Genomic DNA, 41,355 nt, shown 5'->3' with positions numbered 1-41,355 from the left:
CTCTTACCATATATCTCTCACCTTATCCCATCCTTATTTGATCCTTATATCCTCTTAGAGAACCTAGTGGCTGTTGTTTTCCAGAAAAAACTCTAAAAAATCAATCAGGCAGTATTATCCTTTAGAAATATTGTGTGTTATTAATAGGTAAAAAACTAAACCTCTATTATGAGAGATATGTTATGGCAATGTGATCATTGCCATATTTATTCGTAATACAAAGAAAACTCTGTACAGCTGTAGTGTGTAAAACGACCACACAATTTAACTTAGAAGGAAATTGGAGCAGAATAAAATATTATGGTGATGGCAGAATGCCTGCAAAAAGAAAATGGCTATGTCATGTAAGAATAGAACTATTTTTTATCAGAATTTAAGAAGGAACACACTCAGATGCTGGTAGTTTTGGTACGTTTTTTCTAAAATTTTCTATTATGGCTGATCCATAAGCTCTAAGATATAAATTGAGAGAGAATATGCGACATTAAAAGTTAAGCGCGCACGAGGGAAACAACAAGGAAGCATAAGAACGCTTGTGTAAAATCGCAATCTTAGCTTATTTAATTTCTATTAGATCACTATCAAGCACTATAGGATATTCAGTCGTTTGAAAAAAGGATTTTATTTTTTCAGAGCTTGAGGAGCGAATAAATTGAGATTTCTGCATAAAGTAAACATGAAAAAATTGTGATTTATTGATAATGTCTTTTATCAGATAAGAGGATGAAAGGGATGATAAAAGGGTATTTCTTTCAATATCGTAACGTGAATCAATAAACAATAAAATGCCAACACCATTCTCACATTGATTGACTATAATGAGTTGAATATCTGTAGCCAAAAGAGTGCAACCTTGAAGATTTAAGACATTTGTAAAATCGTGTACAGAAATTGAAGTTCCCATAATATTATAAAAAGTTGGTATTCTTCCTTTCAGGTGTAAGGTATGGCCATGATAGCCACAATCGCATGATTGATCATATGCAATATGAACAACATCACCAGTGGCGTGTTCAAGGTATGGTGCGTCTTCAGGATAAAAAACAGAGACAATTAATTCATCATTTTCAGGATTTGATTTTACTTGAATGTGTCGTACAAGATGATAAACGTTACCATTAATCTCGGAACACTGGAATCCTATAGGACCAGCTTCTTGGGTGGTAAAGCTAAGAGGCTTAATATGCAATTCAGGGATTATGTCTTTTATTTTCAATACAGATTCAGGTTGAAAGGTTTCTCCAAGATAGAATAGGTTTTTTAGACATTTTAATTTTTGCTTCCAAGATACGATAATAAGTTTATCCGCAAAACTTGGCAGGCATATGATGGTATCGATAGAGAATTCTTCGATAGCTGAACTCAGAGTTTCAGGATCAACCATAGAGGCAAATGGATAATATGTTACTTTGAGAAGGCGACAAATTTCATGTGCAAATAAAAAACCACCCCACAATCCTCCAGCTGTGAGGCAATTGGCAACGGAGCTTACGGAGCAGTTTTTAAAAACAGTTTCGAGCTTCTTTGCCGCAGAGTGTGTTACAAACTCATAATTGAGCCATTTGTGGCGAAGTGTTCTAGGCACTCTTGTTGTGCCACCGGTTGCAAAAATTATATGCGACATTGAAGTTCCTTATTTTTTTTAGTTTGCATGAGGCAAAGGCAAGAGGCAAAGGCCGAGACACCAACAATCATGGCAAAAAGCAAAGCGATATGATTGTTGAAATGGCTGATGATCCATCCACTTGTCCATGAGCCTATAGCTTGGCCAATATTTGAAACAACAAGAATATAACTAAAAAGAACACTGGAAGAAACGGATGCGATTGTTTTCCCTGCTTGATAGTATATCTCTGGAATCATGACAGATTCATAGACACTGTAGGCAATTAACGCAGTCACAGCGGTAAAGACACCACCCATGAGGAAAAATGAGGAGAAACCTCCCATAAAGCAGAGCAGATAAAAAGTTGATTTATCGGAAAGGGTGAGATGTTTATTGATCACCCCCTGCCAGATACAAATGCTGATGCCAACAATTGAAAAGAAAACCCCACTATAAGGGGCCAGATTGCTGTCAAATTTACTGAGAAGCGTCGTGGTGGTGATGAAAATTCCCATGAGGAACGCACAGAGCAAAGCCGCAACCAACAAATAAGCAATAGAACGATTATGTATTATTGTTTTTAAAGAAAAAAGAAGAGTTTTTTTTGTTTTTTTATCCTTTTCAACGGATGATTTTTTATGGGGGTAGTGATAAACAATTTTGAGAGATAGAACACAAAAATACAAACCAATAAGTGCAAAAAAAGCCATGAGAAAAGCTGATGCGTTATATTTTATGGCAATCGTTGCAACAAGTGGGGCAATAACGACAGCAGCGTTTTGAAAAAACGAATAGAGGGTTAAAGCGCGCTTAAGAGCACTTCCCTTGAGATGTTCTGATAAAATTTCTCTCAAAAATGGCTTTGAAATTGCTTTCGAAAAAGCCGTTAAGGTAAAAAAGATCAACCATGCAGAAGGTTTGAGCGATAGGATAACGCACAGGAAAGCGGTACTCCTTAAAATAAAGGCGGTAGCCATTAAGAGTTTACGCGAAAATCTTTCTAATAAACCCGTTGTGGTTATCATGAGAATGCTTTCAAGGATTACCGATCCAGCGAGATAAAACGCAACATTGGCAGCAGTTATGAGAGAAGAGTTTCCAAGTAAAGGAAGTACAAAGAAAAAGGAAAATTCAGAAAGAAAAACTGCGCTATAGATAAAAAAAGTTATTTTATTTTTGCCCATGGAATTTCCATAGAAGTGTCGTTAAATGATCAAATACATTTTGTTGTATCTCTTGAGGAAGTTTTGTTAGCCTTGTTTCTGCTGTGCACATTTCTTTGAAATAGTATCCTTCTTGATTCACCAGCCAGTCCACTGCAAGAAGATTGTTTTTTGTTTTTTCGACGATGTTTTTAGAAATATCGAGCATTTCAGGATAGAATTTTTCCTTGCCATATGCGCTTATAAAAGTTTCTTCAGTAAGAATTGTATTTTTGCCCCCGCGTGCAACATCTCCAATATAACCGTCTCCTTGAGGTGTGCGGAATTTCACAAAACAGAGTTTTCCTGATATAAAGAAAAATCTTACATCCTGTGCATCCTTTACAAAAGGCATTAAAAAATATTCAGAAGAAGAAGTTGAGATCAGATTTCCTATACTCATTGCATGTTTAATCCATCTGATTTAATGACACCAAATCCCATTCCTGAGCCAACGGGTTTGAAAATAAAAGATTCATATTCTGATGAAACAAAAGATGTGATTGTAGGAACTGTTTGTTTATGATAGCCACACATCGTGAATGGAAGCACTGGAGCTCCTAGCTTACGTGCTAATGCCATTTGCGCAATCTTATCCCACTCAAGATTTTCTATGCCATAAATGCATTCGTTGAGAAGGTGTGTACCACTTATCCTAAAATAATTTCTTAATGTGAGACTGATGGCTCTTGCTTGTGGGTTTAGATCTGCTTTGGATAAAATATATGCAGAGTGATCTGGATTTAGTGGAATACCTTGATATAGAAAAATAAATTCATCTGCATGATTTGCTTTGATAAGGCAGTCTTCTAATTTTAAAAACTGGAATTTGATGCCTCTTTTATTAAACTCTTCTGTGTATTCTGAATAGGAATATTCTATATCTTGTGCGTTGGCATATTCTTCTTGCGCAACAATCCAATAAAGTTTCATCGCTAAATCCTTTTCATGACAATATTTAATGGAGAAAAAAACATTTTAATTATTTCATCGACTTTGAGAATGTATAAAGCCGCTAACGATTGATATTGGTGTTGAGTGCATTTCTTTATTATTTTAGCCATGAGCTGATTAAAACGGTCTTGTGGTTTTAGTTGCGTTTTCATGATTTAGAAGAAATCTTTTCTATGTGTTGGTTTCAAAGCCATAGGCTTTAATTGTAATATTGCGGGCGCATTTTTATAAGCTGTTATGATCTCAGTAAGTGGAGGAGAGCTCTGTCAATTCATTCATATTTGTTGCAAATGTTTCGAGATCATGTTTAGTATGTGCTGCTGATATCGCCACACGAATAATGCTTTTCTTTTTAGCCACTGTTGGATATATTGCCGCTGTAACCAAAAAACGCGCTTTCTTAAATTATATGAGGCACTTATCGCTTTGTCTTCAGCACCCATAAAGATAGATTTAATGGGACTTAACTTTTCCTGTACCTCAATGTTGGAGACTCTTTGATCAAAATAAGAGATATTTTCGTGCAGTTTACATTGAAGTTGGTTCATTTCTTGTGAAAGATGAATATCTGCAGAAGCAAGGCAAGCTGCTATTCCTGGGAGAGAAGGTGGACCACTAAAAATATAGTTAAGCGCATATTTTTTAATAAAAGATGCAGCTTCTTTGTTGCTAAATGAGGCTGAACCACCATGGGAACCAAATGCTTTTGACAAAGAAGAAATTAAAATAAGATTTTTTTTGTATTCTTCTAATAAATGCAGTGTATAACCACAGCCATTTTTTCCGATAATTGAGGTACCGTGCGCATCATCTGCGTAATAGTATCCGTTGTGCAGTTTCGCTAATTCTGTTAATTTTTTAACGTCATTTGCTCCGCCCATAGAACCGAGAGAGTCAGATACCAAAACAGGCGTTTTATTTTGTAATTTACTTTTCTGTAGGCTTTTCTCTAGTGCTGTAATATCTTTAAATGGGATTCTTATATAACTTCCAAATTGTTCAAGTATACCACGTAAAATTTGCACCGATGCATGCGTTTCTTTATCTATAATCCATACAACACCATTTGCTGTTATAGGATATCCTGGAAGTTCTCCTGGACCTAAGATGGGCATAACTGCAAGATGGGTTGCACTTACGGAATTAAATATGACAGAGTGGGAATCGAGAAAAATGGTGTTTAATTTTAATTCAAGTTCATAAAACAATATACATTTTGCACGCGTTCGTGCAGCTGCATATTGCACACCAAATCTCTCTACAGAAGATTTTACGGCATCACTTAACGCTGGATGACGTTCTAGCCCTAGATACGAACATGACATAAAATCAATATAAGTCTTTCCTGATTGAGCAACAACACTGCGCCCTGATGTTTATGCAACAGTCGTCAGGTCATGGAGACCTTGATCCCATATCCTCTCCTGATGGTTTTGACTGTTCCTCATTCTATTTGATAATCAATTGACATCCCGCATTTTTGTTTTTCCCCATTGCATCTCTTACGAAGAGAATACGCTAATCTCATCTCCATAGATTGTCAACATATGAATGAGATGAATGATTTTGTAACCTTTTAATGAAATTATATTTTTTTAGTGGAAGGTTATTCATCCTCTTGAAATAGAGAAGAAAAACGATAGAGTTCGCTAACATTTTTCAATTCTCTTTTAGCGCATGCGTTGATATTTTCCTCCATGGCGTTGTAAAAATCCCCTCTCAACAAGAGTGCGCCTTAATCTGGCAAAATCGACCGTAAAGAGGCTGCATATCTTAGAGATTTCCGTTTCGTTATAGATTTTTTCCCTTTGAAAGGCTTGGGAAATTTTTATCAGCATCTCTTCTGTTTCTAATTGGCGGTCGCTTAAATTTTCTCTTTCTCGTTCATGTTTATTTTCTAGCATTTTCCACAGTGTCTCTTCCGCTTTAAATCCGGCTGTTGTGTTTTGAATAAGACCAAGATTCAAAAGACGATTGATGGATTTGTGAATGGTTTTCGCATCACAATCGACAGTTTTTAGGATTTCAGAAAGATTTTTTGCACCAAGGATAATGGCAGCGTAAACAGTGCGCAGTGTTGGTGAGGTCATGGCAGAAATCAGTGAATTGGTCGTGTTGCGTTTGTGAAGTGTTTCTTGTCCCATGGGCAAAAGATCATTGCGAAGGGGCAGTTCATTGATCTCGATGAGTTCTGCTTGGAGCGATTGTGAGCGTACAATTTGCTCAGTAGGGGTGCGTTTGCGAATAATCCCCAGACCACTTTGGCGATATTTGTGATTTTCGGGAAGGGTTAAAGCTTCATAGGAGCCATCAAGACGGTAGAGAATTTCTTCCCACAAAGGGGTTCTGACGCGTCTCACCCGTGGAGTGCCATCGAGAGCAACGGTTGTTGTCATGGTTGGTTCATGCAAACAGAGATAACCACCAGCACTGATATGTTCCCAAAGTGTGATAACAAATCGCACATCATCTGCCGGCGTTCCAGCATCAAGCCAAGCAAAATCTATGGGTCCCCAAGATTTGAGAGTGCTTTCATCAAGAGAGAAGAAGTTCTCATTCATAAATGTTACCATGTCTTTTTCAATACGCTCGTCTTGGAGCAGTTTTTGCCATGCTTCTTCAGCGGATTGACTGTCTACTGAAAAATCATCAACGGTGATCAATCGTGGTTGATAATTCTCAAGGACCCCTGAAGGATCAAGTAAAGCTGTACGTTCTTCAAAAGTGGAGGATTCTAAAAGTTTTTTATCCCGTTGCCATGCTTGTTTTGCTTTTTGCAGTGCTTTAGCAATCAAGCATGTGCTATCGCCTGCGCCGATTTCAAGAACTGTGTGCGGTCTTGCCATTTGAATGAGCGTATAAAGAAGTTCAATACTGTTTTCTGTTCCCATACCAGGTCTTATCAGGGGCATCTTTTGATCCTTATTCTTTTACCAAGCGCAGCATTCCTGCTTTGACAAGAAAGGTTGTTGTTTGTTCTATGGGGTGTTGAAGATGCATTTCTGTTGTGGCTTTTTGCAGGAGAGGTTTGGTTTTTTCATTCAGCCGGATTGTGCGCCCGTTGAGTTGATTAATGGCAAGGGTGCCAAGAGGAGAATTGATAATACGACATGTTGGCTCTCGTAAAAGCGCTGTTGCATGATCTTTTGAAAAGGCTTGTTGATTTGTTTGAATGAGACCGTGTCGCAACAAGGATATCAAAAGATTTTCTGCGTTAAAAAGGCAACCGTTGAGTTTGATTTCTTTCAAGGATTGAACGCAACAACCTTCATGAAGCGCTGTAAAGGTTTCTACATCAAATCCACCAAAAGCTCTGCTTTTGGTGGAAACAACGGTGATAGGTTGAAGTTGGCGTTTGCCAATGAGTGCCGGTTTATTTTTTATGATTTGTACGTCCTTTGCCCATTGAATGTGTGCTAGGGGGGCTAATTTGCGTGGGTAAACGGCAAAAGAATTAATGGTTATGGGTGGTGTGGGTTTTTGTAAGGCAAGGGTGTGGATGTTTTCATTTAAGTCATGTAGCATGGTATCTGCTAATTGCCATACATAACCGCCTGTTCCATGGTAAAAATTTAAGCCTATAGGATCTTGTTGCATGATGTTATCGGTTTTTTTTGCTTTAAAATATCAAGTTTTGGCAATGGTTGTTCGTTGCTCCACACTCAAAGAGTGGTTCATAAAAGTCCTATCGGTTGCTATGGGGTTGCAGGGGAGAGAGAATAATTTGACTGGGATTTGATCGGGTGGTGATTGCCATGTCCTTTTTTAGCATGGTTTGCTTGCTGGAATAGATAGCAAAGTCTGTTAGGCATGATCACCTTCCTTTTTGTACAGAGCGATGTTTACGATAAAGCCTAAGATGCCTGTAATCATGGTGGCGATACTAATGATAAGGAGTGTGTATTGGGTATGGTGCACTTTTACAAAACCTGCACTGATAAAACCAATGCATACGGCTGTCTGTATGATAAAGATATAGGCAGGCATTTGACTGTTTCGTTGTTCTTTTGGGATGGCTTTCATCATAAAACTTGCCATCAGGGCATTTTGCACACCGTTGGCACTCCCAAGAATAAAAAATGAGAACATCATGAACCATGTGAAGTTTGTTAAAGAAAAGCAGAAAATGGCAAAGCCAATGGTTGCAGCAGCCAGTGATGCACCGGCGGCATTGCCAAAACGGTGGAAAAGGCTAGAAAAGCAGAGTGGACCAACCACAAGACCGAGACTTATCATGCTGCTGATCATGCCATAGGTTTGTGCACTGAAGGATAGCTCGGTGCGGATGCGGACAATCGACAACACATTGAGAGCAGAGGTGAGTATGATGGTAAGGGTGAGAGGGGCAAGAGCATAGACAACCTTTTTTTTACGCAAGAGCCCTGTTAAGTCTAGCCCCTTTTTGCTTTGCTGTGTTGTGCTTGTTGTTGGCACATGCATTTTTAAACTTTTAAAACAGACTATGGTGATCAAGGCTGTACAGAGAACCATGATGGATAGTACAAAGAGCCCTTTTTGTCCGTTTGATAGACCATACAACATGCCTCCTAACAGTGGTCCAGCAATATAGCCAAGATTACGAACCGTTTGGATAACGCGGTTGATGCGGTCTAGTTGCTGATCATTGTTTGCTAATTCAGGTACAGCAACAAGGATAGCAGACCAAAAGATTGAACCTGCACAACCCAGTGCAAAAGAAAGGGCAATATAGAACCAAAACTGGTTGGCAATTGCGGCTGTGGCTATGAAGAGTGCTTCAAACAATAAAACAACAGTCACTGTGTGCGCTGGCTGGAAGCGGTGCAAAAGACGCGGGGCAATGGGACCTGCACAAATTCCTCCTATAAGCCCTGCAAAAAGCAGCATGGAAATGGAGGCTGTACTTTCTGCTAAGTGTAAAGCGAAAGTGACTTGAGCTGTTTCATCGGCAAAGCTGCTCAAGCTCAAAACAAGAAAAAGTCCTATTTGGGCAAAAATTATGGATTTTTTCTTTATCACAATGCCCCCCAACATGCTAAAGCTTTTACGGTTTTTAAAATTTCCTCCTGCCCATATCTATAGGATTTATCATTTAATTTTGCTAAATCTAGTTTTTTTCCTGATGAAAGTTGGGAAAGAAAGTGCTCTAGAGGAGAGCTATATTCAAAACTGGCACAATGCCCATTGGCAGCGATGAGGAGTTCTTTTGTTTCAGTTAAGGGCACCCATTGGAGGGTTGCAGACGGGCGAAGAGAGATTTCATTTTCAATTTCAGAAATATCAATAAGGGGGCGACCGACGCATAAACGTGAACTTGTATCGTTAATTAATTGAAAAACCAGCATATGACGTTTTAAGGTACCATTTGCGATGGTAGATTTTAGTGTGGAGTGTTGAAAAGCATTATCAGGGTTTAAATTTGCTCTTCCTGATGTGCGGATATCATGTCGCGTTCGATCATCAAGATGGAGTAAATGCGTGACATAATCTCTATGGTGTTGTGCATCGTGTGCTGTTTCCCAAAAAGCGATATTGATATTTACAGCAACCTTTTCTCCCGTTTCGGCAACATGGAAAGCATCATATGGGAAGTAGGCAACACGATCTGTCAGATTTTGCAGCGCAGTTGCTGTTGGTTTATGCTCTTCATATTCAGGATATTTTAACCCTTGAAGGTCTTTTCGTGTGCTGGGCCATGCAAACATCGTTTTACCATCCTGTAGCGTAAAAGCAAAATTATGAGCATGATCCACATGGATTCCAACATGGGTAGAAGAATACCGGCCAATAAAGCAGTCAATATCTACGCGTCCACCAGGACTAAACCCTAAAGAATGTGCTAATTGATTTGCAAACTGCTTTGCTGCGTCCCACAATACAGGGGTTGCAGCATATAACCCATAATACATGATCGCCCATTCTTGTCCTTCGGCATATTAGTCAACGCGGTCAGTATATTCTTCTATAGTCCTGTCCGTATCTAAAACAAGAAAATTTGGAAGAGGATGTGGACTCCGCACCCCATTGATTATCGTTACTACTTCGGATTTAGGATTAAGAGCTAAGAGTTTATGAGGATGTAGTGCGTATTGCTTTAGAGCATCCAACACATCCCTTTCAGTGAAAGGGATGTGCGAAATTGACAATTCAGCTGCTTGCTTAGCCCAAACTTTTCGGGAAAAGCTCTCTGAAAATAATTCAAACATGCTCTTAGTAATATGCTTAATTTTTAAAGTTAGATGTATAAATAGATCTGTATCAACAATACATTATTAAACTTCTAGCGAACCATTCATATCAAGTTCATCTTGATATACTTGAACATCGCTGCGCTGAGCGTATTTAACATTCTTCACAATTGGCACAACTTCGTCAGCAGCCAACTCAATAACATCTTCTACTTTATTAAGTGAAATATTCATATATTCCTCCCCTTATAATTAGTAAAAATACGCGATAGTTTAAATAAAAAACCACCACATCCTAACATCTAGCATGGATTTATTTTTTTTTGTCAAATGCTCCTCTCCCAAGATATTAGAGTTAAAATTTTTTCCTTCGCATATCTGGTATGGTTTATCGTTTCATTTTGCTTTGTCTAGTTTTTTGTTGAAAGTGGAGAAAGGAAACTCTTTCAATAAGGGCTGTATTGAAAACGAGCATAATATCTCTTTGCGATGATAAGGTATTCTTTTGTTTTTTAGTGAGGAGCTTTATGAGAGGAGCAAGACAGTAAAGTTTCCTATAGGAGATGCAATGATATAACTATATGATAGATAAAGTGTCATCAAAAAAATGCAAAAAAAGCTGCACAGTCTGTACAGCTTTTTTTTTCGGTTTGTGTGAAAGCTAAAAGTTTTAAAGCTTGAAAATATCCTTGCGGCTTCTGTAACCATAATAACCACAAACACTGGAAATGATGGCGCCTATCAGACTGCCTAAAAAGCCCCACCATCCCATCTTGGAGGCTGTGTTCGTGACTTTTGTGGCTTTGTTTTTTGCGACTTTGATGGTATCCTCGAGATTATCAGAGAGGGTTTCAGCCCGTTCTTCCAGCGCTTTTATCGCGTTTTCAGTTTTTTCTTCTGCGCTTTGATAGAGTTGAAGGGCACGGTTGGCTGCTGTTTGTGCATCCGCACGGCTCATGCCATTGTTCGTGAGGGCTTTGATGATATCGCTTCGATCAAATTTTGTCCTGAGATCTTCTACACGATCAGAAAGGCGATCTTCTAAATCTTTTAAAGTGGAGCGGTAATGAGAAGGATCCTTTTTAAAAGCTGTGATTGCAGAACCAATATCACTGAGTGCTGCCTGATAGGATTGTTTCAAACGATCAGGATTGAGGGCAGGAATGTCGCTTTTATGGAGAAGGGTGCGCAACTCATTGCCAAGTTGGTCAAAATTGATGCTACTGTCATTGTTTTTTGTTAAAAACTTTGCAAAATCCTCACTGTTTAATTTTGTAAGTAGGGGGGAAATATTGGTTTTGAAACTGTCTATGGTCTTTTCGATCATGGAGCTGTTTTCTAGGGCAGCTTTTGCCCCTATTTTTGCTGTGCTTGAAACCACGTGGATGGCTTGGAGGGTCATCAGCAGTGTTATGAGAGCCCAAGTAAGAAAGCCATGAAGAGCGCCAGCGGTTTCAGCAAAACGCCCAGCCACCAAGCTTCCCAAAGCAAGGCTTATCAGCATAACGATAAGAGAGCCTATGCCAAAGGAGAGGAAAGAGCCTCCAAAAGGGGAGGACGAGGTAAAATCCATTTGGCTCAATCCTAATGCTCCTATTAGAAAAGAGAGGCAAATTGAGGTCGCGAGAGCTGTTACCAGCCCGGCAAAAATGGCGGACCATGAAATGGGTGTTTGAAAAAAAGGATATTCTGTCTCTAGGGATGTCTGCCCTAGAAAATTCGTATCGAAAGGTGTGTTTTCAGGAATGCGGGTTTCCATGTTTTATCTCCTTGAATATGCTGGAGATACAATGCCTTATTGCCAATTATGTTCCAAAATAGATGGATAGACGCTAAAAATGAATAGGAAAGACGCTTTAATGTTTGTTATGAGACGAAAAATGTTGAATATACAATTTTAAAGATCTAATTTATGCCTGAAGAACGGCGTGTTTCTCTCTATGGTGTATATTATCATTGCATCTTTTACGGGAGAGAATAATTTTAAGAAATTGAATGCTATCGTTTATTGGTTTCTAACCTATAAAGTGAAAGAAATATCTGTTAAGAATATTAATGTTCTTATGTGAGGAATATTTTATAAAATTGAGAGAGTTTGGTGTTAGGGCAAAAATAAATATCAATCCAGAATATTATAAGAGTTCACGGATTAAGTTAAATAAAAAAGCGTGTTGACTTTTTATTCTATAATATTTTTCACTAAATTAGATGCTAATTTTTATTATGTTTGTCTTAAGTAAAAATTTTTATGAAATAAGTACAATATATTGGTTTTGGGGTGTTTTGCAGAAGTAGCATTATACTCTATGAGCTGATAGACCAAACTTCTTTACAATAATGATTTGTGTTGATAGGCTCTTTAAGCTATTGCTCTATTTATATCATAGTGATTTGGGGGTAGAGACATCAGAAATTGTTTTTCTGCTTTGTGTTTTATCAATCGATTTTGATGGATAGTATATAGAAAGTAGGATTATTGCTGGGGTGAGAGATTGTGCTTTTGCTTATGATATTAATGAAAAAAGTAGTGAAAGATTACAGAAAAGTGTTTGTAAAGGAAAGCTTATTCAGGGGTTAAATTTTTACATCTGAATCATGTAAAATAGATTTTTATTTATTAAAAAAATAATAGAAATTTAATCTTATAAAGTAGAATAATAACACTTTTAATTATTATTATTTATATGTATAAGAAAAAATATCATTATATTCTTATTTTTAACAAAATACTCTTTAATCTCTAACTTTAAAAGTGTGATTTTATTTATGAATCGTAAATATACTTTACCATTTATTATACTTATTGTATGTTTGTCGACAGGGGGATTGATCTCTACGGATATTTTTTTACCAGCGCTGGGAGATATGCGTCACTATTATCAAGTGACACAATCTCAAATTCAGAGTGCAGTAGCCGTTTTTTTGTTTGCATTGGCAATTGGACAGCTTATTTATGGACCGCTCAGTGATAATTTTGGGCGTAAAAAAACACTTTTATTGGGTTTATTCTTGTGGTTATTCACGACACTTGGTGTGATTTATACGGTTCATATTCATGCTTTTCTTGTGTTACGTTTTTTGCAAGGTCTTGGTGCTTGTGCGGGACTTGTCTTAAGTCGCGCGATTATCAATGATTTGTTGGATAAAAAAGCAGCAGGAAAACTCTATTTGATTGTTTTCCCTTTTATTGGAATGTCGCCAGCACTTGCACCTTTCATTGGTGGACTTTTGATACAAGTTTTTCATTGGCAGGCAACTTTTATCTTTTTAAGCATTTTTATATTTTTGACCATTTTACTGTGTTATTTTGTACTCACAGAAACACTCCCTCTTGAGAAGCGACAGCCTTTTTCTCCTATAGGATTTATGAAGGGATATTGGGGCGTTCTTAAAAATAAACAATTTATTTTTTATGCACTTATTCCGTGTTTTTCTTACGCTGCTTATTTTGCTTATATTGTGGAATCGCCTTTTTTGCTCACAACTTTGGGTTTATCGCCGATCCATATTAGTTACAGCTATATTGGTGTCTCATTGCCTTATATTTTGGGAAATCTTTCGGCGCGATGGTTTTTTGAACGCGAGTCTATGGAAAAAACAGTAGGTCGAGGGTATATTATTTTTGTTATAGGAGGTGTGCTCTTTGCCGTGCAAATGTATCTAAGCCCATGGCCTCTTGTGACAAGTTTTATGGCTATTGCTGTTCTTACTTTTGGCAATGGTTTTTTATTGCCGTTAGGAACAGCGTTAGCGATTTCGTCGCATCCGCGAGCGGCGGGAGCGGCTTCTGGTGTTATGGGATCTTTGCAATTGGGGAGCGCTGCACTCAGTGCTGCGGTTATCGGAAAAATCTCTGGTCATAGCCCACGGGCTATGGCAACTTTGTTAGCCGTGTGTTGCATGATTGGTTTTATCATTTATATTCAAAAAGCGCGTCATTTTATGACTTCAGAAATAAGCTGAGTGAAATGATAAAAAGATATTATGCAGAAATATTTCCGATATTTCGCATGCTTTTGAACTCTGTTATTGAATGATTTTTTTATTCAGTTGTTTGATTGAGTGGATTTAAAATTCATCATAAACTTCGCTTGAATTGAATAAATTGGTTGTTATGGGGGGGATTTTGTGGGCGTAGAATTTTGTCAGATCTGTATTTTTATGACATTTAGGGGAAAGAGTTTTGGCTCTGATGCGTGTGTTGAAGCAAGAGGAGGGACCGATCAATGAGCTGTCCTGTGGTTATTCTTTCTCCTGTGATGCCCATTTGGGATCAGGGGGCTTTTTGCGCTCCATTGACAAAGCTATGTTCATCAAAAGGATTTCCAATCTTTCTGCTAGATACGCTTTCTCTTTTTCCTAAGAGTGCTCATTTTCTCAATCATTCTGCTATTGAAACGGTATCTTTTATAAGAGAAAAATTGGAAAAGTATTTTAAAGAGCCAGCGGTGCTTGTGGGATTTTCTATGGCTGGAATGTTAGTACAAATATTGGCACCACGGCTTCCTAATGTGCGGGCTGTACTTGCTGTCAATGCACCTGGCTATCCAGATAAGCTTTTGCAGCGGCGCCTTGGAGAAATTTTGATTCATTTAGAAAATAATGATTTGTTGGGCGCTTTGGAAACACTCAATGTTTTTATGCATTCTTGTGGCGTCATTAAAAAAAGAGTTGCCTTAGAAATTCCACAAGATCAAAAAAGCATGGCACTTGAACGGATGACAAGAGGATTTAAACTCTTATTGGCATTGGATGCTAGAGATGAGATTGTTAAGTATAAGGGAAAGTTTTTAGCGTTGGTGGGTGAAATGTCGCAACTTGCAACAATTAATAATCAAACAAAAAGCCAATGTGCCAATCATGAATATCGAATAATTTCTGGGGCTGGCACGCGTTTGTGGGATGATAATCCTGTTATGACGAATGCAATCGTTCGCGAATGGATGGAGGGATTATGAAAAAGAAAGTTCTTGTGCCATGGGGTAATGGGCTGGGACCAGAAATCCCTGTGGGGCATTGAAGGTCTTAGAGTCATGATTATTGTCCTTTGAATTTACTTATGGTGATATGGGGTGGGAATGTTGGAAACAGGAAGAGGATTGCCTTCTTCAAGTGGCTTGGTAAAAAACTCCTGAATGCGATGCTCTTTTGCTTGCTCCTGTAGCCGGTCAAGGAGACGCAGCAAAAGAATTTGTCCTTCATTTAAGAAGGGCGTCGATCTCCATATCTTTCTCCTGTTCTTCCTTGGTGCCAAAAATGAGGTCTGTTTGTTGATAGATGTCCCATAAAATATATCATTGCTTTTTAGTAGTCTTTTCAGTTTTGTGTTATCAGCAAAAATATTGAAGGTCTATGTGCTGAATTGGATTTTCTTGGCGTCACTTTTCTAGCGCATAATGTTGTAATAGATTTTGCTCTTTAGATTAAGAGGATGAGATACATGCATCGTATGATGTTGTTTTTATCTAACCATTAATCTCTGCTTTTGATGTAAAAAAATGGCTTTGATGAATTCAATATCAGGGGATTTATCTGGCTTTTCCATTTAAGATGCAAAAAAAGATTAATGGTCATTGTAAATTAATCTGTTATCTTTCATTAGGAGCATATGAAGGAAATCCAGAGACTTTGTGTTCCTCAAGTGTTGTCAATAATCGATATTTTTTGTAAATTAGAAAGAAATGTTGTGAAAAGACAAGATGCGGTGTCATTGACAGAAAAATTTTGCAAATTTTATTGGAAAATATGTCCGTGAAGCGTTGATTGCGGATATGGGCTGTTCAATTATCTGGTCATACATTTGCTGTAAAGATTTCATAAAGTGCTTCCTTTATGCCTTTGTGTAGATTGCGCGATGGTTAGGTGTCCGCTTTGAGGAAATGTTTCTCAATTTGATAACAGGAACAGCTCTTTTTTCTGTAAGACGGTGAAGCTGTAAGAAGTGATCGTTTAACACTTTTATTTTTTTTAATTGACCATTGCGTGGGAATTTGTGTGGAAAATATTTGATACGGTGCGTTTGTGGATGAACAAATTTTTGACGCAATTCATCTAGATAGGAGGATCATTGCAAGTTTTTCAATGGTTCGTGTCCTATATGTTGTGATGCGCGATGGTTTTTTAAAGAAAAAAAGAAAGGGCTTTTATGTATCGGATTGATTACAACAGTTATCGTTCTGTCAAGAGTTTTAATCGTCGCGTTCGTTTTCTTGTCATGCATTATACGTCTATTGATTTTAAAGCATCGGTCATGGCGCTTACAGGAGAAAAGGTTAGTGCACACTATCTTGTTCCTGATCCTTCAGAGCAGACATATCGTGAGGCTGGATTTAAAGATATGCGTATTTTTAATCTGGTGGATGAAAACGAGCGTGCGTGGCATGCAGGTGTTAGCGCATGGGCTGGGCATAGTCATCTCAATGATGCATCTATTGGGATTGAAATCGTGAATTTAGCGAAAGGTCATTCTGAATCTTCAGAAGAGACCGTTGATTTAATGGATCATCATGGCGAGGAATTTAACTTTCCTCCCTATAACCCAATACAAATTGATGCCGTTAAAGAGCTTGCATTGAATATTCTTCAACGGTATCCCGATATTATGCCAACGGATGTTGTGGGGCATAGTGATATTGCCATTGGAAGAAAAAGTGATCCAGGAGCAGCTTTCCCGTGGAAAGAGCTTTATAGGGTAGGGATAGGGGCATGGTATGATGATGAACCCAAAAATCGCTATCAAGAACAATTTTCTAAGAGTTTTCCGTCTAAGGAGGAGGCTTTGGCAAAGCTGGGATGTTATGGATATGATATTTCAGCGGCATCTACTGAAATGGGATATAAAAATTTGATCCGAGCTTTTCAACTTCACTTTCGTCAAGAAAAGTATGATGGGATTCTTGATGTTGAAACAGCGGCCATTCTTTATGCATTGGTTGATAAATATTTTTCGTGAATTCAATTCGTTTGAATTAAAAGATATTTTATGATGACGTGTGAGCGCTTATTTTTTGCGGATTGGTTTCATATCAAAAAGAGCATTTATCGTTTTAAAAATTGTATGGATGGTATAAGGTATTTTATGGAAACATAACTCTATAAAAAACTTTATGGTTTGCAGAGATGGAGGTTTGCTGTTTCTTTTTCTTATATTCTGCTTCCTGAAGAAACGGGCAAAGTTAAGGTATTGTGTATAATGGGGGCATTTTGTTCGTACAAGATAGAATGCCTCAAATAAAATGGACTTCTATTGTATGTTTATTTGTTTGTTTTAGAAAATATTTTTTGGTGCGTATCACACACATATTTTGCAACGGTATTCGTAAAGAGTGTAAAATCCTCTGTGAAGTGTATCGTCTATTGTGCATCATCATTCCTACATTTCATAAAAAAACAAGCCGGCACCATTCTACACTTTGCTCACTCTCAATATTGCGCGACAGTCTTTGACATTTGAAACGATTTATAGGTATTTGTCGTTCTTTTTTATTCAGCTTTTATTTATACGCTAATCCTCTTTGTGAGGCGCAAGGGGATAATTGTGATTGGATTTTAAAAATAAAAAAACTGGCAACTCATGTTGCCAGTTTTTTTAAAGCCGTAGCTTAGCTTAACAAAATTAAAATGAACGCTGTAAACGGATCATACCTTGGAAAGCATTTTTTCCATGAAAGAAATGTTTTTCATTATCATTTGCATCCTTTATAATCCGATCATCGTTCCAAGAAACGTAGGTTAATTCAGGTGTAATCACAAAACCTGGAACCAGCGTGTATGCAATATTGACAGATGTTGCAAAGGTTTTTACAGCACTATAAGAAACTTGCATATTCAAATCTGCTTTTGGCGTGAGTTTGTAAGTGGCACCTGCCCAAGCAGCCCATTTACCGCCCCAGTTTGCATAGATCGTTGTGCTTTTTCGTGATAACTCATCAGCTTCATTTTCTGTGTAGTAATCAACACCATTTTTATAGCCAGCCATCACCCATAGGTTGAAACGGTCGTTAACATTGAAATCTGCACGAACTTTCCCAGCCCACTTTTTGTAGTAAGCATCATAGGCAGCAACCGCTGAAAAACCGCCCCATTTTTGCATAAACTTTATACCCAAAACCACATTGGGGGTGTAATTTTTAATTCCTTTACTTGGAAGCGTATCTTTTGTGACAGGAACAAGTTTCCCATCTTTCTCAATATAGTTGTCTCCTATTCCTTTTGTTTCTTTTACGCCAGGAAGAGAATCTGCATTATTGCCTACTTCAACTCCGATAATAGCAGAAAATCCGGCATCACCGTTAAAGGTGTAGGAAATAAAATTGGTGCGTGTTGTACCGGCAGGCGCTACGCTGTCATCATTGAGAACATTCCCATACCCACCAGTCCAGCTGTTGAAAATGGTATCGTCAAGACCTACACGAAAGCCACCCAGTTCAATATAAGCGGCTGAAAGTTTTGCACCAGAGCCATCTTTACCATCACCCCAGCTTGAGAAAATTCTCGCATATGAACGAAGAGTTCCCATTTCTGTTTCAGAAGCGGCTTGAAAAACAAGGGTAAGCCGTGATGATGCACCATAGGTTTCTCTTTTGTTGTTTAGTTCAGCTTCGGTAGTTGCATCGATATTACCACCGCCGACAAAATCAGTACGAACACTGCCTGACAAACGCATGCAGGTTTCTGTTCCAGGGATATAGAAATATCCTTTTCCGTAGGCATCACAAACGCGAACATATTCTACGGGTTCAGGTTCGGCAACAACTGTTGAAGCAGCATGGGCTCCAGAAATTGCTAAAAAAGCTGCTGTAGAGCTTAAAAAGAGGGATTTAATATTCATCTGGGATCTCCGAGGTCCGTTTAATTTTCTTCTAAAGAATATCACTTGCCTAATGCATTAAAGATAAGGGCATAAGTAAAATACGCGGTACTTATCACTCTAGCTATACTAATCTTTTTAGAGTTTCAAATATGAAATGAACTTTTTGTAATGTATCTATGTACTATTCGATAAGGTGTGGTAAAAAAGACACAATTTTTGTTTCGTTAACTTTGAGCTCAATGGAGAGAATAAAGAAAAAAATTTCAGATATTTGGGAAAAAAATCGAAAATGTCTTGAACTTTCTATTGATACCATTTATGCAACTCCTTGGAGAGGTGGCCGAGTGGTCGAAGGCGCTCCCCTGCTAAGGGAGTAGGGCTCAAAAGGCTCTCGAGAGTTCGAATCTCTTCCTCTCCGCCATTCTGCTATAAAATCAGTGTATTATATAGTAAGTTTGAGGATTTTAAGCCCGTGTGGCAATAGTCCTTGACACTGAGCGTTTATTAAAAGTCTTTTTCCTTTTTACATCGTTTTTACCCATACGGTTCTTTGCTGCTTATGATGTGAAAGCAAATGATTTTTATCGATACGTTATCTGTTGAAAGCTCGATATGGCAAGGGTCTAAAGAAGTCTTGATCTCTTTTCGAAGAAAATCTTTTAGAAAAAACTTTGTCAGTGATGGTTTTCCTCTTATTAAGACTTTTTAGAGTGTTTTATCCATTTCATGATGACCAAACCACATAGGAAAAAAGTAAGGGTCGGTAAGATGAGGTAATAAGAGGGAGAAACTTTTGCAGGAAGAAAAGAAATAATACTTAATACGGTAATTGAACATAGTCTTCCGCTAAAAGATACAGCACCGACAACACCAGAAATATGCTGCGTTTGTGTTTGGTTTAGTTCTGAGAAAAATAAGCTTTTTGCTCCTATCGGGACAGTGCAAATAAATCCATGGATTAAAGAGAACGCAATGACGGATGCAGCTGTTTGATTGTTATGAACGAAAAAATAAAGCGCGATGCACATCAGAGAAGAAAAGAAGGAAAAATATTTGATAGAATTCTTATATTTTTTATCAAGGACATGATACTTAGACATCAGTAAATTTGAAAAATACTGTGCTGAAAAGGCTCCAATATGACAGCACATAAGGACTAACATTTGCGAGCCATTGAGGTGATCAATTTTCCCCCCCTTGCCAAGGATAATTGGTTGCCAAAAATGATAAATAATCTGAATTCCAGCGCTAAAAAGACACATGAGGAAAATAAACCATGCTCCTCCCACGGTGTTTTGAAAGATCCAGAGCGTTTCCTTGGCATTGTGCAAGATTGTTTTTGTTTTGTGTGTTTCAATCGTTGATTTCTTTTCTTCAGGAACAATAAGGAAAACCAAAAAAATAAATCCCATCATGAGGCATGAGATAATATATCCCATAAAATATTGTCCAGAATAATAGATCGTTCCAATGCCTACGATTCCACTGAAAATACTTCCGAAAGAGTTCACTTGGTGATAAAGATGGGCATGATGCGAAAAGTGATCGTGTTTATCACCAAGAGAATGGTAAATCCATCCGTCAATGGCGCTAACAATAATGCAAATGCCTGCTGCATAGAGAATTTGCGCAATAATGAGCGCTGTCATATGAGGGGCTTGAAGGCATAGAAGATAAAATACTCCCGTCATAAAGACACCAGCCATCACGGAATATTTACGTCGATATCTGTCCGCTAAAACAGCACAAGGAAAATCAAGCAGGAGAATAGTTGTGGAAAAGACAACTTGAAGTAGTGCTAATTGCGCGAGACTCACCCCCATCGACATTAAAAAAATCGCATGGTAGACACCAATGAGCATGCGTACGGCATTATAAGAGCCATAGGTGAGAGCAAGGGTGCGTGGTCTGTTCATTTATGTTGTTCCACAAACCTTACAGTGAGGATTTTTCTTTAGAGAGCGTTCTTCTATGAAGAGCTGGCTGCTCCATATTCCCACGCGGCGATCAGTGGAAAGAAGGCTTCCATAACCACCCAAAAATTTAAGAGCATCATTGGCACACATGGCGGCTGAAAGAGCATTCACAGGAGAAAATGTAGCAACTTTGAAGTTATTATTAATCATAACACAAGCGTCATAAATAAGATGGTCACTTTTTGCCGGAAGATTGCCTATAGATGAGCTGCATGCATAACAACCAGTTTGCCCAGGTATGTAAAATGGACCAAAGACAGCTATATCATTAACATAACCAGAATTTATATAGGCTTGTTTATTTTTTACACACCATTCATTGATCCATACTCCTAGCTGATCAGGAGAATCAGCAGAAATAATCCATAAATCAGCTTTGGGTAACTTTTTAATATCCCCTTTTTTAGTCATCAACATTTTTGTATGCCCCCCATTTCTTTCTGACTGTTTCTTCGTATCAGTGTACGCTTAAGAACTTTTGTTTTCGGAAGACCTATATCTTCTTCAGTAAAAAGAATTTGCCTAGTAAGATTGGTTAACTCGATTACATCATTGTCAACAAGAGTCAATTTCCCAACACCAGAGGCTGCAAGCATTGCTGATACATGATTACCAATCCCACCACAGCCTAAAATGATGACACTTTTTTTGCAAAAGAGTATGCTGAATGGAGGCTGGATGCATACCATAACTTTGGTAATGGAGATGACTTCTAGAATATCGATTATTGAGAATATTGTTTGATGTTTCAGATTGGACAAGAAAATGATTAGAAACAAGAAAATTAAACGCACGATTAAAATTTTCTTTTAACATGAGCGACGATAGTGAATTATAAACCTCATCTACAGTCTTTCTTTTGATCCATTGTGCTGCAATAAGGACTAAATTACCCCAAAATTTCTTATCATTATTATTATAAACATCTTTTAGCATACTCCAAAACGGCATCCTTTTACGAATAACAATATATCCTGTCTCTCAAATTATAGCTTGGCTCATTGTTTGTCCCCATTGATTCAATCAATCTTCCTCTGAAAAATGCCGTTTGAGAAAAATGCATCCTATCAGTTTATATTCTACGATCTTTAATTAACTTAAGGAATGTAGCAATAAAATATACTATAGCAAATGATAAATTTGAATTTTTGTAAAAAAACGCAATTTTTGCGGCTGCTGATAAAAAACAAATTTCTATTAAAAGTAACTTTTATATCATTCAATATCATTGATCGTTTTTATCCGTTTTTGTGTATGCCTCATTTCATGAGGAGGAGCATACTTATTAATCAAAAGATTATTTTTGATTGGCTTCAAATAGTATATTAAATTCTTTTTAATTCACGTATAAAGTCATTAATTTTCTCCCATAAAGATGTAAAGCTAGACAGAAAAGTTTATAACTAATAAATTGAATAAATTAATTTTTATATCTTTATTCTGTCTGTAGAATGTTTCATTAGTGTATAATCTATCTCTTTTTATTTTTATCGTAGATTATCCTAAATGGATTGAATAAATTTCACTCCGAATCTTTTGATGAGGATTTAGGTATTTGTTTTAAGGTATTTTGTACGAAAAAATAGAAAGATGTTTACAAGGAAAGTTCTGTTGAGAGAAGCCTTATTGCTTATCGTATTTTTGCTGACATATCTTGTTCCCGCCTCGCGTGGCTATACGGGCGTGGATAAATTATTTTGTTCCCAAGTCATTAAGGAGCGGGATGAGGCTGTTCAGAGGTTAGATTCCATTGCGTTTGAAAAAGAAAATGCGCAAAGGGGATGGAATGATACAATGAAGGTATTAGGGGTAGCGGTAGAGGATTTGAAGAGAATAGCTCTTGAACAGCAGGAACTCTATTTGGCAGTGCTGAAAACTATGCCAAACAACAAACAACTTTCTTATAAATATGAGATAACGCAAAAACGAAACGCTGCAATTTTTGAGCGGCTCGAGAAGGTTTTTATGCTATTTGAACATGTTGAGAAAAGAACAGAAGCCTTTCGAGGGCTAGGTGAAGCCAATAAGTTTAAAGATCAGTCTCAGTCATTACATACTTTAGAAGTGATTTCTAAACATCATGGGCATGTTGATGGACTTAATAAAGAACTTGAAAGGCTGAATCACGAAGTTGATCGTTTAAACAACAAACTTAAAAGTCTGAAAAAAATATCGCGATAAAGAAACAGAAAGTTGTTCATCGATGCAATGGGGAAGAATGCATGAGATGATTAACAACAATTTTATTGAAAAAGGAATAATCGGTGGGATTTGCAATAGTACTTATCATATCCGTTATGGTTATTATAGGAACTCTTTGTTTTTTGTGTAACAGGAACTGTGAAAGAGCAGAAAAAGCTAGATGGAAAAGATATAAAGAAGCACGAGAAACAGGCTCTGAAAATGAAGAATAAAATGAGACTAATATGACAATACAAGAAATACAGCCATTGCATGAGACACTTCAAAATCTAGGTCATAAGGTTTCGGGAGTCTCTTCAGCATTTGATAAAGAATCTAAAGTTTTAGCGTTTAAAGAAGCTATGGCACTTTCATCAAAGGATTATAAAATAATCTTTTGCATATTTATAATAAATATGGCTTTAGGCTCTGTTATCCAGATGTTGGGTGAAGCCAATAGAGAGTTCGATATTCTTACTCTTATATGTATTTTTATCGCATTCATCTCGTTATGTTTTTCGATAGCTTCTCCTATTATTTTAATTTTATACATCCGATTGACAAAGAAATTGGAAAAAACACTTCAGCAATTAGAAGATACTCTTGAGCAGCGAGATAAAGCTCTTACCGCACAAAAAAGGAGAGAAAAATGACGGTTCTTATGATTTTGTTTTTTCTCGCCATTATAATTATTGGTTTTGTTTTAAACATAGCGATTATTATGCTTTATTATTCTTTTATTAAGCGTTCAAAATTGTATAAAAAGGTTATTTCAGAATTAGAAAAAGTTATTAAAGAACGAGATGCAGCAATCGAGGGATTATTTGAGAAAGAACAATAAAAGCGACGCAAGGCTTAAAAGTTTTCTTATGGCACTCATTTTGAATATAGAAATGTGTCATACTGATGGTTGAATAGAGTGTGTCATGTTTTAGATAGAACAAAATAAAGAGGGGTCAAAAAACAGAGTTTAGATGTGTCTTTAGCATTTTTATCTTCTGTTGAGATTGGCAAAAGTCTGTACCTATTGATATGGAAGCCAAAATCATCGAGCTCTTAGATCAAGAAAAGGCTTTTCTTTTCAGAAAAGGCGTTTATCTTTCTCGAAAGAATTCCACAATCAAACTTTTTACTCTGTTGCAACATGAAACTGTTATCACGTGTATGAGAGTTTTAAATGGTGTGACGCAAGAGGGCTTCTCAGCACTCAAAAAATTGTTAGAATTTGTCTAGAACGTATTTTATAGAGGCATGTTGAGAAAAATTATTTCCACAATTTTATTTTCGTATCCCTTACGTTTAAAAATAACAAATTACACACAATAAAAAAGAGCATGCAGCTCTAGAGAGGATTTTAAAGATTTTGACTTTTTAGAAGTGTAAATCCTTTGGGCATTAAGGATGGCAAAAATACCTTCAAAAGAAGTCTTGATTTAAAACAATTGAGGGACGTGTTAAAAAATCCTATACCCTTATGTTTATTTGCACGGCTCTCACATAAAAAAATGTGTATAAAACAAAAAGAATTACCGTTGATATAAGGTTAATGGTGCCCGGAAGAGGACTCGAACCTCCACGCCTTGCGGCACAGGTACCTGAAACCTGCGCGTCTACCAATTCCGCCATCTGGGCTTATAAAAATCATCTAAGCGTGTGAAGCAATTCTGTCAATAAAATTATAGAATTTATTTTCTTCGTTTAAAACGATTGAATTAAATTTTTTTGGGGGCATCATGATTTTGAAAGTCTAAGGTGTGATGATTGTCTTTGATGCAATGGTTGAATCGGGATTAAAGGTGTAAAGAATAGGAATGCCGGTCGCTAATTCTTGAGATATAATTTCCTCACTACTGAGACCTTCAAGCGCCATAATAAGAGCACGAAGAGAATTGCCATGTGCTGCGATCAAAACAGTTTGAGAGCGCAAAATATGAGGCTGGATATGATAAAGATAATAAGGCCAAATGCGTGCACCGGTATCGCGTAGACTTTCTCCATTCGGGGGGGCAATCGTATAGGAGCGGCGCCACATTTGCACTTGCTCTTGCCCCCATTGTTGGCGCACTTCATCTTTATTTAAACCAGAAAGATCTCCATAGTTACGTTCATTTAATGCAGAGCTTTTGATCACTTCTAAATCCGGTTGTTCCGTTTGCTCTAAAATATGCTGAGCTGTTTTTTGGGCACGCTGTAAAGCAGATGTATACGCGATATCAAACTTAAAACCAGATTCTTTCAGTTTTTTTCCTGCTGCTATCGCTTCGGCATGACCTTTTTCCGTTAAATCAGGGTCTTTCCAACCCGTAAAAAGGTTTTTGAGATTCCATTCGCTTTGTCCGTGACGGATGAGTACAAGTGTGCGTCCCATTCTGAATTGCCTCTATTTTATTGATTATTTAAAATTCATCGTTTAATCCCAAGACATCGAGCATTGAATAAAGACCATTTTCATGGTTTTTTGCCCATAAAGCGGCTTTTAATGCGCCATTGGCAAAGATGGAGCGTTCTTGCGCTGTATGGGAAAGAACAATGCGCTCATGGGAACCGGCAAAAATGACACTGTGTTCGCCAATAACTGTTCCACCCCGTGAACAAGAAAAGCCAATGGAGCCTTTTTCGCGCTTCCCTGTATGGCCATTGCGTTCGTTGACACGTACATTTTGCAGCATAACATGACGTCCTTCAGCCGCTGCTTGTCCAAGAAGAAGAGCTGTTCCAGAAGGGGCGTCAACTTTGTTCGCGTGATGCATTTCATAAATTTCGATATCAAAATCATTGGCTTCTAATGCTTTGGCTGCTTTCTTTACAAGGTTGGCTAAAAGATTTATTCCAAGGCTCATATTTCCGGATTTGACAATTGTTGTATGTTTCGCAAACTCTGCAATTTTTTCTTCTTCTGTTTTGCTAAATCCTGTGGTGCCTATAATATGGACAAGTTTTCTTTGAGCAGCATAGTGAGCATAAAGAATACTCGCTTGGGGTTGTGAAAAATCTACAATCCCTTCTGTGTTTGAAAAAGCCTTTTCGGGATCATCTGTGATACAAACCCCAAGAGAATCTAAACCAATTAAGGTACTGGCATCTTTTCCTACAAAAGGCGAGCCTTTGCGTACAAGAACAGCACAAAGCTCTACATCTTTCCTCTGCCGGATTGTTGTAATGAGTTCACGTCCCATTCTTCCATTTGCACCAACAACTGTAAGGCGCATTTTTATCTCCTTATGATGCTTTACTGCCTCGTAGTATAGGCAAATTCTTGCCTTCTTTCCAACCGTTCTTTTTCTTTATAGGAAAAAATTTTATCGTTTAGGGGAAGTGGGATAAGATTTACAAATTTACAGAGAGATGTTTTTTGTTCAAGTGTGTGATGGATAGGGTGAGGCTTGCTTGAAAAGCCTAATAGGGCTTGTTCATTGCTTGGCGTTTTTATTTCTCTCGTTCTTTTATGGGACGCGTCCTTCATATAAAATAAACACCTTAAATAAAATACACTTGACTTATGCGCTTGTCTTAAAGAAATATGTTTCATAAAAGCGCAAATTGGCACTCTCATACGCTTTGTTAGCTTTTGGACCTTGGAATGATTCATAGGTATTTTTATTCTTTTCTTATACAATTTTTTTGCACCCCAATCCCCCCTTATGACGCATAAGAAAAAGATTTTAATTGATTCAATTGAGGAAGATCATGCCTGAAAAGTATTTAAAATTCATGATTCAATTTTAAAATTTATCATTTTAAATCAATATTTTGTCTATGAATAAAGTACATCAAAGGAAGAAGAAACAGGAAGATGTCTGAGAAGTTGCATTATTGACACACGGACGTTGGTCGGATTCTTTATTTTTTAGAGAGAGCAGTTGAAAAAATCGTTATTTTGTAAAAATGCATGATGGTGCTTTTTTTATTAAAAGCAAATAGTGTGCATGTTATACACTGCGTTTTTTCATAGATTGGGAAGAATGGAGGGTAACATGTATTAAGTATTGTTATTTTATTTTCTTAGCTTTCAATGGCGCTACAGCTCTCGTCTTTAAAAAGAGATTTTAAAACCCTTTGTTAAATATTTTTATCTCTATACTGATCTTTTTGTAAAAATGATTTTTGGGGTGCATGATAAGAGGGCTTGAAATAAGAGATTATGGTGGATTTTTAGTTTCTGTTCAATGGAATTATGAATCAATCTATTCTTGTATTTTTTATACGCAGATATAAAAATTTATAAATGGGGAAGTCTCCTTTAGGTAAAATATCACTTTTACTTGTGTTTGTGAGAGGAGACTAGAAATCAAGATCAGCATAGTGAGTACTTGCAACAATTCCACGGACACGATCTGTTAAAAGAGAACGAAAAGAAGGTCGTGATTTAATCCGCATATACCAGTCTTTGGCTGCAGGGGATTGTTCCCAGTCAATTTCCCCTAGAAAGTCAAGGACAGAAACAGCGGCTGCTGCTGATAGGTCAGCATAGGACAGGGAAGAACCCACTAAACTATCACGAGAGGCACAGAGCCAATTGAGATAGTTCATATGGGGTGGGATATTGGCCCGTGCATTGCGTAAAATTTGTGAATTGGGAGCGCCACCGCCAATGGCGAGGGGCATTTCACGTTTATGAATTCGTTCTCGTACAATATGGCGTGTTGCTTCATTTTCAAATTTATTTAAAAACCAATCATTGAGACGTCGGACTTCAGCACGATCTAAAGGATTTTCCGGAAAGAGTTTATTGTCTTGTCGTAAACTTCCATGGGTTTCATCTAAATATTCACAGATAACAAAGGGACCTGATAATGGCACTTCGTGTTCATCAAGAAAAACAGGAACATGACCGGCGGGATTGAGAGCAAGAAATTCATGTCTTTTCGCCCATTCATATTCTTCAATCAGTTGAGTGGTTACACCATATTCCCCAAGAATGAGGCGTATGAAGCGCGAAGCAGTGGAGAGGGGAGAGTGAAAAAGTGTCAGCATAATTTACACAACTAAATAGAGTGGATAAGAATTCTTTCAAGTCATCCCTTTTTATAAAGATGCTTGATGAGAAGTACAAGATCATTAGCAGCTGCTGGCAATTATGCTTAATAAATTGTTAATAATATGAATGCTTTCTTTTATGCAATGGTTTGCAAAATGGCAGCACGTAATTCTTCCAAACCGCATGCTTTTTCTGAAGAGGTTGCAAGGATCTCAGGATATGCTGCTGGACGTTTGAGAAGTTTTGTTTGTGTGGTCATCATTAATTTTTCTAAAGCATTTGATGTGATTTTATCGCTTTTTGTCAAAACAATTTGGTAAGAAATGGCTGCCTTATCAAGGAGTGCAAGAATATCTTCGTCATTATTTTTGATTCCGTGTCGTGAATCAATCAAGAGATATACACGCTTTAGTGTTGTGCGTCCCCGTAAATAGCTAAAAATCAAATCTGTCCAAGCATCAACCAGATTTTTAGGTGCAGCAGCAAAACCATAACCTGGCATATCTACCAATGCGAAAGGGGGAAGGTCTCCTTGTTGTCCACTGAAGCCATCGGGGACAAAATAATTCAGCTCTTGAGTGCGTCCTGGTGTATTTGAGGTTCGCGCTAAGCCTTTTTGCTGGACAAGTGCGTTGATTAAAGATGATTTTCCAACATTGGAACGTCCCGCAAATGCGATTTCTGGTGGTCCTTCAGGGGGAAGAAAGCGTATGGCTGGCACACCACGAATAAAAACCCAATTGCGAGAAAAAATTCCAGAAAGGGAAGAATCTCTTGTCATTCTTGCACTTCTTTTGGGGCTTGCACTTCTTTTTTGGGTGATTTTCTCCACATGGCTCTCAAATTATCAAAAAGCTCAATTTTAACTCCTTGGCGTTTCATCATGATACCTTGCTGAATGATGGACAATATATTGTTCCACGCCCAATAGATGACAAGACCAACAGGGAAAGAGGCAAGCATAAAAGTAAAGACAACAGGCATCCATGTGAAAATCATCGCTTGGGTTTGATCTTGAGGAGCCGGATTCATACGCATTTGTAAAAACATCGTTATTCCCATAATCAAAGGCCATGCACCAATCATAAGAAATGCTGGCGTTGTATAAGGCAAGAGACCAAACAAGTTGAAAAGAGACGTTGGATCGGGGGCTGCTAAATCTTGAATCCAGCCAAAGAAAGGTGCATGGCGCATTTCAATGGTGATATAGAGAACTTTATAAAGAGCAAAGAATATTGGAAATTGAACCAACATCGGCCAACAACCGGCAAGAGGATTAATTTTTTCGGTTTTATACAGTTCTATGATTGCTTGCTGTTGTTTGGTTCGGTCATCAGGATATTTATCTTTTATTTCTAGCAACCGTGGTTGTAGAAGCTTCATACGCGCCATGGATTTATAAGATTTATTGGCAAGAGGGAAAAGAAGTGTTTTTAAGAGCACTGTAACAAGAAGGATGGCAATACCAAAATTTCCTGTTTGTTTATAAAGAATATCAATGAGGGAAAACATTGGTTTGGTGATGAAATCAAACCAGCCCCAATCAATTAAAAGAGCAAACTTATTGATTTTTAGGTCATTTTGATAGTGATTAATGATTTCAACTTGTTTTGCACCTGCAAAGAGACGATTTGTAACGGTTTTTGTTTCATTGGGGGCAATCGTTAAAAGTGATCCCAGCAAGTCAGATTGATAATGCGTTTGCAAACGATCAAAATAAATAAAACGGCTTGTATATTCTTTATCTTGCGGGGGAATAACCGCTACAGCCCAATATTTATCGGTAATACCAATCCAGCCTCCTGTTACTTTGGAAAAAGTCATACTCTTTTGTTCATTATCAGGATTTGGATCAAGCTCTGCTAAGGTTTTATATTTTTCAGTTTTGAGCGAATCCCCTGCAATACCGATCATCCCCTCATGAAGCAAATAGGTGGCATTGGTATGTTCTGGTGGTGCTGCACGTGCAACGCGGGCATAGGATGAGAGATAAATCGGTTGATCACTTTCATTGCTAATAGAATCCTCAATGGTAAACATGTAATGATCATCAACAGAAAGGGTACGGCGGAAGATTTGCCCCTGTCCGTTATTATAGATTAAAGTGATGGGTGTTGAAGGGGTCAGGGTTGTATTGTTTCCCTCTATTTGCCACTGTGTATCGGATTGAGGTAAAGCTTTTGCTGGCAAGGATGCACTTGCAAAACCAAATTCAGCAAGATAGGTTGTTTTAAATCCTTTAGGATTCAGCAAATCGATTTCCGGTGATTTTTTATCGACGGTTACACGATATCTCTTGAGGTGAAGATCATCAAATTTTGCACCAACAAGATTAATAGAGCCTTCCAGTTCATTGGTTTTGATCGCGACACGCTCTGTTTTGGCTAATACAGCTTTCCGGATTTCAGGAGTCATTAAGTGTTCGATGATCGATGTTGCTTGATGCGTTGAGGGATCCTCAGAAGAATTTGTCGTGGTCGTAGAAAGGGCTGACTGTTGTTTTGATAATTGCTGTTGTTGTGCGATGACTTGTTGTTTTTGTAACTTTGCTTGTCTGGGAGCAACATGAAGAAACTGCCATGCGATGAGCACTACGAAAGATAAGCCAATAGCGATAAAGAAATTGCGGTTATATTCCATTCGTATTCCCTTGTTGTCGTTGCTGATGTTTTGTTTTTGGTTTTATTCGCCGATTTAATTCACTAATTAAAGATGTGAAAGGCACATGTAATGCGTCACGATACGCTACAATGACATAGTCAGTCCCTGCTTCCATGTGATTTGTTACACCAACTCTCACGGCTTCACGCAAACGCCTTTTGATACGATTACGTTTTACAGCATTACCGTTTTTACGGGTAACAGTGAAGCCTACACGCGCAACAAGAGAAGATTTTCTTTCTGTTGTTTGTTCACGAGATTTAACTTCGAGTAAAAATAAAGGACCACGACGTTTCTCTCCTGTACGAACAGCCAAAAAGTCTGCTCTTTTGCGAATGCGGCAGGGATGTTTTTTCTTCATAAAAGAACATCTCGCAATTTCACTAAATGATTGGCTGACCAAGCATTAGAGGTTCATAACAAAAGCTTCACAACGAAGAAATAATGAGTAGTCCTCAACGGTTGTGAAAATTTAAATGGTTAAGCAGAGAGCCGCTTACGTCCACGAGCACGTCTTGCAGCAATAACTTTACGTCCGCCAGCTGTAGCCATGCGTGCACGAAATCCATGGCGGCGTTTACGGACAAGTTTAGAGGGTTGGTACGTACGTTTCATTTATTTAAATACCGCGGCGTGCGGCCCTTCTTAATCTTCGTTTTATGAGCAGTTCTGCGCGTGATGAACAATTTTATTCTATCAGACAGCTGTTAACCCATAAGAAAAAATATGAAAAAAGTCAATCTCAGATTGTTTTTCTTACGCTTGAAAAAATATAAAACACCTTATAACTGTTTATGACACTTTTTTTATGATAATTTGAAAATGTCAGAAAATAACGATTGAGTCTACAGAAAATGAATGACAAGAACGTTAAAGACTTAAAGAACGCGTGACAGATTATTGTATGCTCAATTAAAAAAATACTTTGATATTACGAGTTTTTCTCAAGTTTTGTGTTTTATAAAATCCTTATCAAAATATTTATTAAAGTGTTAGCGCACAAACGTGATTGATAGTCTTTTAATAGCAGATTTTATGCCTGAGTTTTTTATTTATAGGGTGGTTTTGTGTTTTTGAAGAGATAAAATGTAAGTCATTTATACTTTGTAACTCTTAACTAAAGTAGAAAATGTTAGGTGATCGACCTGTCAGTATTTTTCGTTCGTATGCTTGTATTTGTTGGTATTTTATAGAGAGGAAAGAGCGTGGATCCTATCACAAGTGAGGCTGTCCGCAACGTGTTACGTAAAGTTACAGGACCAGGTCTTGAAAGCGATATTGTATCGTTGGGGCTTCTTTCAGAAATATTAATTGCTGATGGCAAGGTTTTCTTTTCCATTACAGTTCCTGATGGACGTGTGCAAGAATGGGAAGCATTGCGCCGTTCTGCTGAAGAGTTGGTCTGTGCTTTGGAAGGAGTGAAATCTGTTGTTGTCACGCTTACAGCAGAAAAAACAACAAAGGGAACGCCTCGACGTAGAGCGAATCTCTTGCCTGTGAAAATGCCCGTAGAAGGTGTGCGTCATGTCATGGCTGTTGCTTCTGGAAAAGGAGGAGTGGGAAAATCGACGATGGCGATCAATATCGCCTTAGCTTTACAAGATTCAGGTTTCAAAACAGGGGTGATGGATGCAGATATCTATGGTCCATCTTTGCCACGTTTGACAGGACTTGTTAACCAAAAACCACAGCTCATGGGAGGAAAAAAGATTCAACCTCTTGAAAAATTCAGTCTTAAATTAATGTCAATGGGCTTTTTGGTTGAGGAAGAAAAGCCCGTGGTATGGCGTGGTCCTATGGTTATGGCTGCTGTAACGCAATTGTTACGAGATGTTGTATGGGGACCTTTGGACGTTTTAGTCGTGGATATGCCACCAGGTACAGGGGATGCACAACTAACGCTTGCACAGCAGGTACAATTAACGGGGGCGTTGGTTGTTTCTACGCCCCAGGATCTTGCTTTAGTTGATGCACGTAAAGCGATAGAAATGTTCATGAAAGTCAATGTTCCTATTTTAGGACTGATTGAGAATATGAGTTATTTTATCGCTCCTGATACAGGAAAACGCTACGATATTTTTGGTTATGGTGGAGCACGAGGAGAAGCGGAACGTCGAGAGGTCCCGTTCTTAGCGGAAATACCGCTTGATGCAGCTTTACGATTTTCTTCAGATGAGGGGGTCCCTATTTTTGTTGCTCAGCCTGATGGCGAACATGCTCAACTGTATCGTACAATTGTTGATCAAATAAAAAATAAGTTCTTTTGAATGTATGTTTGTTTAAGAAAGTTTGCTAAAACATAACGATGAAAGATATAAAAATAGTTGCTCCTTTGTAAGGGAGATATCCGGAGAAAATGATCTTCTATCATCATCTTTTTATTCGGTTTTTCTATGTTCAAAAGCATTGAAAGAAAGATTTTTAAAAAAGTGGAGATGATGCATTCTTTCACGTTTTCATTTTTCGTTGTTTTTATTAGGATATGCTTTTTACGCCAAAATTTTCAAGAGTACATGTATGTTTCTTATGCAAGCGCTTGTTTTAAAAGAGAATACTTCCCAATAGCGTTTCATCTATTTCATGAGAGTGCCTGTGAAGGGTATAACGTAAAAACTTTTATGGAGTGTTGTATAGATCTCATATCATTTTTACTTAAATAAAAGAGATAAATCATACCCATTATACTCTTTTCTTTCTCAATGTTGTTTCTTCTTTTAATAAACAAACATTTTTTATTTCATGATAAAAGAAAGTAAAGCGGGAAAAGATTTCGTCAGTATTTTCATTCAAATGTTAAAGGATAAATTATCTTTCTATAAGCAATTTGGTGCTATAAAAGTATCTTGAAGATTAGTCAAAAAGATTTATTTCTATTCATGTTAATTAAATGAAGGGATAAATTAAAGGGATAGACATTTAAAAAGCCCATTTGTCTTGCTCTTGGATCTATAGCAGACAATTTTATCAATTCATGTTCACAAAAAGCTAAATTAATTGATTCATAACTCTCATCTTTGAGATGAGAAAAAATGTTGGTTAAGTTTTTTTAGAAGTGTTCATTTTTTGTAAAGTCGCTTCAAGAGCCGTTGTTAAAGCTCTTCTTCCTCCTTGATGAGAAAAATAATTTGACAAAAATTCATTTGTTCCTCCCTTTGTTGAAAACTCTTTTTCAAGCAGTGCAAAATTAAGAGAGGTAGAATGATCCGTTGCTATAATTTTACGCATTTCATCCGTAAGATTTCCAAACATCATGGTAAGAAACTCTGCTGATTGCTGTTTTTTCAACCCCTGTGTTATAAACCATTGATGAGCTGTTTCTATAAAATTAAAATACACGCCCATAAGAGAGCCTGCTGTCATAAAAAGATTAAACTGTTCTTCCTTCTCTAGCACCAATGTGCCCCCCAATGTATCAAATAAGGTGCGTAAAAAGGGATGATCGGGATAAATGGGTGTCAAATTTTTACACTCTGCAACAAAAGGTAACGGAACAGCACGATAAACTTTATGGTTGATCCACTCTTCCACTTCTGCTGCTTTTGCCATAGCGAGAACGGAAATAACCAACTGTTCTGGACGAAAACGAAGAGAGCGCAAAACGTCTTCTGCAATTTGGTTGGGCAAACAAAGAAAAACACAATCACTCACATCGAGCAACGCTTGGTTATTTTCAGCAATCATAACCTTATCATAAGTGCGTGAAAGACGCTCTGCTGTTTGTGTATTGCGCGGTGAAACAATAATGGAAGAAACATTAAAGGCGCTTGTCATGAGTCCCTCAATCATTGAAGCGCTGATTGTGCCTGTTCCCAAAAAACCAAGTTTCATTTTTATTCCTCAGTTTTGCATTTTTAAATGAATCTCAATCAACAGCTTAGATGTTTTAACTAACATAAATGCTAATTGAAGAAGCAACGCAGAGCATTGCAAGAATAATCAACCCCAAATAGATTTTTGGCTTGTCAAATAGAACAGCAAAAGCAGAAAACCAACCAACAACAGCTGCAGCTAATGCAAATAAAAAACCTGGTTTATTCATCAGTACAATATGCATTGCCATTAAACCACCAATAATCAGCGCTCCAAAAACAATGAGCAAACCTGTTGCAAACTTTTCATAATCATCCATATTTCGCTCCTTATAGCGCTCAAACGGTTATAGACTTTTTAACGCATATACACATAAAGGCGAAATGTTTTTTATTGAGTATGGTTAAAACGTGATTCGCATCTTATTGATCAGAGGTAAAAAATGCTGGGATATGTTGTGGCAAGCGCCAAGGTAAAATTGCTATCAAATCAAAGCGTACAGACAAAAGGGCATAATCTTTTTGTCGTGCGAGCCAAATATCGGCTGCTGCCTCAATTCGCCTTTCATTCATATGGGAAACCGCTTCCATTGCTTCTACCAGCGTTGAACGTGCTTTAACTTCAACAATTAACACAAGATTTCCACGTCGTGCAATTAAATCAATTTCTCCACACTTTGTTTTAAAACGCATTTCGGCTATGTGGAATCCTTTGAAACGCAACCACCAAGCGGCCAATTTTTCTGCACGAACTCCCCGATAAAAAGATTTTTGTCTCTGTCTTTTTTGTATCATCTTACGCATTATTTTACATATTTTTTAGAAAAATTAACCGCTGAAAAAGTTCCTGCTTTTTAAACCCAGTCTTTTTTGCAACCAAAGCTGCGGCTTGAGCCGTGGAATGTGTCTGTGCGTGTTCTAATAACATTTCATCAACTTCTTGATCACTTATTACATTTAAAAAAGGCGATGATGATTCTCCAACAAGCACAACAATTTCCCCACGAATCTGTGTCTGTTTTTTATAACTTTCCAACAAACTTCCCAAATTAGAAACGTCTACAGTTTCAAACTTTTTTGTTAATTCACGACAAATGGCAGCAGGTCTATCCGCCGAAAAAAGAGTGACCATATCTTGTAAAGTTTCAATAAGACGATGCGGTGATTCATAAAAAATCAAAGTCGCTGGAATCTCTTTTAATTGTTCTAATCGTTTTTGACGCTGCGCTTTGCGTGCACTTAAAAAACCTGCAAAGAAAAAGCTATCTGTAGGAAGCCCTGTTGGTATCAGAGCTGCTAAAAGAGCTGATGCTCCAGGGATCGGAATAATTTTATGACCTTCCTTACGGGCTGCTTCGACTAATCGAAATCCAGGATCAGAAATAAGCGGTGTTCCCGCATCTGAAACAAGTGCTATCGTTTTATTTTCCGCTAAAGCCGTTAAGAGCTTTGGACCTGCTTTTTGCGCATTATATTCATGATAGAGAAAAGCTTTTTTTTGAATACCGTAACGTTGCAACAAAACACGTGTTACTCGCGTATCCTCACACGCTAAAATATCAACGCCTGCCAGCACTTGCAAAGCACGAAGCGTAATATCTGCAAGATTTCCAATAGGCGTTGCTACAAGATAAAGCCCTGGCTCTATGATGGGGGACGAATAAGCATGCGCACCTATAAAATATGCATTCTCACACATGCTCTTTTCTCTTCATCAAATTCCCCTTACTACAAGATATTATCCGTACTCATAAGTTATTTTTGCTCACTTTTTACCAGCACATTTTTATCATTACAACGGCTTATTTGCTCGTGCCTCCTTGCGAAATAGTTGATCACTTCACAAGAGGATAACTTTTTGTATCGTGAAAGATCTTATGCATGAAGGTGATTGATAGATTTCTGATCTTAAGGGAAATATTTTGATTCATTGCGTTTTGTCTATTTCAATTTTAGGAGAATGAATAATGATGATATTGGGGAGAGGTTACATATTGGGGTAGAAGGGACCCTCGCTGCCTTGTGGACAGGTCCAAATGATGTTTTGGTTTGGATCTTTGAGGTCGCACGTTTTACAATGTATGCAATTTGAAGCGTTGATCCTATACGTTAGATGATCATGAGACTCTAGCCATTCGTAGACAGCGGCGGGGCAATAGCGTGTAGAAGGTCCTCCATAGATTGCATATTCGGAGTCCTTTTGTTTTTCCAACGAGGCTATTTTTAAATGACAAGGTTGATTTTCTTCATGGTGCGTATTGGAAAGGGCAACACTTGTAAGGCGGTCAAAAGTTATAATACCATCGGGCTTTGGGTAAGCAATGGGGTGAAATTTTTCTGCTGGTTCAAGACAAGCATAATCTTCCTTGCCATGGGAGAGTGTTTTAAATAAGGAAAATCCAAACAGTTGTTGCCACCACATATCAAAACCGGCAAGTTTAATTCCATATTTTGTCCCATATTTTGCCCATAGCGGTTTGGCATTTCGCACTTTATAAAGATCTTTGCCAATGGGTCCTTTTCGCCATTGTTCTTCGATTTCTTTGACCTCATCATGGGTACGTCCTTGTGCAAGAGCGGTAGCAATTTTATCGGCGGCTAATATGCCTGATAAGATGGCATTGTGTGATCCTTTGATACGAGGAACATTGACAAAGCCAGCAGAACAGCCAATAAGCGCGCCACCAGGAAAGGTGAGCTTTGGTACAGATTGCCACCCTCCTTCACTGATAACACGGGCACCATAGGAAAGACGCTTTGCACCTTTGAAGGTTTCATAGAGTTTTGGATGTGTTTTAAAACGTTGAAATTCTTCAAAAGGAGAAAGATAAGGGTTTTTGTAATCTAAGTGCACAACAAAACCGATAGAAATGATATTGTTTTCTTGGTGATAAAGAAAACCACCTCCACCGGTATGACTGTCTAAGGGCCAACCGGTGAAATGTTGAACTAAACCGCGTTGGTGTTTTTGCGGTTTAATTTCCCAGAGCTCTTTGAGACCAAGACCAAACTTTTGGGGTTCACGATTCTTGCTAAGGTTGAACGTTTGTATCAGTCGTTTTGCAATGGAGCCGCGTGCGCCTTCCGCAATTAGTGTATATTTTGCCAATAATGCCATACCAGGCATATAATTTTTTCCAGGAGTTCCATCTTTATTACGTCCCATATCCCCCGTGAGGACACCAATGATGGCTCCGTTCTCATTCTGGATGGTCTCTGTTGCGGCAAAACCTGGATAAATTTCTACACCTAGTGCTTCGGCTTTTTTGCTTAGCCAGCGGCAAACATTCCCAAGTGAAACGATATAACACCCGTCATTGGATAAGATTTTGGGGTGCAAGATATTGGGCAATCGTGTCGCTTTGTGAGGTTTTAGAAAAAAAAACTGGTCACGGGTAACAGGGGTTGTGAAGGGATGGTCGTGGTCACTTCTCCATTCCGGTAGGAGTGTATCAATACCGATGGGATCAACAACGGCGCCAGAGAGAATATGGGCTCCAACTTCAGTCCCTTTTTCAACAATTGTGACAGAAAGTTCAGGATTAATTTGTTTCAGACGAATTGCAGCGGAAAGCCCTGCAGGACCTGCTCCGACAATGACGATGTCAAACTCCATACTTTCACGCTGGTCATGCAGAGGTGCTTTCATGGCTTATAAAGCTTTCTCCAATTCTGGAATAATTTGGTGGAGATCACCGACAAGGGCGTAATCGGCAATTTGCATGATGGGTGCTTCTTCATCTTTGTTAATGGCAACAATAATTTGTGCATCCATTATACCGGCTAAATGCTGGATTGCACCGGAAATGCCAACAGCGATATAGAGTTTAGGGGCAACGACTTTTCCTGTTTGTCCAATTTGCCAATCATTAGGAGCATAACCTGCGTCAACTGCTGCGCGGCTGGCCCCTAAAGCAGCATTTAATTTGTTTGCAAGGGGAAGAAGAAGGGTCATAAATTGTTCTTGTGAACCAAGACCACGCCCGCCTGAGATAATAACACGTGCAGAGGTAAGATCAGGACGATCACTTTTGTTGGTTTCTACTCTTACAAAAGAAGAAAGATTGGGATTGGGCGCTGGTGTTATTGTTTTAATGGGTGCAGAATTATTTTGGGAAGGCGTTTGTGTGAAAGAGGCTGTGCGAACGGTGATAATCTTTGTGTGATCATGGCTGCGGATAGTTTCAACTGCATTGCCTGCATAAATGGGTCGTTTGAAGGTATCGGGTGAAAGAACGGCGGTAATATCTGAAATTTGCATAAGATCAAGAAGGGCAGCTACGCGCGGCATCACATTTTTTCCAGTACTGCTGGATGGCGCCATGATCACATCATAATCATTGGCTAATGTGATAATTGTATCGGCTATAGGCTCGGCAAGTTGATGGGCTAAATAATCAGCGTCAGCAATAAGAACTTGCCGCACACCATTAAGTTTAGCACTCTTTTCTGCTATCGTTTGAATGTTTTCTCCACAAACTAAAATATCGATATCGCTCTTGAGTGCGTGCGCAGCGGTGAGTGCTTTTGCGGTTTCTTCTGTATGATGATCGGCTAATAAAAGAATTGCCATAAATTTTTACCCTTTTATGTGAGTATTGCTTTTACTCTAGAGAATATTAAATGCAGTTTTTTTGTTTTAGTGCGCTGATAAGCTCTACCACATTAGCAACTTTAATCCCAGATTGACGGGGTTTGGGCTCTTCAACACTTAAAATTGTTAGGCGTGCTTTCGTATCGATGCCAAGATCAGCAAGAGCTTTTTGTTCAATGTTTTTCTTTTTTGCTTTCATGATATTGGGGAGAGAGGTGTAACGTGGCTCATTGAGCCGTAGATCGGTTGTCATAACCATGGGAAGGGGAAGGCAAAGGGTTTGTGTTCCATTATCAACCTCACGCGTAACGGTAGCATGCCCATTTTCTATGTTAAGATGTGAGGCAAAAGTTGCCTGTCCCCAACCAAGAAGAGCGGCAAGCATTTGTCCCGTTTGGTTGTTATCATCATCAATTGCTTGTTTTCCTAAAAAGACCATATCGGGTTTTTCTTCATCAACAATGGCTTTGAGAACCTTAGCGACGCTTAAGGGTTCAAGTGTTTCATCTGTTGTGACAAGAAGTGCGCGATCAGCTCCCATGGCAAGTCCTGTTCGTAAAGTTTCTTGGGCTGCTTCTGGTCCAATTGAAACAAGAACAACTTCTGAAATTTTACCAGATTCTTTTTGGCGAATTGCCTCCTCAACGGCTATCTCGTCAAAAGGATTCATAGACATTTTTACGTGAGACAGATCAACGCCTGTATTATCGGGTTTGACGCGTATCTTGATATTATAATCAACAACACGTTTGACAGCGACAATTATCTTCATGATGATCCTCTTTGTTTGTCTGGTCACAAGTTTATAGCAATACGCATAAGAAACCAAATTGTTTAGAATGAAGTCTCATTTATAACTTATGTTCTCTTTCATATAAGTTTTTTTATGTTTACGTGTACTTTCTCGTCGTCATTTCTTTTGCATTTTTATAATTGCCTTATTTGCTTGAATAAAAAGTAAAAAAATCAATCTCTCTTGTGAGAATATTCTTTTTTCATTTCATAGGCTTTTTTTATGATGGTGCAATAGGGACTTTATACGATGAAAAATAAGTGAAAAAATAAAAATGGGGGCATGATTTTACGTTTCAAATTTTGAGGGAAGAAAAATTAAAGACCTTTCTTTCAAATATTGGGGATCAATATTAGACAAATATTTTAGATAAAGATTGGAAAAAATATTTCTAACAAAAAAATTGGCAAAAAATTGGGAGTTCTTAAAGCTCTATTTACTAAAATAGAGTACTCTTTCTCATCATTTCTTTCGATTCTTTTCAAAAAAGTTAATGAGGGGTAGGCATTTGTGAATACGAAGGGTCATACGATCGACCAGGTTGCCAATCAGGTTCGGAGTGATCAGCCTTCTTTTTTTATTAAGCAGAAGGGGAGAGTGGATACGCCTGTGGAAGTAACAATGTCGGATATTGCTCAAAAATTACGCACTGTTTATGAACAAATGCAAATGAAGCATTTACCTCGTCCTTTGAATCCGCAGGGGACTGTCGAAGAACATTTTAAATCTTACTTAGATGACATTAGCCGAGCCATTTTGGCTGAATATTATATTCGTCGCCAAAGGGAAAAAAGACTTTTTGAGTCTTTAGAGCAGATTAAAACACTTGTTCAAAGTTTACAGAGTGAAAAAAAAAGCTTAGAAGAGGCTGCAACACGACGGATGCCTCATTCAAAATTATCTGATTCCGTTGTGCAGAAACTTGCTCATATGGAATGTGAGAGAAATCAAGAACGCTTATTCCTTCAAAAGGCGCAAAGTTTTTCAGGACAAAACAGTTTAACGCCACTCCAAATAAATGCTGAAAATGCGTTGCAGCAAGAAAATAAAAGCTCTCTACCCAATGATGCACTTTTTCCAAGTGATGCTCTGAAGTCTTCTTTTAAAAAGACTGAAGGAGCAGCGGAGCATACTGTGATAGAAGAAAAAGGTATAGGAGTTCCAGCATCTAACCATTGTTCAGTACCTCATCATTGCACTGAGAATGATTTTTCCCCTGCCTTAAAGGTGCAGTCCCGCAGACATGTCTCTTTTTTATCTTATTGGTTAAAAAAAAGAGCCCTTTGTTTTTTAACCGTTGCATTTATGGGTGCGATAACGTTATGTTTTTATAGCTTTTTAAAAGGAGCTCGTTTTTTTTAGTTTTTACGCTGTTGATGTTAATAGATGTGAAATGTATTACGCATTCATAAATTGTGCGAAAGCTATGGCAATTGAAATTATCCTTTTAAACACGCAACAGAGATTATTGGAAAAGAGGAGAGTTGGAGAAAGACTCTCCAATTGCTAAAAAGCCTCAAATTATCTTAAAGGTTCTGCCAGTGAGTATTTATTTGCCAATTGCTGAAATGTCACTCAATATGCTGATCTTGATTGGTATGGGAGTCGTTGCTGGTTTTTTT

39 protein-coding genes and 2 tRNA genes (1 of these 41 cut by a window edge) are annotated in these 41,355 nt (G+C 38.0%); 11 read left to right on the top strand and 30 right to left on the bottom strand.

The annotated features are described in order from the left end of the window. Window positions 1-556: 556 nt before the first annotated feature. The 7 genes from PVV70_RS06590 to PVV70_RS06560 form a co-directional block, all read right to left on the bottom strand. The gene (locus tag PVV70_RS06590; RefSeq protein WP_273758475.1) at window positions 557-1,624 is read right to left on the bottom strand and encodes a hypothetical protein; all 1,068 of its coding nucleotides are present in this window, start codon (window positions 1,622-1,624) and stop codon (window positions 557-559) included. Then, on the bottom strand, window positions 1,612-2,790 hold the full coding sequence (locus PVV70_RS06585; protein WP_273758474.1) for an MFS transporter: 1,179 nt from the start codon (window positions 2,788-2,790) through the stop codon (window positions 1,612-1,614). The genes PVV70_RS06590 and PVV70_RS06585 overlap by 13 nt, the downstream gene beginning before the upstream one ends. Continuing rightward, window positions 2,777-3,211, bottom strand: coding sequence for a hypothetical protein (locus PVV70_RS06580; protein WP_273758473.1), 435 nt, complete (start codon window positions 3,209-3,211; stop codon window positions 2,777-2,779). The genes PVV70_RS06585 and PVV70_RS06580 overlap by 14 nt, the downstream gene beginning before the upstream one ends. Then, window positions 3,208-3,741 (bottom strand): hypothetical protein, encoded by a 534-nt coding sequence (locus PVV70_RS06575; protein ID WP_273758472.1) that lies wholly within the window; start codon window positions 3,739-3,741, stop codon window positions 3,208-3,210. Before PVV70_RS06575 ends, PVV70_RS06580 begins: the two co-directional genes overlap by 4 nt. Window positions 3,742-4,037: 296 nt before the next feature. Next, window positions 4,038-5,087, bottom strand: coding sequence for an aminotransferase class I/II-fold pyridoxal phosphate-dependent enzyme (locus tag PVV70_RS06570; RefSeq protein WP_273758471.1), 1,050 nt, complete (start codon window positions 5,085-5,087; stop codon window positions 4,038-4,040). Window positions 5,088-5,432: 345 nt separating this feature from the next. Next, window positions 5,433-6,674, bottom strand: coding sequence for a DUF2087 domain-containing protein (locus PVV70_RS06565; RefSeq protein ID WP_273758470.1), 1,242 nt, complete (start codon window positions 6,672-6,674; stop codon window positions 5,433-5,435). Window positions 6,675-6,684: 10 nt separating this feature from the next. Beyond that, window positions 6,685-7,359, bottom strand: coding sequence for a hypothetical protein (locus PVV70_RS06560; RefSeq protein WP_273758469.1), 675 nt, complete (start codon window positions 7,357-7,359; stop codon window positions 6,685-6,687). On the opposite strand from PVV70_RS06560, the gene PVV70_RS06555 reads away from it, so the two are divergent. Next, window positions 7,358-7,501: a hypothetical protein gene (locus tag PVV70_RS06555; RefSeq protein ID WP_273758468.1), complete on the top strand. Its 144-nt coding sequence runs from the start codon at window positions 7,358-7,360 to the stop codon at window positions 7,499-7,501. The two genes, PVV70_RS06560 and PVV70_RS06555, sit on opposite strands and share 2 nt — an antisense overlap. A gap of 65 nt (window positions 7,502-7,566) precedes the next feature. Here PVV70_RS06555 and PVV70_RS06550 read toward each other — a convergent pair whose 3' ends face one another. The 4 genes from PVV70_RS06550 to PVV70_RS06535 form a co-directional block, all read right to left on the bottom strand. Beyond that, complete coding sequence (locus PVV70_RS06550) at window positions 7,567-8,760, bottom strand: MFS transporter (protein WP_273758467.1); 1,194 nt, start codon at window positions 8,758-8,760, stop codon at window positions 7,567-7,569. Then, a complete protein-coding gene (locus PVV70_RS06545; RefSeq protein WP_273758466.1) occupies window positions 8,757-9,650 on the bottom strand; it encodes a hypothetical protein in 894 nt (297 codons plus the stop codon). The genes PVV70_RS06550 and PVV70_RS06545 overlap by 4 nt, the downstream gene beginning before the upstream one ends. Before the next feature lie 363 nt (window positions 9,651-10,013). After that, window positions 10,014-10,163, bottom strand: coding sequence for a hypothetical protein (locus tag PVV70_RS06540; RefSeq protein WP_273758464.1), 150 nt, complete (start codon window positions 10,161-10,163; stop codon window positions 10,014-10,016). A 436-nt stretch (window positions 10,164-10,599) separates the two neighbouring features. Next, window positions 10,600-11,688, bottom strand: coding sequence for a TIGR04086 family membrane protein (locus PVV70_RS06535; protein WP_273758463.1), 1,089 nt, complete (start codon window positions 11,686-11,688; stop codon window positions 10,600-10,602). Window positions 11,689-12,695: 1,007 nt separating this feature from the next. Here PVV70_RS06535 and PVV70_RS06530 point away from each other — a divergent pair. From PVV70_RS06530 to PVV70_RS06520, 3 genes are all read left to right on the top strand, one after another. Then, a complete protein-coding gene (locus PVV70_RS06530) occupies window positions 12,696-13,892 on the top strand; it encodes a multidrug effflux MFS transporter (RefSeq protein WP_273758462.1) in 1,197 nt (398 codons plus the stop codon). 263 nt (window positions 13,893-14,155) lie between these two features. Beyond that, window positions 14,156-14,887, top strand: coding sequence for an alpha/beta hydrolase (locus PVV70_RS06525; protein ID WP_273758461.1), 732 nt, complete (start codon window positions 14,156-14,158; stop codon window positions 14,885-14,887). Window positions 14,888-16,074: 1,187 nt separating this feature from the next. Further along, a complete protein-coding gene (locus PVV70_RS06520; RefSeq protein ID WP_273758460.1) occupies window positions 16,075-16,881 on the top strand; it encodes an N-acetylmuramoyl-L-alanine amidase in 807 nt (268 codons plus the stop codon). A gap of 663 nt (window positions 16,882-17,544) precedes the next feature. Here the strand turns inward: PVV70_RS06520 and PVV70_RS06515 are convergent. After that, entirely contained in the window at window positions 17,545-18,759 is a 1,215-nt protein-coding gene (locus tag PVV70_RS06515; protein WP_273758459.1) for a porin, read from the bottom strand. A gap of 312 nt (window positions 18,760-19,071) precedes the next feature. On the opposite strand from PVV70_RS06515, the gene PVV70_RS06510 reads away from it, so the two are divergent. After that, a tRNA-Ser gene (locus PVV70_RS06510) sits at window positions 19,072-19,162 on the top strand. 274 nt (window positions 19,163-19,436) lie between these two features. On the opposite strand, the gene PVV70_RS06505 is transcribed toward PVV70_RS06510, so the two are convergent. From PVV70_RS06505 to PVV70_RS06495, 3 genes are read right to left on the bottom strand one after another with little or no spacing between them, the layout of a single operon-like run. Further along, window positions 19,437-20,657: an MFS transporter gene (locus PVV70_RS06505; RefSeq protein WP_273758458.1), complete on the bottom strand. Its 1,221-nt coding sequence runs from the start codon at window positions 20,655-20,657 to the stop codon at window positions 19,437-19,439. After that, window positions 20,658-21,134 (bottom strand): ThiF family adenylyltransferase, encoded by a 477-nt coding sequence (locus tag PVV70_RS06500; RefSeq protein ID WP_273758457.1) that lies wholly within the window; start codon window positions 21,132-21,134, stop codon window positions 20,658-20,660. Continuing rightward, window positions 21,128-21,478, bottom strand: coding sequence for a ThiF family adenylyltransferase (locus tag PVV70_RS06495; RefSeq protein WP_273758456.1), 351 nt, complete (start codon window positions 21,476-21,478; stop codon window positions 21,128-21,130). The genes PVV70_RS06500 and PVV70_RS06495 overlap by 7 nt, the downstream gene beginning before the upstream one ends. Window positions 21,479-22,307: 829 nt before the next feature. Between PVV70_RS06495 and PVV70_RS06490 the strand changes: the two genes are divergently transcribed. The 3 genes from PVV70_RS06490 (at window position 22,308) to PVV70_RS06480 (ending at window position 23,739) form a co-directional block, all read left to right on the top strand. After that, window positions 22,308-22,898 (top strand): hypothetical protein, encoded by a 591-nt coding sequence (locus tag PVV70_RS06490; RefSeq protein ID WP_273758455.1) that lies wholly within the window; start codon window positions 22,308-22,310, stop codon window positions 22,896-22,898. 245 nt (window positions 22,899-23,143) lie between these two features. Continuing rightward, complete coding sequence (locus PVV70_RS06485; protein ID WP_273758454.1) at window positions 23,144-23,551, top strand: hypothetical protein; 408 nt, start codon at window positions 23,144-23,146, stop codon at window positions 23,549-23,551. Then, complete coding sequence (locus PVV70_RS06480) at window positions 23,548-23,739, top strand: hypothetical protein (RefSeq protein ID WP_273758453.1); 192 nt, start codon at window positions 23,548-23,550, stop codon at window positions 23,737-23,739. Before PVV70_RS06485 ends, PVV70_RS06480 begins: the two co-directional genes overlap by 4 nt. A gap of 706 nt (window positions 23,740-24,445) precedes the next feature. On the opposite strand, the gene PVV70_RS06475 is transcribed toward PVV70_RS06480, so the two are convergent. From PVV70_RS06475 to rpmH, 8 genes are all read right to left on the bottom strand, one after another. After that, window positions 24,446-24,530 (bottom strand) — tRNA-Leu (locus PVV70_RS06475). Between the two features lie 115 nt (window positions 24,531-24,645). Then, a complete protein-coding gene (locus PVV70_RS06470; protein ID WP_273758452.1) occupies window positions 24,646-25,266 on the bottom strand; it encodes a 2,3-bisphosphoglycerate-dependent phosphoglycerate mutase in 621 nt (206 codons plus the stop codon). Window positions 25,267-25,294: 28 nt separating this feature from the next. Next, a complete protein-coding gene (dapB, locus tag PVV70_RS06465) occupies window positions 25,295-26,107 on the bottom strand; it encodes a 4-hydroxy-tetrahydrodipicolinate reductase (RefSeq protein WP_273758451.1) in 813 nt (270 codons plus the stop codon). 1,072 nt (window positions 26,108-27,179) lie between these two features. Further along, complete coding sequence (locus PVV70_RS06460) at window positions 27,180-27,872, bottom strand: glutathione S-transferase family protein (protein WP_273758450.1); 693 nt, start codon at window positions 27,870-27,872, stop codon at window positions 27,180-27,182. 140 nt (window positions 27,873-28,012) lie between these two features. Next, the gene (yihA, locus tag PVV70_RS06455) at window positions 28,013-28,657 is read right to left on the bottom strand and encodes a ribosome biogenesis GTP-binding protein YihA/YsxC (RefSeq protein ID WP_273758449.1); all 645 of its coding nucleotides are present in this window, start codon (window positions 28,655-28,657) and stop codon (window positions 28,013-28,015) included. Next, on the bottom strand, window positions 28,654-30,516 hold the full coding sequence (gene yidC, locus PVV70_RS06450; protein WP_273758448.1) for a membrane protein insertase YidC: 1,863 nt from the start codon (window positions 30,514-30,516) through the stop codon (window positions 28,654-28,656). Before yidC ends, yihA begins: the two co-directional genes overlap by 4 nt. Then, on the bottom strand, window positions 30,506-30,898 hold the full coding sequence (rnpA, locus tag PVV70_RS06445; protein ID WP_273758447.1) for a ribonuclease P protein component: 393 nt from the start codon (window positions 30,896-30,898) through the stop codon (window positions 30,506-30,508). Before rnpA ends, yidC begins: the two co-directional genes overlap by 11 nt. A 119-nt stretch (window positions 30,899-31,017) precedes the next feature. Further along, window positions 31,018-31,152: a 50S ribosomal protein L34 gene (gene rpmH / locus PVV70_RS06440; protein ID WP_005864709.1), complete on the bottom strand. Its 135-nt coding sequence runs from the start codon at window positions 31,150-31,152 to the stop codon at window positions 31,018-31,020. 590 nt (window positions 31,153-31,742) lie between these two features. On the opposite strand from rpmH, the gene PVV70_RS06435 reads away from it, so the two are divergent. Next, on the top strand, window positions 31,743-32,804 hold the full coding sequence (locus tag PVV70_RS06435; protein WP_273758446.1) for an Mrp/NBP35 family ATP-binding protein: 1,062 nt from the start codon (window positions 31,743-31,745) through the stop codon (window positions 32,802-32,804). 769 nt (window positions 32,805-33,573) lie between these two features. Here PVV70_RS06435 and PVV70_RS06430 read toward each other — a convergent pair. The 7 genes from PVV70_RS06430 to PVV70_RS06400 all read right to left on the bottom strand — a co-directional run bounded on the left by PVV70_RS06430 (window position 33,574) and on the right by PVV70_RS06400 (window position 39,712). Beyond that, window positions 33,574-34,365 carry a pyrroline-5-carboxylate reductase gene (locus tag PVV70_RS06430; protein ID WP_273758445.1) on the bottom strand — a complete coding sequence of 264 codons (792 nt, stop codon included), beginning with the start codon at window positions 34,363-34,365 and terminating at the stop codon, window positions 33,574-33,576. 55 nt (window positions 34,366-34,420) lie between these two features. Further along, on the bottom strand, window positions 34,421-34,666 hold the full coding sequence (locus tag PVV70_RS06425; protein ID WP_144753644.1) for a hypothetical protein: 246 nt from the start codon (window positions 34,664-34,666) through the stop codon (window positions 34,421-34,423). Window positions 34,667-34,769: 103 nt separating this feature from the next. Then, window positions 34,770-35,138 carry a YraN family protein gene (locus tag PVV70_RS06420; protein ID WP_273758481.1) on the bottom strand — a complete coding sequence of 123 codons (369 nt, stop codon included), beginning with the start codon at window positions 35,136-35,138 and terminating at the stop codon, window positions 34,770-34,772. A gap of 16 nt (window positions 35,139-35,154) precedes the next feature. Next, window positions 35,155-36,045 (bottom strand): 16S rRNA (cytidine(1402)-2'-O)-methyltransferase, encoded by an 891-nt coding sequence (gene rsmI / locus PVV70_RS06415; protein WP_273758444.1) that lies wholly within the window; start codon window positions 36,043-36,045, stop codon window positions 35,155-35,157. A gap of 288 nt (window positions 36,046-36,333) precedes the next feature. Continuing rightward, window positions 36,334-37,995, bottom strand: coding sequence for an electron transfer flavoprotein-ubiquinone oxidoreductase (locus tag PVV70_RS06410; RefSeq protein ID WP_273758443.1), 1,662 nt, complete (start codon window positions 37,993-37,995; stop codon window positions 36,334-36,336). A 3-nt stretch (window positions 37,996-37,998) separates the two neighbouring features. Next, a complete protein-coding gene (locus tag PVV70_RS06405) occupies window positions 37,999-38,919 on the bottom strand; it encodes an electron transfer flavoprotein subunit alpha/FixB family protein (protein ID WP_273758442.1) in 921 nt (306 codons plus the stop codon). Between the two features lie 46 nt (window positions 38,920-38,965). After that, window positions 38,966-39,712: an electron transfer flavoprotein subunit beta/FixA family protein gene (locus tag PVV70_RS06400; protein ID WP_273758441.1), complete on the bottom strand. Its 747-nt coding sequence runs from the start codon at window positions 39,710-39,712 to the stop codon at window positions 38,966-38,968. A gap of 531 nt (window positions 39,713-40,243) precedes the next feature. Here PVV70_RS06400 and PVV70_RS06395 point away from each other — a divergent pair. Then, window positions 40,244-41,095: a hypothetical protein gene (locus tag PVV70_RS06395; RefSeq protein ID WP_273758440.1), complete on the top strand. Its 852-nt coding sequence runs from the start codon at window positions 40,244-40,246 to the stop codon at window positions 41,093-41,095. A 179-nt stretch (window positions 41,096-41,274) separates the two neighbouring features. Next, window positions 41,275-41,355, top strand: the beginning of a protein-coding gene (locus PVV70_RS06390; protein WP_273758480.1) for a sulfite exporter TauE/SafE family protein. 846 nt of this gene lie beyond the right edge of the window; only the first 81 of its 927 coding nucleotides appear in the window; its start codon is at window positions 41,275-41,277; its stop codon lies off the right edge, out of view.

Source organism: Bartonella sp. AU55XJBT (genome assembly GCF_028618525.1).
Note: the sequence above shows the minus strand (reverse complement) of the source record. Positions and strands in the feature narration are given on the sequence as shown.

Coding starts and splice junctions, on each gene's coding strand:
- PVV70_RS06590 (WP_273758475.1), bottom strand. CDS start 1,624: ATGTCGCATATAATTTTTGCAACCGGTGGCACAACAAGAGTGCCTAGA.
- PVV70_RS06585 (WP_273758474.1), bottom strand. CDS start 2,790: ATGGGCAAAAATAAAATAACTTTTTTTATCTATAGCGCAGTTTTTCTT.
- PVV70_RS06580 (WP_273758473.1), bottom strand. CDS start 3,211: ATGAGTATAGGAAATCTGATCTCAACTTCTTCTTCTGAATATTTTTTA.
- PVV70_RS06575 (WP_273758472.1), bottom strand. CDS start 3,741: ATGAAACTTTATTGGATTGTTGCGCAAGAAGAATATGCCAACGCACAA.
- PVV70_RS06570 (WP_273758471.1), bottom strand. CDS start 5,087: ATGTCATGTTCGTATCTAGGGCTAGAACGTCATCCAGCGTTAAGTGAT.
- PVV70_RS06565 (WP_273758470.1), bottom strand. CDS start 6,674: ATGCCCCTGATAAGACCTGGTATGGGAACAGAAAACAGTATTGAACTT.
- PVV70_RS06555 (WP_273758468.1), top strand. CDS start 7,358: ATGATGTTATCGGTTTTTTTTGCTTTAAAATATCAAGTTTTGGCAATG.
- PVV70_RS06560 (WP_273758469.1), bottom strand. CDS start 7,359: ATGCAACAAGATCCTATAGGCTTAAATTTTTACCATGGAACAGGCGGT.
- PVV70_RS06545 (WP_273758466.1), bottom strand. CDS start 9,650: ATGTATTATGGGTTATATGCTGCAACCCCTGTATTGTGGGACGCAGCA.
- PVV70_RS06540 (WP_273758464.1), bottom strand. CDS start 10,163: ATGAATATTTCACTTAATAAAGTAGAAGATGTTATTGAGTTGGCTGCT.
- PVV70_RS06535 (WP_273758463.1), bottom strand. CDS start 11,688: ATGGAAACCCGCATTCCTGAAAACACACCTTTCGATACGAATTTTCTA.
- PVV70_RS06530 (WP_273758462.1), top strand. CDS start 12,696: ATGAATCGTAAATATACTTTACCATTTATTATACTTATTGTATGTTTG.
- PVV70_RS06525 (WP_273758461.1), top strand. CDS start 14,156: ATGAGCTGTCCTGTGGTTATTCTTTCTCCTGTGATGCCCATTTGGGAT.
- PVV70_RS06520 (WP_273758460.1), top strand. CDS start 16,075: ATGTATCGGATTGATTACAACAGTTATCGTTCTGTCAAGAGTTTTAAT.
- PVV70_RS06515 (WP_273758459.1), bottom strand. CDS start 18,759: ATGAATATTAAATCCCTCTTTTTAAGCTCTACAGCAGCTTTTTTAGCA.
- PVV70_RS06505 (WP_273758458.1), bottom strand. CDS start 20,657: ATGAACAGACCACGCACCCTTGCTCTCACCTATGGCTCTTATAATGCC.
- PVV70_RS06500 (WP_273758457.1), bottom strand. CDS start 21,134: ATGTTGATGACTAAAAAAGGGGATATTAAAAAGTTACCCAAAGCTGAT.
- PVV70_RS06490 (WP_273758455.1), top strand. CDS start 22,308: ATGTTTACAAGGAAAGTTCTGTTGAGAGAAGCCTTATTGCTTATCGTA.
- PVV70_RS06485 (WP_273758454.1), top strand. CDS start 23,144: ATGACAATACAAGAAATACAGCCATTGCATGAGACACTTCAAAATCTA.
- PVV70_RS06480 (WP_273758453.1), top strand. CDS start 23,548: ATGACGGTTCTTATGATTTTGTTTTTTCTCGCCATTATAATTATTGGT.
- PVV70_RS06470 (WP_273758452.1), bottom strand. CDS start 25,266: ATGGGACGCACACTTGTACTCATCCGTCACGGACAAAGCGAATGGAAT.
- dapB (WP_273758451.1), bottom strand. CDS start 26,107: ATGCGCCTTACAGTTGTTGGTGCAAATGGAAGAATGGGACGTGAACTC.
- PVV70_RS06460 (WP_273758450.1), bottom strand. CDS start 27,872: ATGCTGACACTTTTTCACTCTCCCCTCTCCACTGCTTCGCGCTTCATA.
- yihA (WP_273758449.1), bottom strand. CDS start 28,657: ATGACAAGAGATTCTTCCCTTTCTGGAATTTTTTCTCGCAATTGGGTT.
- yidC (WP_273758448.1), bottom strand. CDS start 30,516: ATGGAATATAACCGCAATTTCTTTATCGCTATTGGCTTATCTTTCGTA.
- rnpA (WP_273758447.1), bottom strand. CDS start 30,898: ATGAAGAAAAAACATCCCTGCCGCATTCGCAAAAGAGCAGACTTTTTG.
- rpmH (WP_005864709.1), bottom strand. CDS start 31,152: ATGAAACGTACGTACCAACCCTCTAAACTTGTCCGTAAACGCCGCCAT.
- PVV70_RS06430 (WP_273758445.1), bottom strand. CDS start 34,365: ATGAAACTTGGTTTTTTGGGAACAGGCACAATCAGCGCTTCAATGATT.
- PVV70_RS06425 (WP_144753644.1), bottom strand. CDS start 34,666: ATGGATGATTATGAAAAGTTTGCAACAGGTTTGCTCATTGTTTTTGGA.
- rsmI (WP_273758444.1), bottom strand. CDS start 36,045: ATGTGTGAGAATGCATATTTTATAGGTGCGCATGCTTATTCGTCCCCC.
- PVV70_RS06410 (WP_273758443.1), bottom strand. CDS start 37,995: ATGAAAGCACCTCTGCATGACCAGCGTGAAAGTATGGAGTTTGACATC.
- PVV70_RS06405 (WP_273758442.1), bottom strand. CDS start 38,919: ATGGCAATTCTTTTATTAGCCGATCATCATACAGAAGAAACCGCAAAA.
- PVV70_RS06400 (WP_273758441.1), bottom strand. CDS start 39,712: ATGAAGATAATTGTCGCTGTCAAACGTGTTGTTGATTATAATATCAAG.